The organism is Cytobacillus horneckiae, assembly GCF_002835735.1.
Taxonomy (GTDB): Bacteria; Bacillota; Bacilli; order Bacillales; family Cytobacillaceae; genus Cytobacillus; species Cytobacillus horneckiae.
The window spans coordinates 1-57,671 of record NZ_PISD01000027.1; the positions used below are offsets into that span (position 1 = coordinate 1).

Consider the following 57,671-nt stretch of genomic DNA (forward strand, 5'->3'; position numbering starts at 1 on the left):
AGGAACAGAGCAGCCAGAACCGGAACAGCCAGGAACAGAGCAGCCAGAACCGGAACAGCCAGGAACAGAGCAGCCGGAGCCGGAAGAGCCAGGAACAGAGCAGCCTGAACCAGAGCAGCCAGGAACGGAGCAGCCTGAACCAGAACAGCCAGGAACAGAGCAACCAGAACAATTAGCGGATGGCCTATATTCAATTGATTATAGCATTTTATATGAAGGCCAGCCTGCACCTCCGAGCTGGGCAGGCTACTTTACAAAGCCAGCTTTATTAATGGTCGAAAATGGAAAGAAATTTATTTCTTTCACATTAGGAGCAAGTCATGTCATTACTAAATTCCAAACAGAAATAAATGGTGAATTTAAGGATGTAGAAGTCTTAAATACTGATACAGTAAATCAAACGAAAATAATAAAGTTTGAGATTAACGGCTTCGCGAATCCAACGAATACAAAAATGTTTATGAGTTACGGGATGAATCATGAGCTTCAGCTTGATTTCGATGAAGAAACAATAAAAGCGCTTAATCCAGAGCAGCCGGGACCAGAGGATCCGGAAATAGAAACAGGCAAATATACAATCGATTATGACATTTACTATGACGGTCAGCCTGCTCAAGCCAGCTGGGTGAATTATTTTGTGAAGCCGGCAAAATTGACAGTCGAGAATGGCCAGAAGTTTATCCATTTGACGATTGGTGCTAGCCAAGTAATAACGAGCTTTGAAACAGAATTTGAGGGAAATTATACTTCAGCAGAAATTGTTGGAGAAGATGCTGAGAAACAGACGAAGGAATATAAGTTTGAAGTGAGCAGTTTTTCTGACCCAGCAAATGCAAAAATGCTGATGTCTTATGGCGGTGCACATACCATTCAGCTTGCATTTGATGAAAACACAATTAAGGAATTAACAGCAGAACCAAACCCTGAACCTGAAAAACCGGAGAAACCTGAAGAGCCGGGTACTGTAGTGCCGCCGGTTGACGAAGAAGAAGATGGTGAGCTTGCGGATGGAGAGTACACTTTGCCACTCTCAGTATTGGGCATAGATTCTGATGAAGAGTCAGCCTTTGCCAAATACTTTGCAGACGAAGCACTGCTAGTAGTAGAAGACGGCAAGCATGAACTGTTTTTTACACAAATAATGGGTCTAACAACATTAGGTGAAATTGAATTTGAAGTGGATGGTGAACAAGTAGCATTAAATGAGATTAGCAGAAATGATGAAGAAGGTACGAGAGTCCTTGGATTGAATGTTCCTTTTATTCAGAAAAGCTATCTTGCTTCAATTGAAGCGATTGGTGCACCTCATTTATATCCAGTTCGATTCGTATTGGATTTATCTGATTTGGATATTGAGGTGGATGACGGTCAAGTAGTTCCTCCACCAGGATCAAAACCGGGACCAAATACAGACGGTAACACGCCTCCAAAAACAAATGACGACAATGAAAAATTTGACCGCAATGCAGATGGAACGAAGGATGGTTCCAATTCTGGATCAGGTGTAAATAATGCCAAGACTAATGATGCACTCAATTATCTTCAAGTGAGTATTTACGCATTATTGCTGTTGGTGTCAGGCATGTATTTAATTAAGCGATACAAAACTAGAAAATTAGAAATATAAGTAAGCAGTGTAAGTGGCGTGCTGCTGTTCAATAAAGGGCAGCAGCGCCATTTTGGAGGTAGAGATGAAGATTAACAGAGTGATATACTGTTTTGTTTTATTCATTCTATTGGCAGGATGTGCTGGAGAAACAGGCTCCGTTCAGGAGAAAGAGCCGGCAGCCGATCAAAAGAACGAACAAGTGCAAAATGAAAGAATTGTTGCCACGACGCTTGCGATTGCCGAGATTATGGATCAATTAGAACTTGACTTAGTCGGCGCTCCTACTACTAGCTTTGGACTTCCTGAAAGGTATAAAGAAACGGTTGAGGTAGGAAATCCGATGCAGCCTGATATGGAAATCATTAGCACGTTAAATCCCGACAAAGTTTTATCTGTCACTACGCTCGAATATGACTTGAAAGATAGTTTTAAACAGGCTGGCGTTGAAGCGGATTTTCTAAATTTGCAAGGTGTAGAAGAAATGATGGAAACAATTAAGGAGTTAGGGGTGATTTATCATCGTGAAGAACAAGCAGAAGCTATATTTAAAAGTATTGAAAGTAAGATTAAAGAGATACAAAAAGAAACCGAAAAGCTTGACTCTCCAAAGGTTTTAATTTTACTTGGTATTCCTGGAAGCTATTTAGTTGCTACTGAACATTCATATGTAGGAAATCTGGTAGAAACAGTCGGAGGAGAAAATGCCATAAAAGGTCAATCTGAAGAATACATCTCGGCAAATACGGAATATTTGCATGAAGCAGATGCTGATATCATTCTGCGATTATCTCATGGAATGCCTGAAGAAGTTGTAGAAATGTTTAATGAAGAATTTGCCACCAATGATATATGGAAGCATTTCAAAGCTGTCAAAAATGATCGCGTTTACGATTTAAAGGAACCGACGTTTGCCACTACAGCAAATTTAAATGTAATAAAAGCATTAGAGGAATTATCGACACTATTATATGACAAGTAGAAGGAAGAGACTCAATGAATAAGAAGATTGTATATTTTGTCGTCGTGATTGTCCTTCTCTTGGCAATGACGGGTTATTCAGCAGTAACCGGAAGTGTATCTGTTTCTATAAAAGAATTAATAATGGACCTGCTTTATGGAGGAAATGAAGAAGTAGCTGTGATTAAAGATCTTCGCTTTCCAAGAATAATCGTAGCGATGTTTGCAGGCGCCTCACTTTCGGTAGCCGGCGTACTATTTCAGGCAGTGATGAGAAATCCGCTGGCAGATGCTGGGGTTATCGGAATATCAGCGGGTGCAAGTTTCTTTTCTTTATTCGCGATGTTATTTTTACCGGGCTTATTTATTAGCGGGCCGCTATTTGCCTTTATTGGCGGCAGCATTGCCTGTCTCCTCGTTTATTGGCTTTCCTGGAAATCAGGCTTAAATCCTTTAAGAATTATTCTGACTGGGATTGCTATAAGTGCGATGTTTACTGGATTAAGAGAAGCGATGCTAATGGTCTGCAGCTATTTTAATATTGCGGTGGGTTCATCAAATAGTTCCAACCTACTGATGAAAACATGGGCAGATGTTGAAGTGATTACTGTTTACGGATTAATAGGCATCGTGCTGGCTTGTCTTGTAGGTTCATGGTGCAATGTACTTGCACTGCAGGATAAGAAAGCCAAAAACTTAGGAATGAACGTGACCGCGGCAAGGTTGACTATTTCAGCTGTGGCAGTGCTATTGGCAGCAGTCGCAACCTCCGTCGCAGGGGTAATTATTTTTGTTGGGCTGCTTATTCCGCATATTTCGAGACAGCTAGTTGGTTCAGATCATCGGATTTTGATTCCATTTTCTGCTTTAGCAGGTGCGTTATTAATTTTAACAGCAGATACACTCGGGCGTATTTTAATTGCGCCATTAGAAATACCGGCTTCAACCATTATGGCTGTTATTGGCGGACCATTTTTAATATTCCTATTAAGAAAGAGTGATAAAGTGAATGGAATTTAAATCTGTAAACTTCTCATATGATAAAAAAAGCCAGCTGCTGAAGCAAAATACCGGCTATATTCCGGATGGAAAAATTACTACCATTATCGGGCCAAATGGCTGTGGGAAATCGACATTGCTCTCATTGCTATCGCGTGAAAACAAAGTATCAGACGGAGAAATTACGGTGAATGGCAAGGAAATATTTCAATATCAGCCAAAGGAATTTGCTAAGATGGTTGCCATGGTTTATCAGCAAAATGAAGCGCCCGTTGATTTAACAGTTGAACAGCTTATAAGTTTTGGAAGACTGCCATATAAAAGGGCATTTAAAAACACTTCGGCTGAAGATGAAGAGGCGGTAGATTGGGCAATCAATATCACAAATTTGGAAAGTAAACGAAGAAGGAAGCTGGATCAGCTGTCTGGCGGAGAAAGACAAAGAGTCTGGATTGCCATGTCGTTAGCGCAAAAAACGAATATGCTGTTTCTCGATGAACCGACGACCTATTTAGATATCTACTATCAAATGGAACTGCTTGAATTAGTGCAGACATTAAATATAAAGCACAATTTAACGATTGTTATGGTGCTGCATGATATTAATCAAGCCTTGCGATACAGCGATCATTTAATTGTGATGAAGGCTGGGCAAATCGTTGCAGCCGGAAACCCGGAAGCAATTGTGACTGAAGATATGATTAAAGATATTTACGGTGTGGATGTAGCACTGCACACAAATCACCTTGCCGGCATGTATCTTGTTCCTTTAGGAATATAGTCAATGAAATGGATTCAAAGGATTTTAACTGTCACGGCGCTTATTGCTTTTGTGTACGCTGGGTCAAGACTATTTATAATAGGTTACGATTACTATGAAAATTGGCGAAATATGAATGAGGTTCAAGATATTTTCAACAATGAGCTGGAGCAAAGCGAAGAGGAGTCATTTGGCATTCGTCCGCAATTTGATCCACTGCTGGCCATAAATAACGATATTGTCGGCTGGATAACTGTTGATGATACGAGAATTGATTACCCTATTTTGCAATCAGAAGACAATGAATATTATTTAACGAGAAATTATAAACGTAAAGATACTAGAGCAGGCAGTATTTTTATGGATTTTCGCAATGATGTAAGTGATGAGTCAGAAAGAAATACAATCTTATACGGACATAGAATGAAAGATGGCTCTATGTTTGCACAATTGACAAAGTACTTGGATAAAGATTTTTATATGGACCACCCTACTGTATATTTTGATACGCTTTATGCCGGCTATGACCTGGAAGTGTTCTCTGTTTATCAGACGACAACAGATTTTTATTATATTGAAACAGACTTTGCTTCGAATGAACAATATCTTCATTTCATAGATACTTTGAAGGGGAAATCGGTGCACCAAACAGATGTAGCCATTGCAGAAAATGATCGAATCGTGACGTTATCAACTTGCGATTACTCATTAGATCCAACAGAGGGAAGACTTGTCGTTCATGCAAAGGTAGTAGAAAGAGGTGAGTAAGCATCATGATTAAAACAAAAGCAGCAATGATTTTTCTTTGTTTCATAATGATGGCGGGCTGCGGCATGCAAGCAAGTAGCGAGAGCGCTGAACCGGATTCAACTAATGCACACACTATTAAAGATTTTGCCGATAGGTCCATCTCCTTTTCAAACCCGCCCGAAAACATCGTCGCGTTGGGCAATGGAGATGTGGATATTATTTATGCGCTAGGTGAAGAAGTAGTAGGCAGACCTACAGCTAGCTCCTTAATAAAAGAGGCAGAGCAAGCAGCACAAGTGGGATCAACTCATGAAATCAACCTGGAGAGAATTGCTGTCTTGAAGCCAGATGTCATTCTAGCTCATCGAACGATGAATGAAAAGGATATTCCTTCACTTGAATCGTTAGGTGCAAAAGTGGTATTAACAGAAGCCAATTCTATGGCAGATATTAAAAAGCAAATCACCTTGTATGGAGATATGCTACATAAAGAAAATGAAGCAAAAAATGTGATCAACCAATTGGAAAATAGCTTAGGTTCTGTTGAAAAACCGGAGCATAAACCGAGGGTGCTGCTTGTTTATGGTGCGCCAGGCACATATATGGCGGCACTGCCTAATTCTTTAAGCGGTGATATTTTGGAGCATGCTGGCGGAGAAAACATTGCTAAGGACTATCCTGCATTAGAAGCCTTCCCGCAGTATGCGCAAATAAATACAGAAAGAGTGGTAGAAGCGAATCCGGATTATGTTTTATTAATGACGCATGGAAATGAAGAAGAGGTAAAGAAAGGCTTTATGAAAGAAATGGAGCAAAATGCAGCATGGAATTCAATTGAAGCTGTAAAGGAAGGGAATATTGAAGTACTGCCAGCTGATCTTTTTGGCACAAACCCAGGTACAAAAGCGGCTGAGGCGGTAGCTTATTTGGCTGGGAAATTAAAGGTGGAGTGAAGGTATTATGCAAAAGCTAAGAAACAGAAGGCGATGGCTGATCTTTTGGGTATTGCTGTTCTCTCTTATTATCTCAGTCTATATCGGATTATCATTTGGAGCCGCTTCTGTTTCAATAAATGAAATGATTCAAGCTTTAAGAGGCCAAGGTGATGAAGTATTTCAAACCATTGTTGTTGATCTCAGGCTGCCGCGGGTAATTATCGGATTATTCGTAGGTGCATGTTTGGCTGCATCAGGAGCGATATTACAAGGCGTTATGAAAAATCCTTTAGCTGACCCGGGGATAATTGGCGTCTCTGCAGGTGGCGGCTTGTTTGCGATTATCACTATGCTTATTTTTCCAGAGTATGGATATTTATTGCCTGTTGCAGCATTTTTCGGCGCTTTTTTAACTACTTTGCTTATATATGCATTAGCCTGGGACAAAGGCGCATCAACAGTAAAGATCATTTTAGCAGGTGTGGCAATGAATGCTCTCTTGGGTGCATTAATGAATGGTGTAATGGTGCTTTACAGCGATCGGGTGCAATCGGTATTATCATGGCTTTCAGGAGGATTGAACGGGAGAAGTTGGTATCATCTTGAATGGATGCTGCCATATGCAGTGCTTGGCATTATTTTATGCTTATTCGCAATTAAACCGGCTAATATCATGCTTTTAGGAGATGATTCGGCAAGGCTGCTTGGCCAAAATGTTGAGCTTATCAGGCTAATGCTCATCCTGCTCTCATCGTTCTTGGCAGGTACGGCTGTCAGTGTTGGCGGATTAATCGGCTTTGTTGGGCTGGTTGTACCGCATATGATTAGGCTGTTGATAGGAGAAGATTATCGATTTCTTCTGCCATTATCAATGCTTGGCGGCGCAGCACTTGTTGTCTATGCAGATACAGCAGCTAGAACACTTTTTGACCCGATTGAGCTACCGGTCGGGATTTTGCTAGCATGCCTAGGTGCTCCTTTCTTTTTATATTTGTTAAGAAGGAGGAGAATGGCGTAATGATTGTAGCGAATAATCTTCATTTTAAACAGGGTAATTTTGTAATTGAGGATTTATCACTTTCTTTTCCGAAGGGAGAAGTTACTGGGATTGTTGGCCCAAATGGCTCGGGAAAGTCAACTTTGCTAAAGCTGATTTCCCGTCTGCTCCAGCAGGATTCAGGGGCGATCTACATAGATGATCGCGATCTGCTCAGCTATAAACGAAAAGAGCTCGCAAGAAAAATGGCGATGCTTGTGCAGTTAAAGGAGGCGATGCCGAGTTTCACAGTGAGAGAGATGGTTTCATATGGCCGCACACCCTATCAAAATGTAATAAGCGGTAAAACTGATGAAGATCAACAGATTATAGAATGGGCAATGAAAGAAACTGGATTGACTCAATTAGAAGACAGGCTAGTCCATTCACTATCTGGAGGTGAGCAGCAAAGGGTAAGAATCGCTATGGCACTTGCTCAAAAAACGAATATTCTTCTATTGGATGAACCTACCACTTATTTAGATATAGGGCATCAAGTGGAGCTCATGGCATTGCTAAAAAGAATTAATCGAGAATTGGGGATAACAATTATTATGGTGCTGCACGAACTCCAATACGCCGCAGCATACTGTCATCACATGATTGTGATGAAACAAGGTAAGGCATTTACTTCTGGAATTCCAAACGAAGTATTGACCGAGGATTTACTAAAACAAGTTTACGAGATAGAGGCAAAAATTATTTACGATGGAAATTATCCATCAATTATACCTAAACAATATTAAGGGGGATTATTATGTACATTGTTACAAATACTGTTCATTTAAAACCGGGGAATGCAGACATGTTTATTGAAAGGTTCAACCGTGAAGGCAAAGTAGAGACAATGGAAGGATTTGTTGGATTAGAAGTTATGCTGACTGAGAATACAAAGGATTATGAAGAAGTAACCATTGTTACTCGCTGGGAAGACCCAACAGGGTTCAATGGCTGGATGAAAAGCAGGGAATTTAAAGATGCCCATGCTCATAGAGGCGGCATTCCTGAATTTATTATTAAAAATAAAACAACGTACTATCAAGTAAAAGTGCGGAGAAAGCCTGCGCCTGCTGAGAGAGCAATTGAAGCTTAAATAAAAATTTGATATAAAGGTGACAAAGAATCAGTAAATACTGGTTCTTTTTTCTTTTGTTCTCTTCAGTGAAAATAGCAATTTTAATTTTAAAATTAAAAAATCAATGATAGTATATTACATATATCAGATAATATTAAATTTTTAAACTATAAGGGGGCGTTTGCATGAAGGTTTCGCTTTTTGCCACTTGTTTAGTGGATATGTTTAATAGCAATGCCGGCAAGGCAACTGTTGAACTATTGGAGAGGCTAGGCTGTAAAGTAGATTTTCCTGATTCACAAGTATGCTGCGGTCAGCCGTCATATAATAGCGGATACGTAAAAGAATCGAAGGAAGCGATGAAGCGAATGATACATACATTTAGTGATTCACACTATGTTGTTTGTCCATCGGGGTCATGCGCTTATATGTTCCATGAGTATGAACATATTTTTAAAGGGGACTCAGTATGGGAGCCGAAAGCAAAGGCATTGGCAGAAAAAACATTTGAACTGACAGAATTTATTGTAAATACACTTGGGGTGGAGGATGTAGGGGCAAAATTGCAAGCAAAAGCAACCTATCACACATCCTGCCATATGACAAGGTTATTAGGTGTACGTGAAGCACCGATGAAGCTGTTAAGCCATGTAGAGGGATTGGAATTCACTGAACTTCCTAATAAGAGTCAATGCTGCGGCTTTGGCGGTACTTTTTCAGTTAAGATGGGAAAAATCTCAGAGCAAATGGTCGATGAAAAGGTCCAACATATAAATGAAACGGAATCAGATATACTAATCGGCGCTGATGCGGGCTGTTTAATGAACATTGGCGGCAGAATTGAACGGATAGGTGAACGAGTGAAGGTCATGCATATTGCAGAGGTGCTTAATAGCAGATAAAACTGTAAGCGGGGTGAATGAAAAATGCCGATGAAGATAGGTACAGATCAATTTAATGACAGAGTGGATTCCGGCTTGAATAACGCATTTATGAGAAGTGCTGTTTCTGGAGCTCAGGACAGGTTAGAGGTACGTAGACAAGATGCAGCAGCAGAACTAGGTGACTGGGAAGAATGGAGATCGCTCGGGGAGGAAATCAGGCAGCATGTACTTGCTAACCTTGACTATTATTTATACGAGCTGAGCGAAAATGTCGCGAAAAATGGCGGGCATGTCTTCTTTGCCGAAACCCCTGAAGAAGCGAATAATTATATAAAGGATATCATGAAGAAAAAGGATGCAAAGAAAGTAGTTAAATCGAAATCAATGGTGACTGAAGAAATTGACTTGAATAAAAACTTGGAATCAATCGGATGTGAAGTGATTGAGACTGATTTAGGCGAATATATTCTTCAAGTCGACGATCATGACTTACCTTCTCATATTGTTGCTCCGGCACTCCATAAAAATAAAGAGCAAGTAAAGGATGTTTTCACAAGAAAGTTAAACTATCAGGGCACTGACAACCCTGAGGAACTAACGAAGCATGCAAGGAAAATGCTGAGGCAGGAGTATTTGACAGCAGATGTTGGCATTACAGGCTGCAACTTTGCCGTCGCTGAAACAGGATCAATCTGTTTAGTGACTAATGAGGGCAATGCGGATTTGTCTACAGCATTGCCGAAAACGCAAATTACCGTTATGGGGATGGAACGGCTCGTTCCTACATTCGAAGAGTTGGAAGTTCTAGTAGGCATGCTTTCAAGAAGTGCAGTCGGGCAAAAGCTTCCTAGTTATGTAACTGTTTTAAGCGGACCGAAGGAAGAAGAAGCTGCGGATGGTCCAGAAGAATTTCATCTTGTTGTCGTTGATAATGGTCGTTCAAATATTTTAGGTAGCGAATTTCAGCCGATTTTGCAATGTATTCGTTGTGCTGCCTGTGTAAATGTATGCCCGGTATACCGTCATGTTGGCGGTCATTCATACGGCTCAATCTATTCTGGCCCAGTTGGGGCAGTATTAACGCCTCTACTAGGGGGCTATGATGATTACAAAGAGCTGCCATATGCATCTACACTATGCGGTGCATGTACAGAGGTATGTCCTGTTAAAATACCGCTCCATGATTTACTTCATAAACATCGGCAGGTCATAGTGGAAAAAGAAGGCAGGGCGCCGATTTCGGAAAAATTAGCGATGAAGGCATTTGGATTAGGAGCTGCATCTCCATCACTATATAAAATGGGTTCCAAGGTAGCCACCGCAGCTATGAACCCCTTCACTGACGGCAATCGAATCTCAAAAGGAGTTGGCCCATTAAAAGCATGGACTGAAATCCGCGAATTTCCGGCACCGCAGAAAGAACGATTTAGAGATTGGTTTAAACAACACAAGAAGGAGAATGCCGCAGATGACTGAGTTAATTCAAAATAGAGAGGCATTTTTAAAGAAAATTGCTGGACGCCTTGGAAGAAATCACCCGATCAGCTCAGTGGAGAAGCCAACATGGAGCTATCAGCCTCAAGACAAAGTGTTAAAGGATGCGACCGCTGACGATTTACTTGAAGTGTTAAAAAAACAATGTGTACTTATCCATACTGATTTAATCGTAACAACAAAGGGAAAGCTGCTCGAAACCCTTCATTCGAGAGTGACAGATTATGGTGGTGGACCAATAGTCACTTGGCATGATAACCGTTTTGCTGAATACGGGCTGTCCGACTTGTATGAACAATGGCCGAAGCAAGGGATAGAGGTTTATGAGTGGAATGCTGCAAAAGAAAGCGATAATATTCCATATGCAGAAAAAGCAAATATTGGTATAACGATTAGTGAATTGACTTTAGCAGAATCAGGAACAGCCGTTTTATTCAGCAGTAAAGATAAAGGACGAACCGTTAGCTTTTTACCAATGAAATCAATTATCCTTATTCCTAAGAGTTCGATTGTACCGAGAATGACCCAGGCCGCACGGATGATTAGGAAAAAAGCAGCAGAAGAAGGGGCAGTGCCTTCTTGTATAAACTTTATCACTGGGCCGAGCAATTCAGCTGATATTGAAATGAATCTAGTCGTTGGCGTACATGGTCCCATCAATGCAACTTACATTGTTATTGATGACATATAAGCTAGGAGAGCCATACTTCTAATGAAGTATGGCTTATTTATTTAATCCGCGTTTGATTTTGTTGATGCGATATAGCATAATTAAGAGTATGGATTTTTGAAATAAAAAAAAATTCGCATAATAAGTTTTATTATTATATTATGATATAATATTCAATGTAGAAATTTTTTATGATAAGGAGTAATCGCTATGCTGAAAGATCTATTTATTGGTCTATCCAAAAATCAGTTTCTTAATAGTGCTGCAAAAAAATACGGCCTAAAACTAGGTGCGCAAAGTGTTGTTGCAGGGACAAATATTGAAGAAGCGATTAATAGCATTAAAGAGCTAAATGCTCATGGTATCTCTTGTACTGTCGACAACCTTGGTGAGTTTGTTAATAAAAAGGAAGATGCGACAGCAGCAAAGGAACAAATTATTGCAGTGGTGGAAGCTATCCACGAGAGTAATGTTGATGCCCATATATCATTAAAGCCTTCACAATTAGGCCTTGACATCGATTACTCCTTTTGCTTGGATAATTTAAAAGAAATCGTTGGAAAAGCATATGAGTATGGAATCTTTATCAACTTTGATATGGAAGACCACGCTCGCCTTCAACCTTCTTTTGATCTTTTGGACGAGCTATCTAAAGAGTATGACAACATTGGTACCGTTATACAAGCCTATTTCTACAGAGCGGCAGAAGATATTGAAAAATATAAAAACTACCGTCTTCGTATCGTTAAAGGCGCTTATAAAGAACCAGCAGATGTTGCTTATATATCTAAAGAGGAAATTGATAAAAACTATATCAAATTAATTGAATACCATTTATTAAATGGTAAATTCACTTCAATCGCCACACATGATCACAATGTAATTAATCATGTTAAGCGTTTTGTAAAACAGCATGATATTCCAAATGAAAAGTTTGAATTCCAAATGCTTTACGGTTTCCGTAAAGAAATGCAATTTGAACTAGCCAAAGAAGGATATAACTTTACTACTTATATTCCATTTGGTGATGACTGGTACGGATACTATATGCGCCGTCTTGCTGAAAGACCACAAAACCTAAACTTAGTAGTTAAACAAGTATTTAATAAGAAAACGAATACATTCATTGGTGTAGCAGCTGGTGCTTTCCTATTGGGAAGATTAACTAAAAAGAATAAAGAAGATAAATAAAGGACCTGATTTCAGGTCCTTTTTATTTTAAGAGTTTTTCAATATCATCTTTAATTTTCTCAGGTTCTGTTGTTGGTGCATATCTTTCCACAACTTGTCCGTTTTGATCAACGAGGAATTTTGTGAAATTCCATTTTATATTTTTTGATAAAACGCCTTTTTTCTGATCTTTTAAAAAGTCAAATAGCGGATCGGCATTTTCTCCATTTACATCAATTTTTGCGAAAATCGGAAACGAAACACCATAATTTATTTGGCAAAATTCAGTCGTTTCATCAATATTGTCGAATTCCTGATTGTTAAATTGGCTGCATGGGAATCCTAAAATTTCCACACCGCTATCTTTATATGAATCATAGAGTTCCTGCAATCCTTTAAACTGAGGTGTTAACCCGCATTTGCTGGCTGTATTGACAATCAAAAGCGGTTTTCCTTCATAATCTTTGAGGTCCTTTATTGCACCATTTGTTTGCTTTACTTTAAAATCATAAACAGTCGTCATCTTAAGTAAACCTCCTAACGATTAAATGTTTCACAACTCCTATTGTAACGCAGATACTTCTAAAAGAAGAATGATTTGCTCTTTCATCAAACAAGCATCGATTCCGTTAATTCCTTCCTAACTCGTGTGATATGTTCTTCCATTAACATTTTCGCTTTTTCACTTTCGCCAGTGGCAATCGCTACATAAATCTCCTTATGTTCATTAATTGTCCCTTGTATTCGTGAAGGATCAGCTAAACGGTTTGTTCGTGTAACACGAATGGTTTCTTTCATATGTTCAGTTAAACTGGCAATTAATTGTATGAATACAGTATGATGAGATGCTTCCACAATGCTTAAATGGAAGTTTAGATCAGATTGAAGGCCTGCTTCATCACTATCAGCTTCTTCCATCATAAGCAATGTTGCTCTAATGCGGGCGAGGTCAACTGATGTTGCTCTGGAAGAGGCCATGGCTGCGCACTCTACTTCAAGTATGCGTCTTAAATCTAGCATTTCGTATATATTTGTGTGATCAGCATGATGAATAGTGCTCGTCACGTTTCTAGCCGGTATTAATTGGTCCAATGATTTAATATATGTGCCGCTCCCTTGTTTAATTTCAAGGACTCCCTTTATTTCAAACTTCCGCAAAGCCTCTCTTACCGAGGTTCTGCTGGAATTAAACAGGTTTGCTAATTCTCGCTCAGGTGGCAATCGATCACCTATTTGCAAATTTTTTGTAAGTATGTATTGTTCAATTTGTTCAGCAATGACTTTATATAGTTTCTTTTTCGACCCTGTCATTTACGTCACTCCTTCTTGTTCATCATACATAAAATGAGTGAAGTCTTCAATTTTAAATATTTTAATTATTGATTTTTTCTGAGTATTTAGTACAATGAGAACATATTAGACCAATTTTTAAAATATTCAATAATTGGTACGAGCATTGCTCGAGTGAATGTAAGTGAGGGAGAGAATAATATGCAAACAGCAGATGAGAATCAAACAGCAAAAGCTAATTTAGTAAGCGCTTTAAAAGCCTTTTTACGAGAGGAACAAGTAACAACAAATCAAACGATTTTAGAACTGCATAGTAAGGATGAATCCTATCATACGCCAAGCTTGCCTGATATTGTCGTGTTTCCTATGACAGCTGATGAAGTAAGCGGCATCATGAAGCTTGCTCAGCAATATCAAGTGCCTGTCGTGCCATTTGGAGTAGGGTCAAGTCTTGAAGGTCATGCAATCCCATATGAACATGGAATTACAGTTGATTTTACATTAATGAATAAAGTGCTAGAGGTTCGCGAAGAGGACTTCTTAGTCAAAGTGCAGCCTGGAGTAACACGTTCACAACTGAATAAGGAATTAAAAAAATATGGATTGTTCTTTCCGGTTGATCCAGGAGCAGACGCAACTTTAGGAGGAATGGCTGCTACAAATGCAAGTGGAACAACCTCAGTGAAGTATGGTGTTATGAGGGACCAAGTTCTCGATTTAGAAGTTGTATTGGCAGATGGGGAAATGATACATACGGGGAGTATGGCTGCAAAATCATCTTCAGGCTATCACTTGAACGGGTTGTTTGTTGGATCTGAGGGTACATTAGGCTGCTTTACAGAATTGACTTTAAAAGTATACGGCATCCCTGAATTTACAATGGCAGGAAGGGCGATATTTAAAACAGTTGATGATGCGGTGGGCGCAGTCGTCGGCATTTTACAAGCAGGCATACCTATTGCCCGTGTTGAGCTTGTAGATGAAGAGTCCATCCATCAAGTGAATCTATTTAGTGAAACCTCTTATAAAGTTCAGCCAACTTTATTTTTGGAATTCCATGGGAATGAAGCGGGGTTGCAGCAGGATGTAAACTTTATGAAGGATATAGTAGCTGATTTTAACTGTGATGGAATTGAGTTTGAGACAGATAACGCTGCCCGCAATCAATTATGGGAAGCGCGTCATAATCTCGCATATGCTTTTGTCCACGGCAATCCAGGCAAGAAATTAATGGTGACCGATGTGTGCGTGCCAATTTCTGAGCTGGCAGGAGCAGTTAATCATGCCCGCCAAGGCTTGCAAACGCTGGGATTGACTGGCGGGTTAACAGGGCATGTAGGCGATGGGAATTTCCATGCCCTATTGATGCTTGATTTAAGTAATCAAGAGGAAATTAAAAAAGCTGAACAGTTTAATGAATGGATTGTTATGTATGCACTTGAAAGAGGGGGTACATGTACAGGCGAACACGGAGTAGGAATCGGTAAACAAAAATATCAGGAAAAAGAGCACGGAAAAGCTTTGCTAGTGATGGAAAAAATTAAAGCTGCCCTTGACCCTAACTGTATTTTAAATCCAAATAAGATTGTTAAAACGAAAGGGCAGTGACCAACATGTTGAAAACTTTAGAAACAATCAGTAATATCGCAGGCAAATATTTTGCCGTTTGGGTAATGTTAGCAGCAGTCGTGGCATTTATTTTCCCTGATACGTTTTTAGTGTTTGGCGGATATATTACTATTCTATTAGGCGTAGTAATGTTCGGGATGGGGCTGACATTAAAAGCGGTTGATTTTAAAATTATTTTCACCAACCCCCTGCCGGTGATTATCGGATTAATTGCACAATTTACAATCATGCCATTAACAGCATTTGCAATAGCTTATTTACTGCAACTTCCGGCTGAATTGGCGGCAGGCTTAGTTCTTCTAGGTTCAGTTCCCGGTGGAACAGCATCCAATGTTATGGTTTATTTGGCCAAAGGAAATGTAGCTTTATCAATTGCAATGACTTCAGTGTCAACCTTGGTTGCGCCGATTGCAACACCGCTAATCCTATTAGGGCTTGCTGGGCAATGGATGCCGGTTGACCCTGTATCAATGTTTTTATCAATCTTCCAAGTCATCATTGTTCCAATAGTTTTAGGTTTATTAGTGAAGAAGCTGCTTCCGAATATAGTTGAAAAAAGCTTGAACATTATACCTTTAATTTCCGTTGTGGCAATCATTGTTATCGTAACAGCTGTTGTTTCCGGAAATTCTGAGAAAATTGCAACAGCCGGCTTCATCGTGTTTGTAGCCGTCATGCTTCATAATGCAGCCGGGCTATTCTTAGGCTATCTAGCTGCTCTTGCGTTAAAACTTGATGAAGGAACAAGAAGAGCAATCTCAATTGAAGTAGGGATGCAAAATTCTGGCCTTGGTGTTGCATTAGCAACAGCTCACTTTGCTCCTGCTGCAGCTATCCCAAGTGCACTCGGCGCCGTATGGCATAATATTTCCGGCCCAATTTTAGCAACATATTGGGCGAAAAGACCGGTAAAAGACCAGCCGGCATCCAAGTCAGAAAAACCTATTGGCCAAAGTAAACAAGCTTAATATTGAATGGATAGCTAATATGCCTACGTTGTGGCATGTATTAGCTATCTTTTTTGTATGTACTATTAATAGGGGAGTAGCTGATCGTCAAAAAAGTGCTCTCAGTTAATGATCAACAAAGAAGTTTCACAGAGATAAAAGCGATATATCTCTGTGAAGAGACGAAAAAAAAGAGTGTTCACAGAGATAAAACAGATATATCTCACTTAAGGCACCAAAAAATGAGAGCCGTCCATCACCGAATAATCCAAATAATAGGAGCACCAATGAATGCTCAGTTCCCAATAGCTTCATGAAGAAGCAAAAACAGCAAAGTCAGGGGTAAAATCCCTAGCTTTGCTGCTTTATTTGAGACATATTTTAAAGCCTATTGAACAATAGCAATAATGCCTTCTTCGTCGTCTAACACAAGTTCGATTCCTGCAAATGGGTCGCGATTTAAAAATTCTTCTAGCCATAATCTGAGTGCTTCGATCATGTTCGCCATAATTAAAACTTGCATGCGTCCATGAACATGCGCTTCTGCAGAAAACCCATAGTCATCATCGTACATTAGCTCAATTTCTACTTCTTCCAGCTTTACTTGTTTCTTGCGGGAAGTGTAGACACATAATGCATTGATGATATCTTGTTCAGGAATAATCAGTTTCTCCATGTATTAGGCTCCTGCTTTTTCTTTTTATCTTTAAGCATTGTAAATACTTTGCGGATAATCATAATCAAGAAGACGATGGCTAAGACGTTTACCATTAGTCCCAGGATATTGCCGAGCATGCCCATGCTTCCGAATAAACCGCCGAATAATAGACCTGCAAGACCACCTAGCATTAGGCCTTTCATTAATCCGCCAGACATGAAGCCACCTTTATTATTTGTTTGCTGCGTATTGTTTGCTTTGTTATTTTGTGTGTTTTGGTTGTTTTGGATGTTGGATTGATTATTTGAATTAGTAGTGCTCTTATTCAAATTCACACCCTTTTTCCCAGATTTATACGATTTTGCTTCAACTGTTGTTATTTGATCTTGGAAGATCGTATTTCCAACTGGTGAAAAAATTAAAGCTGCAGTTAACATTGCTGCAAAAACCTTTTTCATATTCCATTTTCCCCCTAAATTTCTATCATACTAGTAAATATTATACCAAAATATGAGCATGAAAGTGAAATGATAACCTGTTACCAGATTGAGTCATTTGTCAAATGTGTGAAATATAAGTATATCCATTTCTTTTAACCTTTTATCACATTACCTCACTTCATTGACAGCTTTCAAAATTGTTCGATATAATTTTGCGGATATATAAAATATTCAAAAAAGGGTGATATAGAGTGAAGCATCAATATACACGAGAATATGCACTTCAATTAGATGAGCAAGATCCATTGGCACAGTATCGTCACGAGTTTTACATAAATAAAAGTACGATCTATTTGGATGGAAATTCCTTGGGGTTATTGTCTAAACGGGCTGAAGCCACTATTCAAGAAATAATTGATGCCTGGAAAACGTACGGCATTGATGGCTGGACGGAAGGAGCCAATCCATGGTTTTATTTATCGGAGAAACTGGGAGAGCAAATGGCCCCTCTAGTTGGAGCAACTCCCGCTGAAGTTATTGTAACAGGATCAACGACAGTGAACCTGCACCAACTATTATCTACCTTCTATCGACCCACTGAAAAGAAAGCAAAAATCTTAGCTGATGAGCTGAATTTTCCATCAGACATTTACGCGATAAAAAGTCAGCTGAATATGAGAGGATTAGACCCGGAAAAGTATTTAGTGCAAGTGAAAAGTGAGGATGGTTATAGATTAGAAGAAGATGACATCATTGCAAAAATGACAGAAGACATATCGTTAATTGTTCTCCCGAGCGTATTATACAGAAGCGGACAAATTCTTAATATGAAAAGGATAACTGAAGAAGCGCATAAAAGGAATATCTTAGTTGCATTTGATTTATGTCACTCAATCGGTTCAATACCACCTGAATTAAGCAAATGGGACGTCGATTTTGCATTCTGGTGCAATTATAAACATTTAAATGGCGGACCGGGTGCTACTGGAGGAATGTTTGTCAATCAGCGGCATTTCGGCAATCATCCAGGTTTGGCCGGCTGGTTTGGTTCCCGGAAAGATAAGCAGTTTGACATGGACCATGAAATGAGTGTAGATAATGCTATTGGTGCTTTTCAGATAGGCACTCCAAATATATTAAGTATGGCTCCATTGGTCGGTGCTCTGTCTATGTTTAATGAAGTAGGAATGACTCACATTAGAAATAAATCTTTACAATTAACCTCTTATTTTATGGATTTAATAAGGCACGAGCTCAAGAATGAAGGCTTTGCTCTTAGAAATCCATTAGATGATACCCGTGCAGGACATATATTACTTCAGCATAAAGAAGCTGCAAGAATATGCAAAGCGCTTAAGGTGGAGGGAGTCATTCCCGATTACCGTTCACCTGACGGAATCCGGTTAGCTCCGGTTGCCCTTTATAATACATTTGAAGATGTCTGGAATACAGTACAAATTTTAAAAACAATTATGGAAGAAAAGAAGTATAAAAAATACGATAACAAACGCGGAGTGGTTGCTTAAGTCATGAAGGAAACTGAATGGATTGATATATCACAGCCTTTATCAAATAATATTGGCCATTGGCCGGGAGATACTCCGTTTCAATATGAAACAGCCTTTACAAAGAAAGAAACGGGTTCAGTCAATATCGGAAAAATTGTCACAAGTCTGCATACGGGGACTCATGTTGATGCCCCTTTTCACTTCGATGATGATGGAGAAAGAATCATTGATTTGGATATCAATATTTTCATAGGGCGAGCAAGGATCATTGATGTTTCTGCTTTTAAAGAAATTAATGTTGCTACTTTAAGCCAATTTGACTTAAGCGGAGTGACGAGACTTCTATTGAAGACGGCTGTTCCTAATCAGCCTCATACGTTCCCTGAGCAAATTATCCATCTGGATGCTCAAATTGCCCCTTATTTACAGGCGAGTGGCGTAAAGCTCATAGGGGTCGATGTCCCTTCAATAGATCCGCTTAACAGTAAAGAAATGCCTGCCCATCATGCGTTTCATCACCATAGAATTCATATATTAGAAAATATTATGATTGATACAGTTGAGCCTGGTGATTATGATTTAATTGCGTTGCCGCTGCCTTTAATTGAGGGAGATGGCAGTCCGGTCAGAGCTGTCTTAAGACGATGTTCAGAGAAAGGAAGATAATTAATGTCAAAAGAGAATGAAATCCAAGCAGCGGCATCAGAAAAAAGTATTCATACAGATTTTACTCACCGTATGACCTATGGCGAATATTTGCAGCTTGATCAGATTTTATCAGCACAGAAGAGATTATCCGGACATCATGATGAAATGCTGTTCATTATTATTCATCAAGTAACGGAATTATGGATGAAGCTAATCTTGCATGAGATTCAAGCTGCCATCCATTCTATTAAAAACGATGATCTTTCTACAGCTCAAAAGAGGCTGGCGAGAGTATCTAAAACACAATCACAAATTATTCAAGCATGGGATGTGCTTTCTACATTAACACCTTCTGAGTATATGGAATTTCGAGATTCTCTTGGACAGGCTTCAGGATTCCAATCTTATCAGTATAGAATGGTAGAATTTGCGCTTGGCTATAAAACGCCTCATGTATTAAAGATTTATGAAAAAGACGAAGCGCTTCATCAGCAATTACATGAGGCATATGAGGCGACTAGCTTATACGATGTGGCGATTGATGCTTTAGCTAGATCCGGATTGAAGATAGATAAATCTGTATTAAATCGGGATGTGACAAAACCATATAGCAGGAATGATTCTGTCCAATCAGCCTGGATGGAGGTTTACAAAAATCATAGTACGTATTGGGAGCTATACGAACTTGCAGAAAAATTAGTGGATATTGAGGATTGGTTTCAGCAATGGCGATTCCGTCATATGAAAACTGTAGAGCGCATCATTGGCTTTAAAACAGGTACAGGCGGCTCATCTGGAGTTGGTTATTTAAAAAAGGTTTTAGATCAGCAGTTTTTCCCTGAATTATGGGAAATCAGAACCCATTTATAACGGTTTGAGTAGTCTGAATTAACCGGGAGAAAATACCTTTCTATTGAAATGGAAATTGTATTTTCTCTTTTTTTTGTTCAATGTAAGGAATGTTATTATTCTAGTAAATATTATCAGACGAAGGTTGGGTCCATATAGAAAATAATTTTACGAACTATAGTTCAAAATAACTAAGACAACGACAGTGTTCGAGTAGTTTGTATAAAATTCGGAATATTTAGGTATTTTATCTCTTGTCTCTTTTTCCTACTATTAATATAATAAAAATGTTCTTATTAAAGAACAGAACAATATAGTAGGGAGGAGGGACATATAAAAAAAACAGCGGAAGTGGTAGGGAATCTATTATTCGTTATTTTATTAGTTCTTGGCCTTTTATCACTATATGCCATCATCCAAGGAGGAAAGGATTCGGGAACACCGCCCTCTATTTTTGGATTTAGTATGATGTCTGTCTTAACTGGAAGTATGGAACCGGATATAAAACCGGGAGATTTAGTTGTAGTGAAGGCTGCTGATATTGAGAGCATCCAAGAAAATGAAATAATTACATATAAAAATGGCAGTACTTTTGTTACGCATAGAGTGATAGATAAAGTAAATCTAAACGGACAAATCGTGCTGCAAACACAGGGGGATGCAAATAATATAAAAGATGAGGGACTGGTCATAGATAATCAGATTATTGGGTCTGTTCAATTCACAGTTCCAAAAGGCGGGGCTATTGCCCAATTTTTAATCAGTCCATTAGGTTTATTAATAGCTTTTATTCTAGTGATATGGCTGATTTTTTCGCATCAGGTAAAAAATTTTATTCCGAAGAGAAAGTTAGATGAGGGGGAAGGAAGTTGAAGAAAAAGCTTACACTTGGATCATTAGCGATGCTGCTAATAGCAGTTGCTATATTTGGAACGGTTGCGTATTTTTCAAAAAGCTTTACAAGTACTGGAAATACGGCTCAAGCGGCCAAGTTTAACGTGAACACTGTGAATGCACAGGGAGAAACGATTGGAGACGGACAGTTTGCGCTAGGCGAAAAACTCCTTCCAGGAATGGAGCCGATTAAGGTTTACGAATTTCAAATCCAAAAGAATGACACAAAGATTCCAGTCGAGTATAAAGTAGATTTAATTCCGTCAGGTGATTTGTTCCCGGCAAATGGAAGTTCGCCAATTGAGCTGAATTTGCAAAGGAAAGTTGATGGCAAATGGGAAGCAATCAATCATGAATCCACCTTTAGACCAGCATCTGATAACGAAGATTTTCGAATTTTTGCCAGTTGGCCTCATGGATCAAACGATATTGAGTTTCAAGGCAAGACTGGAAATATTAAATTAGAGGTTGTTGCTACTCAAGTGGATGAAGAGGAAGAAGGACCACCGTACTTTACAGGTGAAGTTGTTTTTAAAGCTACGCCAAATGGTTCAACGAGAACGACAAATAATAAGGAAGTTAATTTCTATACAAATTCGAATGGCAACAAAGTAATTGAAGTCTCAATGGGTGATGGCTCGGGAGACTTTGAAAATAAAGTCGGCAATTTTACGATAACTGAAAGCATCTCCGGCGGAGAAACATGGTATAGGGTAGTAACCGCAAAAGAATATTATGCAAATGATAAACAAGTATGGAGATTAACAGAGGATCGTGTAGACACTTCACAGCAAGGTGTGATCCATTTCAATAAAGGTAATAATACTTATTTAAAAATTGAATCATCAGCGTTATATAATTGGTTTGTCAATAACTAATCTCATATTGTTACTGGCTAACAGTGATGAAACAAATCACTGTTAGTTTTTTTGTTTTATTCGTGAAATTATGTAACCATGCTCATTAAATGATCTGCACACATATACTCTTATATTCACTAAAAATATAGGTTTTGCTTGTTTATTTAATTGGTGTTTAGTTCTGATAACGCGATAAACCGACTATGCTGGTAAGAATACTCAAATTTTTATCTTGACATCGGATTTATTGATTTATAGACTTATGTTGTGTGAAGAGTAAAAAAATATAGAAAACTCTACAAACTAGGAGGGCATATGAGTATATATCAGTTCGACCATCTTGTTCATTTTGTTGATCATCCACTGAATGCGATGGAGCAGCTTCGCCGTATTGGGCTGCATGTAGTGGAAGGCGGTAGACATGAAACATATGGTACGTATAATACGTTAAGCTATTTTGATTTAAGTTATATCGAGATTATAGGCACTTTCGATAAGAAGCTCGTTGAAGCAGCAGCGGGTATTGAACATAGCCTAAGAGAAACATTTGTTAATAGAAACTATGCGGAAGGGCTGACAAGAGTAGCTATCCGAACGAATGATATAGAAGCAGATGCAAAAAGGTTTAAAGAGAACGGATTAAATGTCAATGGCCCTCTGCCTTTAAGCCGACGGAGACCTGACGGGAAGTTAATCACCTGGAGATTATTATATGTGGGCACAAACCATAATACGCTTGAATTACCATTCTTTATCCAATGGGATGATGAAGATGAGGATCGTAAAGAAGAGCTGATTGAGCAATCAGTCATTGCAGAACATAGCAATGGAAATCTAGCAATAGATTCAATAGGCTTTGCCGTAGCGGATTTGCAACAAACAGTTGAAACGTGGACCCGCTACTTTGACCTTGAAAAAGGAGACAGCTTTATTGATGACCACTTAAATGCGAGCGCACAAACGCTCATACTGAAAGGCGGAAACCTTACGTTCTATTCACCGCTTGGGGAGGGGAAGGTAAAGGAGGTTCTTAACCAACATGGAGAGGCACCTTTTACTGTCGATTTTTCAGGTGCAAACCAAAAAGGGCAGTTTCATATACTGGGAGCTCAATACCGGTATATTTAGCAGATTAAGGGAAACAGGGGGATTTAAAGGAAATGATTAAAAAAAATAAACTGATTTTCATGATGATTTTATCTATTTCGATGATTTTTTTAGCAGCGTGCGGTGGATCTAGCAATTCTGAAGAAGCTTCTACAAACAATAAGGCAGATAAAAATGTCATTAAAATCGGCTATCAAAAAGGAAATACATTAAATATTCTTAAAGAAAATAAGCTGCTAGAGGAAGCGCTTGAGAGTGAAGGCTATAAAATTGAGTGGAAAATGTTTGTTCATGGAGGAGCGTTATTGGAAGGGCTATATTCTGGTGCAATTGACTTTGGCCATGCAGCTGATGGCTCTGCAATATTTGCTCAAGCTTCAGGCAAACCGCTCGTATATGTTGGTGCAGATGCCCCCAATCCTGAAGGTGTAGGATTAATGGTATTAAAAGAATCTGGCATTACATCGATTGCAGAGCTTAAAGGCAAAAAAATTGGAGTGCTGAAGGGCGGTAATCATCATTATTTAGCCATATTAGCTTTAGAATCGGCAGGTTTAACAGCAGATGATGTACAGTGGGTCTACCCAGAGGATGCAGCCCAGGGAAGAGCAATCTTTGAAACGAAGCAAGTGGATGCGTTAGCTTCCTATGACCCCTTCTTTGCTAGCGTGGAAACAGAACTGGATGTTCTTACATTAACAGAAGGAGAAAACTATAATTATCCAAACCGTACATTTTATTTTGCCACCCCTGATTTTTATGAGAATCACCTTGATTTAGTCAAAGAAATATTAGCAACAATAGATGAATCAGACAAATGGGCAAATGAAAATAAAGGAGAAGTAGCAAAGCTGATTTCTCAAGCATTAGGCATTGATGAAGCCGTCATTACAAAGCAAGTGGAACGCCGAACTTTCGGTGCATCAGGAATAACACAGGAAATTATTGATGCACAGCAGCGCCAGGCAGATAAGTACTTTGAAGTAGACCTTATTCCTGCAAAATTGGATGTCTCCAAAGACATGCCAATGAAATAAGTTGAAAATGTAAAGGAAATGATGAGATGAGGAAAACTTGGTTTAATCGGTTTCTACCGTGGATTATACCGATCATTATTTTAGTCGTATGGCAAGTTGTAGCAGCATTAGAAATTGTGACCCCATCTTTATTTCCTTCACCATTGAGCGTTTTAGTGAGCGGATGGCAGCTAACAGTTAGCGGCGAGCTATTTACTCATGTTGGTGCCAGCTTGTCACGTGCTGTAATTGGTATGCTGATTGGCGGTTTAATAGGGTTTGCACTTGGTATCATGAACGGCTTGTCTGATACTTCCTATCGTTTATCTGATACAACGATTCAAATGATAAGAAATATCCCGCATTTAGCATTGCTGCCTCTTGTGATTGTCTGGCTTGGAATAGATGAGAGTGCAAAGATATTTCTTGTCGTCTTAGGCGTTCTATTCCCGATTTACGTAAATACGTTTCATGGTATTCGCAACGTTGACCCTGGCTTAGTTGAGATGGGCAGAATGTATAAATTAAAAGGATGGAAATTATTTAAAGCGGTCTTGCTGCCTGGTGCCTTACCTTCTATATTTGTAGGCGTTAGATATGCTCTAGGGGTAATGTGGCTGACGCTCATTGTTGCAGAGACGATTCCCACTGAACAAGGTATTGGTTATTTAGCAACAAATGCACGGGAGTTTATGCAAACAGACATCATTATTTTGAGTATCATTATTTATGCGCTGCTTGGTAAATTAGCAGACCTCATTGCTCAGTTTGGTGAAAATCGCGCATTAAAATGGAATGCGAGCTACAATAAGGAACTTTAATGGAACGGAGGGATGAGCATGGAGCAGGCAGTTAAAATTGACATGATAGATGGCAGTAAATCCTTCGGTGAAAAAAATGTACTGAAAAAGATTAATCTAACAATTGAGAAGGGCCAGTTTGTCGCAATTATTGGGAAAAGCGGAAGCGGCAAAAGTACTTTACTTCGGTTAGTCGCTGATTTAGAGAATTTAACTAGTGGCGAATTATTATTTAATAACACACCATTAAAGGAATCAAAAGTGAATATCACGATGATGTATCAGGACTCCAGACTTTTGCCATGGAAGAAGATAATAGACAATGTCGGGTTAGGACTTGACGGGCAGTGGAAGGATAAAGCTGCTGGTGTATTGGATTCTGTTGGCCTTTTAGGCTATAAAGATGAGTGGCCTTCAACCTTATCCGGGGGACAAAAGCAGCGTGTTGCGCTTGCGAGAGCATTAATTCATGAGCCTTCACTGCTTATGCTTGATGAACCGTTAAGTGCTCTTGATGCTTTTACAAGGCTTGAGATGCAAAATCTCATAGAAGAAATATGGCAGAATAATGGTTTTACTGCGTTGCTTGTTACCCATGATGTACGCGAGGCGATTAGACTAGCAGATCGTATAGTATTAATTGAAGAAGGCCAAATTGCAATGGACATAGTAATAGATGCGCCAAGGCCCCGGCATTTTTCAGAAAATAATCTTGCCCTCTTGGAAGAACAAGTATTAGAAAGAATCATGTACGGCGAAGTACAGGAGAGAATGAAAAAAATAAAATAAAGAAGAGGCTGGGACATGACTAAATGAACGATTCTTAAAACCGAATAATTTCTAATTAAATAAAGCGATGAAAATAAATAAACCGAACTATTATACGAAACTCTTTCAGAATTTCACATAATAGATTGGTTTTTTCTTTGGCTGAAGTACTTCTGTCCCAGCCTATTCTCAAAATGCTTTAAAAAGTATAAATAAGAAAATTCAGTTGGATGCTCGAACCGCTAAAAAGCGAGTGGTAAGCCTCGGAGAATCACAAACCTTCATTATTTTTTTGAGATGAGTTTCTTATTTTAAAGAAATGGAGGCATGGAATAACCATAATAGGTGGATAAAAAAGATTATTAACAAGTTTAGAGTTTAGGCTTTTCGTTCGCTTTATTTTCCTATTATATTCAAGTATGCTTGTCATTAGATGATTATAGCGGGTAGGAGGAAACAGCATGAAAGACATATATAGCGATATTATACAGTTCAGAGGAACTCATTATGATTTTGGTGTAATGCAAGGGAATGTGTTGAAAAATTCCTTAGCGGTGAAAAACCGTGATGATCAGTGGAAAGTAAGAAAACCGCGATTTCAAATAAATGCAGCAGAAGCAAGACAAGCGATTCAGCGCTTTGCCCCCGGGGTTTGGGATGAAATCATTGGATTGCAGGATAGTTTACAATGGCCGATAGAAAAAGTATTGCAGGAATACGGCGGCTACAGGGTAAACTACGTCAAGTCAGGATGTTCTATTTTAGTTGGCGACCATTATTTAATTAGAAATTATGACTACCATCCAAAGACGTATGAAGGGCGCTATACATTATTTCAGCCTGCTGATCAGGGCTATAGCATACTTGGGCCGAGTCAAAGGGTAACCGGAAGAATGGATGGCATGAATGAAAAAGGATTATGTGTAGGCTATAATTTCATGAACAGGAAAAATCCAGGCGATGGCTTTATTTGCTGTATGATCGGAAGGCTCCTCTTGGAATCATGTGCTGATGCGGACGAAGCGGCAATGATGCTCAAGGAAATTCCGCACAGACATTCCTTTACATATGTAGTATATGATAGGGAGGGAAAAAGCTATGCAGTAGAGACTTCCCCAAGAGGCGTTGTCATAAGAGAAACGCTAGCTTGCACGAACCATTTTGAAATGATGGTGGAAGAAAACCGACGGCAGTTAACAGATTCTAAAAGAAGGCTGAGTATAATAGAAGAAAACAGGAGTAGTCTTGCAGATGCAAACGATGCTTTTCGCCTGATGAATGATACCGACAAAGGCGTTTTTTCTGATCTATATGGAAGCTGGGCGGGAACCATTCATACAACAGCATATTTCCCGCGTGAAATGAAGGCATGGATTGCGCTTGGTGGTAATCAGGAGCCTGTTGAGTTTGATTTTCACAGGTGGCTGAGCGGGCAGGATGTTGCAAAGAGCCGTATTACTGGTCAGGTAGATACGGATATTCCATTTTTACATATGGATGAGGGGGCGAATTGGTTTAGGAAATAGAAATGCTGGTGCTTTAGGTGAATAAAAGTGATTTATTCCTCTGAAGAGAGAGAAATGCTGGTGCTTTAGGTGAATAAAAGTGATTTATTCCTCTGAAGAGAGAGAAATGCTGGTGCTTTAAGTGAATAAAAGTGATTTATTCCTCTGAAGAGAGAGAAATCCTACTGTTTTAGGTGAATATAGTTGTTTATAAGTGTAAATGAAGCTAATCAGCAGGGAATGGACTATATCATTGGATCGTATATGACTTTGAATTTTGTGGGTTAACGAAATATGAAGCGAGCCATGTTTATGAACGGTTTAAATGGTGTATTGCGAGACTCTTACTCATTTTGAATTCAATCGTATTACTTATATTAGTTGTTATTTCGTTTATGTTGTTTAGTCATTTTGCTGAGATGTTGTGATGGGTTGAATAAAGAATAATGACTATACTTTAACGGATCTGAAGAGTATATTTTATTGGGCGGTGCTACCAGGAAGCGAAACAACCCTATTCGCTAAAAAAGGAGGGAGAATGATGCCAACCTGTCAAAACTGTGGCCAGCAATGGAGCTGGTTTACAACCGTAAAAAAAATGTTTACATTGAAAAAGAAAATGATGTGCCCTAATTGCCAAGCAGGACAATATGTAACAAGTGATACGCTGCAAAAAAACGGTATGGTGAGTATGATTCCATTATTCACATGGGTTCCGCTCAGCTCTTTTGGAGTGCCACTCTTAATTAGTGCGGCTGTTGTAATAATAGTAGTCTTAATTGTATTCGCTTTGATGCCAAAGCTATATAAATTAAGCAATGAAGAAGACCCATTATGGTAAGAAAACAGACGAAAGATTCTCGTCTGTTTTCTCATGATAATGATTTATCGATTCACATAATATAAGGTGATTGTTAAAAAGAACAATGGTACGCCAACGATCATTGATAAGGCTGAGATAAAGCGCTTAACCCGATCTTGGTTTTTAAATAGGAAGTGCAGGATAGAGTAAAATAAGATGCCGAGCCCTCCACCAGCAGTATTTAAAATCACATCATCGATATCAGAAGCGCCGATAGCAAAAATAAATTGAATAATTTCTACGCTTATACTTATGTATAATATCGCGCAAAAAACTTTCATGGCACTTCGATTTTTAGCAAATAGCATGAAGTAAATACCGGCTGGAATAAATAGGAGCACATTACCCCACACATTTACATCCACGCGCTTTGTGCGAATCCCATCATACACATTAATATATTCAGAAATGGTCGCAAAAGGAATTAGGTTAATACTGCGATAATCTGCACCAGTTCTAATAAATAGAATCGTTATTAATAAAAATAAATAAAAGATCAGCATGAACCAAAACATGGTTTTAAGTAAATTTATTCGTTTCATTTAATACATCCTTACCAATGTTAAAAAATCAGAGGTAGAACGATCTGGAAGAAAAGAGTGTTCTACCCGTTTTAATTTGTTATCTTTTTCTTTAAACCTCTCTGCGCATCGCTTTTAAAACATCAACTTTTGTTGCCCGTTTAGCTGGACGCAAACCGGAGAAAATGGTAACCAATAAACAAATGGCGATACTTATTAATGTTAATGACCATGGAATATACGATAGCATTAACCCTTCAGGCGCTGCATCTTCAAAGGCTGCCTTTAAAATGTATGGAAGAGCGAGATTGACAAGATAGCTTATTCCATAAGCAACAATTGTTCCAAATGTAGCACCAAGCAAGCCAATATAGCTGCTTTCTAATAAGAAGATATTTTTAATTGTTTTTGGATTGGCACCGATCGCTTTCATGATACCAATATCTGGAGCACGCTCTGTTACTGCCATTGTCATCGTGTTATAAATACCTATAGAAGCAATTATAAGTGCGATTGTTCCAATGAAGATTAAGCCAATTTTCATAATAAGGAAGATGGCATTGATTTGTTTCATTTCACTTGCAACGGAATAAACCATGTAGTTTTTATCTTCCAGTTGAGTCGTGATGTCGGTAACAGCTTGGACATTGTTCGCGTACACTCTAATATAATCATAGGTTTTTTCGGCATCTGCTTTTATTTCTCCGCCATCATACATTTCAGAAGCGCCGCCTTTTACGCCAGTAAATGCTTCAACATCCTTTAAAATGCTTTCTGAAATGAATACATGTGATTCCCTCATCCATTCTCTTCCAGGCTGTTTTGCTATCCCTACGACTTTTAATGGAATCGTTTCTGTTATTTCTTTTCCGTTTTGATTCTTGATAACTGTCATATTGACTGTCGAATTTAACAAATTGCCATTATAGGCATATTCTTTTTTAATGGTGCCATCTTCTTCATAAGCATCGACTCCATCTGGTACACCTTTCATTAATTCTTTAGCAAAATGGTAGCCTACAACGACTTCATTCTCTTTTTCTGGTAATCTGCCAGATGAAAGTTCGAAGTCAGCTTTCATTTCCGACGGAAAATGAGTGACGATTGCTTGTGTTGAAGCTTCATAGCCGTCCACTTCATAATTTGGCCATTGCTGCAGTTCGTTTCTTCTAGTAACTGCTTTTACTTGTTCTATATTTTCAAGGAATGCTACATCCTCATCAGTTAGGCTTTTCATATTCGCCTTTTCATCTTCTTTTCCAAACACTTCAACTTGTGTAACCATTTGATTTTCCATCATGTCGGAAATAATAGATTTATGAAGACCGAATCCAACGGAAGCTAGGACGATAAGAAATGCACAGCCAATGGCTGTTGCTAGCACGGTCATGAATAATCTTGATTTATTTTTTTTCATATTTTGTCTAACAAACCTAAATTGGTCTTTAAATGTCATAGCGCTACACCTTCCAATACCTTTCCATCTGCAATTTCAATGATTCGATGCCCGATTTTAGCTACTTGTTCATCATGAGTAATAATCAAAAAGGTGATGCCTAAATCTTTATTTAATTGCTGAATGAAATGCAGTAAATCCTTCTCTGTATCACTGTCTAAGCTGCCAGTAGGTTCATCAGCTAAAATGAGCGGGGGATTAACAACGAGAGCCCGCGCGATGCTGACCCGCTGCTGCTGGCCGCCTGATAATTCACTAGGATAATGGTCTTTATAATCTTCTAATCCAACCCGTTTTAATGTTTCCATCGTTTGTTTCTTTCTATCAGATTCATTGATTCCTTTAAAAATTAAAGGCAGTTCAACATTTTGAAAGGCAGTCATACTTGGTATGAGCTGAAAGTTTTGGAAGATAAATCCGATGGTTTCTAAACGGAAATCAGCAAACTTGCTTTCGCTTAATTCACTGACTAATTTCTCATTAATCCAGACTTCCCCATTAGTCGGTTTAATAAATCCACTAATAATATTCAGCAAAGTAGATTTGCCAGATCCGCTTCTGCCAATGATCGTGACAATTTCTCCTCTGTTAATGTTAAATGAAACATCTTTTAAGACAGGGATAATATTTTTTTGATTTTTTTTACCTATCTCAAAAGCATGACTAACCTCTTTAATTTCAATCAATTAAAATGACCACCTTTTTATTAATTTTTTTAACTAATCTATTAGACGATTCGTAAGAAGCTAACCACTACACATATTTTTAAAATTTTTTTTAAAAAAAGGCGTAGTAGGTTTTGAAAAGAAGGAAAAACTGTATGATGGAAGGGTTTGTTCATCATATTGAAATATTGTAGAGCAAGAAAAAGATTAGATGTATGATACACTTTAACTAATAGAATCTAGAAAATTGGGGTGTACATAGTGAAAACGGTATTAGTAATTGGTGCAGGGGTAAATGGTCTTTCAGCCATGTATGAATTGCAAAAGTGGAAAACCGAGAATAGCTCTGATGTAAAGCTTGTGCTGGCTGAAAGCTCTGATCAATTAGGCGGTAAGATTCGGACTGTAGAAGAGGATGGTTTTATAATGGAAGCCGGTGCCGATTCTATTGTAACAAGAAAGGCAATGGATATGAGCTTTCTGGAGGAGCTTGGGCTTAAAGAAGAGGTTATTCATAATGCAGCAGGACGGTCATATATTTTTTCGGAAGGGGAATTAAAAGGCATTCCGGCTGATGCGGTCTTTGGCATACCCGCAAGTATTGAATCTTTGGCAAATACCCCGCTTGTATCAGCAGAAGGAAAGGTAGAAGCGTTAAAGGACTTATATACAGCGCATAACCCCTTTACAAAAAATGATAGCATCGGAGCGTTTTTGGAATTTTACTTTGGAAAAGAATTGGTAGAAAAGCAAATTGCCCCTGTTTTATCGGGTGTATACTCCGGGAAACTCAGCGATTTAACAATCGCTTCAACGCTTCCGAGCGTTTATGATTTCAAGGAAGAGTACGGTAGCATTATAAAAGGCTACGCTGCAAATAAGGAAAAATATCAAAGCAGCGGCGATAGGAAATTCCTTTCTTTTAAAAGAGGATTAAACACGTTAATTCATGCATATGAGAGAAAACTAGAGGACGTAGAAATTTTAAAAAACAGAAAAGTGACTTCATTAACCAGGACTGGCGAACAATATGAAGTGGTGTTTAATAAGAATGAAAAATTGAACGCTGATTATGTTGTGTTAAGTATCCCGCATCAAGCGGCTAAAGAAATTATTGGCGATAACCATATCCAACAGCAATTGGCTAAACTAAATAATAGCTCTTTAATTAGTGTGTACGTTGGCTTTAATGTGCCGGATGACATTTTGCCTGCTGACGGCACAGGCTTTATTGCAGCAAATAATGCCGAACTCTCATGTAATGCCTGTACGTGGACAAGCAGAAAGTGGATACATACATCAGAGGCACGAAATTTATTAGTAAGGCTATTCTATAAAAGCAGCAATCCATCATTCGCAAAAGTGAAGGAAATGAGTGAAAAGGAATTGCTGGCGCTCGCACTTGTAGATATCGAAAAAAGCTTGCATATAAAAGCTGAACCAATATCAAGCGAGGTCACTAAATGGACAGAGCAAATGCCAACATACATGATAGATCATCCACAAACAATCGCACAGTTGGAGGAACTATTGGCAGTAACCTATCCAGGCGTATATATCGCAGGCAGCTCTTATTACGGCTCCGGCATCCCGGATTGTATTGAAAATGGAGAAAATGTTGCTCGGGATATTATTAGGAAGTTGTGAATGGAAAACCCATTTTTGTAACGGGGGCATAGTGAAGAAAAAGTGATAATATAAGAATTAAAACCCCTTTTGTAAAGGGGTTTTTTCGTAATGTGAAATTGGCTCCAGTCTGCCCACTCGGTTAGCTAGCCATCCATCCATATACAGCCCAAGTCGAGGTAGGCATGTATTTGCTTCTAAAAACGTAAATTAGGGTCATCTTTTTTTCGAGCCAATTTGTATCGACAATTAAAGGTCAATGAATTTTAAATAGAAAATAAAAATGATTAAATTATGGGATTGGAACTTGTCCTGTTTTAAATTGGAAGTTTCTTTTACAATAGGGATAGCAAGGTGAGAACACATTATATTACTGTCCGAACAGAGCATAAAATGACAGGAATAAAAGATTCTACCGTAATAAGATAATGATGGGGAGTGAAGAAAATGACTTGGATTCGAGACATACAAAGAGCGATTGATTATATTGAGAATCATTTGCTAGAAAAGATAAAAATTGAGGATGTTGCAAAGGAGGCAAATGCGTCGATATTTCATTTCCAAAGAACATTTACTATGCTGACGGATTGTTCCGTTGGAGAATATATCAGGCGAAGGAGATTAAGCCTGGCTGCAAAGGAGCTATCCCAAACCTCAGGAAAAGTAATTGATATTGCCTATAAGTATGGATACGATACCCCGGAGTCATTTTCGAAAGCTTTTCGAAGGCAACATGCTATGTCACCGTCTGACGCTAAAAAGTATAGAGGCAAACTACAATTATATGATCGCCTAATTATTCAGGTGATACTGAAGGGAGCAGAACCAGTGAAGTACAATATTGTTGAAAAAGAAGCATTTTCAGCTATGGGCATTAAAAGGACCTACTCATTAAAAGGGAATGAAAACTTAATCGAAATTCCAAAGCTATGGAATAAAGTAAATCATGATGGCACAATTGATAAGCTGTGCAAACTGAACGACGGGAATATTAAAGGTGTTCTTGGTGTGTGTGTAGACGAAGGAGAGGCTGAAGGAAGTATTGATTATTGGATTGCTGTTGAATCAACAGAGGAAACATCAGCACAATTTGAAAAAGTAGAAATTCCAGCATCCAAATGGGTTGTATTTGAAGTTAGCGGCGAAATGCCGGAAGCAATGCAAAGCACGTGGAAAAAAATATTCTCAGAATGGTTTCCAACGAGCGGCTACGAGCATGCAGGCACGCCAGAGATGGAAGTATACCCTGAGGACGGATCTGATTCCAGCGAATTCTACTCAGAAATATGGATACCGGTAAAATAATTTACCGTCAGCCTTAATCCCGCCTTTTGGTTAGGCGGGATTTTTTCTGTGAGCATGCCCTATGAATGATGAAAAAAGACGAAGCTTTTTCTTCGTAGTTTTGAAGAAAGAGTCCAATAAATCTTCTTAAACAGGTAAAATAGTGGATGTGAAATCGCCCGTTCGCTGCGCAAAGGTCCACAGAAGGTAGAAGAAAAGTCATCTCATCGCCCGTTCGCAGTGGAAAGATCTGCAGAAGGTAGAAGAGAAGCGTCCTCATCGCCCGTTCGTTGCATAAAGCTCCACAGAAGGTAGAAGAGAAGCGTCCTCATCGTCCGTTCGCTGTATAAAGCTCCACAGAAGGTAGAAGAGAAGCGTCCTCATCGCCCGTTCGTTGCATAAAGCTCCACAGAAGGTAGAAGAGAAGCGTCCTCATCGCCCGTTCTCTGCGCAAAGATCCATAGAAGGTAGAAGAGAAGCGTCCTCATCGCCCGTTCGCTGCGCAAATGTCCTCAGATGGTAGAAGAAAAGTCATCTCATCGCCCGTTCGCAACGCAATAATCCTTAGAAGGTAGAAGAGAAGTCAATACATCGCCGATTCCCTATTAAATGATTCGCAAATGGTCGAAAAGGAGACGTCAAATTACTCGTTCGAATAATAGGCAGCTAGACTAACACCTACCACCGAGAAGTGGATGAGAGAAGCGTGCTTTACGAGAGACAAAATCAATATAGGAAAAAACCGACATCCAGAAGAAAAAATGTACTTCCGAACACCGGTTTATAATCATTATGCGCTAGTTGTCGAACGATTGTCCTGCTGCAATACAAACTGGTTTCTGCCTGCCCCTATACCTGCAAAAGTAAATAGGACCGCAATCATAATCAAGAGAATAAGAGGGATTGACCAGCTATGAGTGATGTCGTAAATATATCCAAGTAAAGAAGGGCCGATTGCTGCAAGTAAATAACCAATCGATTGCGCCATTCCGGATAAATCAGCTGCTTGTTTTGCGTCTGTTGCCCTTAGGCTGATTAAAGTTAAAGAGTGGCTAATAGCAGCACCAAGCGCCAAGCCGACTAGTAGAATACTCATCATGATTACCGGAAATTGTTTTCCGAATAAGAGACCGACTAATCCCGCAATCATCGTTGCTCCGATGCCAAGAGCAATCCCTTTTTGATGGGAAAGTCGATCAGCGATAATAGGGATCAAAAAACTGGTCGGCAGTCCGGCGTATTGCATAACGGTTACCATCCATCCGGCAGATTCAATAGTCATGCCGCGATTTGTTAATAATTCTGGCAGCCAAGTGCAGAAGCTGAAAAACACAAAAGATTGCAGCCCCATAAATAATGTAATCTGCCATGCAATGGGTGATTTCCAAAGTGAAGAACGAGACCGTACTAATGTAGCTTTCTTTTCTTGATGGGGCTGTTTTTTAACATGCGGGAGCCAAAATAAGATTGCCAATACAGTTAGAATTGCCCACATATTCAACGCTGACGGCCATTCCAACGAACCATGTGCCAAAGTAATGCTAATGCCAGGAGCAAGTCCGGCAAAGATGCCCATCGATAACGTATACACACCAGTCATCAATCCAACCTTTAATGGATAATTTTCCTTCACTAAACTAGGAAGAAGCACATTGCAAATGGCTATCCCGACACCTATAAAAATCGTTCCTAAAAATAACAAGAAGAGAATGCCGGAAGAACGAAGCATGATGCCTGTCCCTAAAATAAGCAAGCCAAGCAAAACAGCGATTTCACTGCCGAATTTTTTCGAAATTTTTGGAGCAAATGGCGAAATACAAGCAAAAGCCAGCAATGGCAGGGTAGTTAATAAGCCGGCGACACCATTAGAAAATCCTAAATCCTCCCTAATGGAGCTTATAAGCGGACCAATGGACGTAATCGCCGGTCTCAAATTAAATGAAACAACAATAATTCCGAAAAAGAAAAATAATTTCCGTCTAGCTTCTGTATGAACTAGAGCCATAATTAAACTCCTTTATGTAGATGTAATAATTTTGAAGACGGATATATTATAATGAAAATTCAGATTTTTGTATAGACCCATAAAAAAAGGAGGCTTATTCAAAAAAGTCTCCTCGAATGTCTCTTTAATTTTTTCCTTTAGGCGTAGCCATAGTTCTGTAAATTTGGGTTGTCATACTTCCCTGTACAATATTTTCAATAAAGAAGTCGCTGATCATTTTTTTATAATCCTCATCTTCAAACATCTTTTTATTTTGCAGCTCCATTTCTGCTAATCCTTCATACTTAATTAAAAAGCTGTATGTATGGTCATTGCCGCTGATTGGAGATAAAATCTCAATCTCATGACTAAAATTCTCATTGCGGAAATTTTTAATGCAGTTTAGATTTTCTAGTGCTTCTTGAAATTGCTCCTGTTTGATTTGAAATGTTTGATAAACATAAACGGTCATCTCTAACGCCCCTACTAAAGATTTTTATGAATATTTTATTTTGTGCTGTATTAAGCATGCTTATTCAATAAAGACAAAATATGCTCATATTAAATTATAATATTCTTTCAATTATGAAAATATTGTGATAGTATGTTGTTAATTACAGTATTACTAAAATTAATTATTGTATTAATTAAAAAAATATACTTATACTGTAAAGGAGTTAAATATGGATGAAATTTACAAAAAGATTAAAGAATTAAGGATTCAAAACGGTCTGACACTAAAGGATTTAAGTGAGAAAACAGATCTTTCAATCAGTTTTCTGTCACAAGTAGAAAGGGGAGCTTCTTCACTTGCAATAACTTCACTAAAGAAAATTGCTGATTCTTTAAATGTGAAGATTACTGACTTTTTTGAAAATGAACCTAATCATTCTTATTTGGTAAAAGAAGGAGAACAAAAACCATTTAAAATAGAAGGTTCAGCATTTACTTATACACGATTGAGCGGTCAGTTTTCGGGAAGAACGCTAGAACCAATGATCGTTTCTTTAAAGCCTAACCAATCTTCCATTCAGCAATATAGCCATCCTGGTGAGGAATTTTATTATGTATTAAAAGGTGCTGTCATTTTTACGGTTGATGGAACAGACTATTTTATGAAAAAGGGAGATTCAATCCATTTCCCTTCTAGTTCTCAGCATACAATGGAAAACCCTTTAAGTGATGAATCAGTCATTTTATGCGTGTTAACACCAGTTATTTTTTAACAATAATAGGAAGGTGAAAAAGATGAGAGTAGCAACAGATATTGGCGGAACATTCACAGATTTAGTATACGTGAATGAAGATGGTGAAATAGGTGTCGCAAAAAGTCATACTACACCCCCTAATTTTGAAAAAGGTGTAATTGATGTCGTAGAAAAGAGTGGTGTTGATTACAGTGATATTAAAACATTTATACATGGAACGACAGTCATAATTAATACGTTAACAGAAAGAAAAGGTGTAAAAACAGGACTAATTACAACTAAAGGCTTTCGTGATGTTCTGGAAATTGCCCGCGGAAATCGGCCAGATCTATTTAATTTAATGTACCAGAAGCCACAGCCTTTTGTAGAAAGGTTTTTACGTCAAGAGGTTGAAGAAAGGCTTAACTATAAAGGTGAGGTTGTTACACCTTTGCGTGAGGAAGATGTTACTACCATAATTCAATACTTCAAAAAGGAGAAGGTTGCTGCTATTGCAGTTTCATTTATGCATGCATATATTAACCCGATTCATGAAGAGAAAGTAGTTCGGATGGTTAAGGAGCTGTGGCCGGAGGTGGCTATAACAGCTTCTCATGAAGTAACGAAAGAATGGCGTGAATATGAGCGAACGAATACAACTGTATTAAATTCATATGTAAAACCAATCGCTGCATCCTATGTAAACAGATTAAATAATAAATTGGAAGAGAAGAAAACTTATAGCCAAAACTATATCATGCAATCAAATGGTGGAACAACAACATTTGAAAACGCAAAGGTAACGCCGATAAATATGGTGGAATCAGGCCCGGTAGCAGGGATTTATGGAGCTGCAGTGCTTGGAGAGTTAATTGGTGAAAAAAATATTATTGCGTTTGATATCGGCGGAACGACTGCTAAATGTTCATTAATTAATAATGGAGAAGTAAAAGTATCTACGGATTATTATATTGAGCGAGATGAGAGAAAGGCTGGCTATCCAATTAAAGTTCCGGTTGTTGATATTGTTGAAATCGGGAATGGCGGCGGTTCTATTGCTTGGATAGATGATGCCCGATCATTAAAAGTAGGGCCTCAATCTGCCGGTGCATTGCCAGGACCAGTAGCATATGGACAAGGAGGGATAAATCCAACCACAACTGACGCAAATTTAGTCATTGGGAGATTATCACCTGATAATTTTGATTATTCTGTAGATATGGAATCGGTTAAAGCCGCGATTAGGGATAAAATCGCGAATCCATTTGAGTTAAGTGTTGAGGATGCTGCTTTAGGAATCATTCGGATTGCCAATTCTAATATGCTTAATGCGCTTAAGCTGATTTCTATTAGGAAAGGTCATAATCCGAGAGATTTCACGCTAGTTGCCTTTGGTGGCGGCGGTTCAATGCATGCTCCAGCTCTAGCAAAAGAACTTGGCGTGAGAAAGGTTATTGTTCCTGTAGCTTCTTCTGTATTCTCAGCTTGGGGAATGCTGATGACAGATTTAAGGCATGATTATATTCAAACCTTTATTAGACGCCTGAACAGTATTGATTTGAGAGAGATGAATGCTGTGTGGGAAAAGGTAGAAATGGATGCCTACACTCAATTTAAGGGTGAAGGCATAGATGAGAGCAACGTGTTATTTTCCCGATTTGCTGACATTCGTTATTTAGGGCAGGAACATACAGTTAAGGTACCCGTACCGTCGGGAGACTGGACAGCAGGTACGATAGAAGAAGTGATTAATAGCTTCGAAGATTTACATGAACAGCACTTTACATTCAAGTTAGAGGGTACTGCAACTGAAGTCGTTAACATTCATTTAACAGCTTTCGGAAAAGTTTTTAAACCGGAATTGAAAAAAATAGATCAGAGAGGACTTTCTCTCGAAGAGGCAATGATTCATATACGCAAGGTTTATTTTGAGGATCACGGTTGGATGGATACGAAAGTTTATGAGAGAAATAAGCTGGGGACGGATGCAGTAATAGAAGGACCAGCAATTATTGAAGAGCCGTCAGCTTCTACAGTGATATATCCGAAGCAAGTTCTAACTATAGATGTTTATGGAAATCTAGTGATTGATACGGGGGTGCAATAATTATGGCGCAGACTGTCAAGGTTGATCCGTTTACACAAGAGATTGTCAAAGATTCACTCATTGCAATTGGAGATGAAATGTTTATTGCTTTGGCAAAGACTTCTATGAGCCCAATCATTTATGAGGTGCTTGATTATGCAAGCGGCTTGCTGGACAGCAAAGGCCAGCTGCTTACACAAGGAAATGGTGTAACTGGCTTTATAGGCATGTTAACATTTATGGTAAAGCAAACTTTGGAAAAGTTTGGGGAAGGCGACCTGAAGCCTGGAGACATAATTATCATTAATGATTCATATGGAGGCGGAGGTTCTCATTTATCTGATGTCGGATTAGTTATGCCGATATTTCATGAAGGAGAAATAGTGGCGTTTTCCGCCAATAAGGCACATTGGACCGAAGTGGGCGGGAAGGATCCAGGCTCTTTCAGTAATGATGCAACAGATATTTTCCAGGAAGGCATGCAATTTCCTTGTGTAAAATTATACGATGAAGGAACGATTAACCAAGCACTAGTTGATATTATTAAGGCGAATGTAAGGTTTCCTGATTTGTCATTAGGTGATCTATGGGCACAAGTGGCAGCATTGAAAACCGGAGAAAAGCGTGTGAAAGAGCTATGTGACAAGCATGGAAAAGAAACTATCCTAAACTCTATTGATTACTTGCTTAATCATGGTGAAGCTCTTGCAAAAATCGGTTTGCGTAAATTGCCGCAAGGAGTTTTTGAATCAGAAGGGTTTATTGATGATGATGGCTTCGGAAATGGACCTTTTAAAATAAAAGTTAAGGTAACAATAACAGAGGAGAAATTTATAGCTGACTTCCGTGGAAGCCATCCTCAAGTACCTGGACCTGTTAACTGTTCCTATACTGCGCTAGTTTCTGCGGTCCGAACAATTTTCCTGGCGTTGACGAATCCTTCGCAGGATGCTAACGAGGGAGTGTTTAGGCCATTGGAAGTAATAACAGATAAGGGATCTATTCTTTCAGCAGAACGGCCAGCTCCAGTATCAATTTATTTCGAAAGTATGCAGGCAGGAGCAGATTTAATTTGGAAATCATTGGCGCCGCTTGTTCCTGAACGACTCACGGCAGGGCATTTATTGTCTGTTTGCTCGGTCGTTTTATCAGGAAATCATCAAGATACTAATGAACCATTTCTTATTGTTGAGCCTTCAGTTGGAGGCTGGGGAGCTGGGGAAGGACAAGATGGAGCGAGAGGACAATTTTGCATAGGTGATGGCGAAACCTATAATGTGCCAATAGAAGTGGCAGAAACTCGTTATGGAATCATGGTAGATGAATATAGCCTTCGCAACGATGGAGCCGGGGCTGGGAAGTATATTGGTGGTTCAGGGGTAATTCGTTCTTATAGGGCGATGTCGGATAATCAAAGTATTTCTGTTACCTTTGGACGAAATAAATTTGCCCCTTGGGGAAGTAATGGTGGTAAAGATGGATCAGCAAATGAGTTCATCGTCGAGAAAGCAAATGGTGAAAAGGATGGTCCATATGGAATTTATGCAAGGTATCCACTTAATAAAGGTGATGTAGTAAAGCTAATTACCGCCACCGGTGGTGGTTATGGTAATCCGTTTGAACGTTCTCCTGAAATGGTATTAAATGATGTGAAAAATGGATACATTTCATTAGAGCAGGCCAGTGAAGATTTTGGGGTTGAAATTGATAAAGATAGTTTTGAAATATTACAGATTAATAGAAAGTAATTATTAAGGAGAAAGAGATGGAAATCATTAAACTGAAAGACTTACTTAATAACGGTGAACATCAAACAGTATTAAGCTTATTTAATCAAGATGTGAAAGATGGAAGGATCACAATGGGAACAGCAACGATTCTGCCAGGAGAAAGAGTACCAAAAGAAGGTGCGTCAAAACATCGTGAGAATGAATATTCAGTAATTGTAAAAGGATCAATTGTTACAAAAACGGGCGGTAAAACGGTAATTGTCAAAAGCGGAGAGGCAACATTCATTCCTGCATGGCAAGAGCATGTTTCTTATAACGAGAGCGAAGAAAGCTGTGAAGTTGTGTGGGTACTCGTTGGCTGAATAAAAAACCCTGAGGTTTTCAGGGTTTTTTTAACTAAAAATAACAGAATATTAAAAATATACAAGGTGGAGGAAAAAAGGATGGCAGAAAATAAGATTAAAGACGAAGCGTTAGTTCCCGTACCATTAAATGAAAGGCAGCACTGGATTACACCTGCAATGATCTTCGGGGGATTGGAATTTTCTATTCCAGTGTTAATGGTTGGAGCTACATTGGCTGCGAGCTTTGGGCTTGGGCAAGTATTCCTTATTCTAATTGTCGCAATGTTAGTCGTTCAGTGGATTGGAAATGCATTACAAGGCCATATTGGTGCCAAGACAGGTCTATCCTCTTCAGTCATTGCTAGAACAAGCTTTGGATCAACACAAGCCCGGTTTATTGTAGGATTTACCATATTTTTTGTGTCAATGGGGTGGTGGGCAGTACAAACAGCAGTAGCAGGGAATGCACTTTCAGCTATGATTGGTATCGATTATACTAACAATTGGCTCGCGTGGGCAACTGTAACTACGTTGGCCGGAATTTCATTTGCTATACCTTCAATACTAGGATACTCTTCGATGAAGTGGACAGATTATATCGCCGTACCAGCTGGACTTCTTTTGGTAGCAGCAGGTATATTTTATGCATTAAGAAATACAGGATGGCAGGAAATAATCAACTGGAGTCCTGCATCTTCAATGACAATTCTCGCGGCAATTAGCTTAGTAATTGGCATAAATGTATCGCAATGGGTCATTGCATCCGACTATACAAGGTATGCTAAACCGAATAAAAAGGATTCAATTTTAATTCCATTAGGAATCATCGGTGTAGGCTTTCCATTATTCTTAGTAGGTTTTGTTATGTCTGTTGGCGTAGGTGACGCTGATATTGTAAATGTGATGATGAATTTAGGCTTTCCTGTTTGGGGCTTCCTAATATTATGGTTTGCAACATGGACAAGCCAGCTTGTGAATAACTATAGTATGGGATTGGCACTAGCAAATATGTTTAATGTTAACTCCAATAAAGGGCGGGTAGTACTAACTATTATAGGAACAATTCTATCAATTTTTTTGGCATTGGCAGGCATACTGGATTATTTTATGGATTTTTTAAATATGACAGCGCTTATTTATCCAGCGATTGCAGGAATTATGTTTGCTGATTTCTTTTTTATACGTAAGCAAAAATGGATAGATAACAATGGTTGGAATTGGATGGCTACCATTGGCTTAGTTTTTGGAGTGGTTGTAGGGTATATCACTCAATATGTTACACCATTTGGAATTCCAGCAATTCAATCTCTAATTGTTTCAAGCATTATTTATTTAGCGGCCATGCGATTAAAAGCAAAAATTGCCCCTGATCAATTTACTGCAGCTCCCTCATTAAAAGATTCCGAAGAGGCTAGGGTAAATAATTTAAAGTGAAGAAAATAATTTTGAAATAGGATATAAAAAAGGCATCTGAATACTCAGATGCCTAATTATCATTTTTTAAATACTGTTTTAAGAATCTCGTCCATGGACATATCGCTATCCACTTCGAATGTACCTGGGCGCAAATCATTTTCGTAGCCTTTTTTCTCAACGGCGTTGAAGAAGTCCATGCCTTTATTGATGATTTTGGCGCTTTCTAGCGCTTTACCTACATCGATGCTCGTCATGCCGGAAGTAACGGTAAGCATTGTGCGGTATACAGTTTCACCGTCACCCTTTTTATCGTTATTTTCCTTCGCTTTTTTTACTTCTTCTTTCAGCTTTTCATTTTCCTCTTTCAGGCTTCCTGAATCCTGTAAATCCTTGTTGATTTCTTTCCATTCATCCTCTGAGTGAATAATGAAGCCTTCTGCCTTTAATGCGGTCTGCATTTCGTCTGCGCTTAATTCAACATTCTTATCTTTATCTTGTTTTTCTGGTTCTTCTGCAGTAGCTGGTTCAGCAGCTTCAGTGTTTTTTGTGTCATTTGGCTCAAGAAAGTATGTAATTCCTAAAATAACAGCTGCCACGATTAATCCTCCGGCGAAACTGCGCATTGTTTTTTCACTCATTGGGCCACTTTGCTCCTTTCAACCTTATGTTTACCATATGGTGCTAGAAGGCTTTCAGCTTCTTGAACAGTGATTTTTTTCTTAGTAGCAATGCTTTCATACGAATAGCCGCGTCTGTGTAAATCAATGATTTCGCGAAGTAGTGCTCTATGTTCTGATTCCTGAGGTGAAACTCCTGCTTCTTGTGCCGTGATTTCTGCATCTATCTCCATGCGTTTAATTTGCTGCTGTAATTGATGAATTTCATCCATTAAGGAAAAAGAAACTTGGTCAATATGCTGTTCCTGCTGCACCTTTGATTGTTTCGCCTTAACAAATGATAAAATGAGCAAAACGACAGCTGCACCAAGTAAAATGGCAAGTACCCATTCCATCTAAAAAATCCTCCCTTATATGAATCTATTTTCCTGTGATTTTTTAATTATACCTTCCTTTTAGAAGGAATTCGATTATTTTTGTCAAAATCCCACAAAAGTCATGTGTTTGTGACAAAAATAGGCGACATAAATCATAGTCCATTTATAGTATAAGTGATTGTAAATAAAATTCAAGCAATCTGAATAGGTTTGTTCCAATTTTTTCTAAGCTTCTATAATAGTATTTTTTCATTGATTCACATCTGAATAAAGTATAAAATGCAATAAAAAAAGTGATAAGGGGAGCATCATGAATTCTGTATTTAATTTACAATCGGCGCAGTATAAAGATAAACAAAAGAATAGAGGCAGATTGCTTATCAACTGTCCAGATCAGCCGGGGATCGTTGCAACTGTTTCTAAGTATCTTTTCCAATACGGAGCAAACATTATAGAATCAAATCAATATTCAACTAATCATGAAGGCGGTAGCTTCTTTATTCGCATTGAGTTTGAATGTCCAAATCTACAGGAGAAATACAAGGAGATAGAGCAAAATTTCCAAGTTGTCGCCAATGATTTTTCTATGGATTGGCGCCTGCAGTTGGTTAGCCGGTTAAAGCGCACTGCTATATTTGTGTCTAAAGAGCTTCATTGTTTGCGGGAAATCTTATTGGAATGGCAAAATGGAGATATGATGATGGAGATACCATTAGTGATCAGTAATCATGAAGCAGCAAAAGAGCTAGTAGAATCTCACAAAATCCCTTTCTATCACATACCTGCAACGAAAGAGAACCGTCAGGAAGCCGAATCCCAGCATTTAAAACTGCTGGAGGAATTCGAGATAGATGTCATTATTCTGGCAAGGTATATGCAAATTTTAACACCGAATTTTGTTTCTGCACAGCCTAATAAAATTATAAATATCCACCATTCCTTCCTTCCGGCCTTTGTAGGCGCAAGACCTTATGACAGGGCATATGAAAGAGGGGTGAAAATAATTGGAGCAACCTCGCATTATGTGACAAATGATTTGGATGAGGGTCCAATTATTGAACAGGATATTCGCAGAGTTGACCACCGTGATCATGTCGAGGATTTAAAAAGAACAGGCAGATCGATTGAACGCAGCGTCCTTGCGAGAGCGGTTAAATGGCACTTAGAAGACCGCATCATTGTACATGGAAATAAAACAGTTGTATTTTAAACTCAACATTTCATAGATGATAGAAAAATAAGCCAATCATCCTACCTCTGGACTTTTCCAGAGGTATTTTTTTATAGAAACTATTGTAATAAAACAATGAAAGCGCTTAAGTAAATAGGTGATAATAGTCCCTCTTTAGAGGAAAATAAGAAGAATGTTAAATTTACAGCTCTTTCGCTTTGTTGGAAAACCTTACAAATACGTTGAATTAATAAGGTAATTGTTTTTAAATATAATTAAGTTTTATTTACAGAATATTTAATTTATTAGAAAGCGGAGGGATGACATGGAGGAATCTTTAAAAGTGGCTAACAGCCCAGTAGTCTGGATTATTGCATTAACTGTTATTGGCATTGTCATTTTTCAAGGAATTATTTTTATCCGAATGGCTGCTAAAACAAGTCAAAGTGTCGGATTAAGTAAACAGGATGTTCATCGCGCCCTTAAAATAGGTGCAATCAATGCGATTGGTCCATCATTGGGGATAATGGTTGTTGCCGTGTCTCTCATTACATTACTTGGTGATCCGCTAACATTGATGAGAATCGGAATAATTGGCTCAGCAGCAACAGAATCAATGGGTGCTTCACTTGCTGCCACTGCCTATGGAACTGAACTAGGGTCTTCAAGCTTTAATGCAGAGGCAATGACAACAGTTGTTTGGGTTTTATGTATCGGCGGAACAGGCTGGCTGCTATTCGTTGCCCTCTTTACAAAATCACTTGGAAAAATAGAAGCAAAGGTCTCTAATAGCGAAAAGAAAAATGGCGGCGTACCTATTATGATCATTGTTTCCAGCGCTGCGATGTTAGCTGTATTTGGAAATTTATTAGCAGGAGAGATGTTTAAAGGTTATGAGACAGCGATTGTCACGGTTTCAGCCGCAGCTTCGATGGGTATCGTTTCACTTATTGCGAATAAAAAGCCAAGATTAAAATGGCTTCATGAATGGTCATTAGGGCTGTCTATCATCGCAGGGTTAACAGTTAGTTATTTTACATTTTAATAAAGGCCAGAGAGTTTGCAGTTTTTTAAAGGAAGCGAAAGTTTCACTGACCGGCAGCGGAATGCAAGCCCATGAAAATGAAAAAATTTTAACAGCGCTTTAATAAAAGGAGATGATCCAACCATGGCAGTAACAGAGACTCGCTTGCAAACGAAGAAAAGAGAAGCAGTGCAAACGTATGAAATGAATACCTTTCATCAGAAGTCACATTTTTGGGGCAGGCTGACAATTTGGATGGTCACGATTTTAACTGTTTCACTCCCACTGTATCTCTCGTTTATATTAGGTGTTCATCCTGGCTGGCAGCCAATAGCGGTCGGAATGATTGCCTATGCAGCCGCTATTGGCTATGCATGGTTTATGGAACCAATCTCTTATTATCCCACTTTAGGAATATCAGGAACTTATCAGGCATTTTTAACAGGAAATATCGCAAATATGTGCCTTCCTTCAGCAGCTGCCGCCCAAAATGCAGTAGGAGTGGAGCCTGGGACGAAAAAGGGGGAAGTAACGGCAGCATTAGCGATTGGTGCAACGTCGCTCATGAATATGGCGATTCTTATTGTCATTATTATTTCTGGTTCTTATTTAGTTTCTGTCATCCCAGAATCAATCCAAGCTGTCTTTCCATATATTGTCCCGGCTATTTTTGGAGGAATATTTGCTCAGTTTGCCATGAAAAAACCGCAGTATGGGAGCGTTGCGATTGCAGTAGGCTTGACGGTTAACCTGCTGCCTATTGCGGCTTTTTTCAAAGGGATTATTTGCATTATCATCACAATTGCCATTTGCATTGGAATAGAGAAAAGAAGAATGAAGAGATGATAGGGATATAAAACACAGGGGGATAAGATAATTAAACAATTGGAGGTATCGTTATGGGGAAAGAGACTGTATTGGAATGGATTAATAATAATGAGAAATACTTTACAGAGATGGCACAAGATATTTGGAATCACCCGCAAGTTGCTTATGAAGAAGAATACGCATCTGCTTTACAGATGAAGGTATTAAGCGATGCGGGATTTTTCATAAAAGAAAGCATAGGAGGAGCAGAAACTGCTTTTATCGCCGAATATGGATCAGGAAAACCGGTTATCGGGATTCTTGGAGAATATGATGCGCTGCCAGGGCTGTCGCAAAAAGTGTCTGCCAAACGAGATGAAGTGACTCAAGGCGGGCCTGGACATGGGTGCGGCCATAATTTATTAGGGACAGCAGGAGTAGAAGCGGTAATAGCCATGAAGAATGCGATGGAAGATGAGAAGTTAAACGGTACAATCCGCTATTATGGCTGTCCGGCTGAAGAGGTATTATCAGGAAAGACCTTTATGGCAAGAGAAGGGGTATTTAATGATTTGGACTGTGCATTAACTTGGCATCCTGGTGTATCAAATTTTGTCGTAAATATGTCTATGCAGGCGATGGTTTCAGTTAAATTCCACTTTAATGGTATTACGGCACATGCAGCTGGAGCTCCCCATGCTGGCAGAAGTGCGCTCGATGCAGTCGAGCTAATGAATGTTGGTGCAAACTATATGAGAGAACATGTGCTGGACGGCTCTCGTATTCATTATGTTATAACGAATGGCGGCCTTGCTCCCAATATAGTTCCTGATCAAGCAAGTGTATGGTATTACTTGCGTGCATCGACGACAGCGCAAGTTGATCAAATGCTTGCAAGGGTAAACAAGATTGCCGACGGTGCAGCATTAATGACAGAAACAGCAGTGAGCTCAGAGGTGATGGCATTTGCCTATAATGTCCTGCCAAATGATACATTAAATGAAATCATGCTAGATAATATGAAAATATCGGGAGAGTTCTCATTTTCAAACGAGGAAATCGCTTTTGCAGAAAGTCTCGTTGAAACAGTTGATTCCTCTGTTGTTGAAATGTCTAAACAGCAATTTGGTATTCCTATAGAGGAGAGTCTTCCAACAAGTATGAATGAGTTTAAGCATTTAAAGGGACAATGCATGGGTGGGTCAACAGATGTAGGCGATGTTAGCTGGATAACCCCTGTCGGTCAAATTATGACAACATGTGCGCCTGTGGGTGTTCAGCCTCATTCATGGCAAGCTACCGCGTCTTATGGATCGTCCATCGGTTTTAAAGGAATGCACCTAGCAGCTAAATCGATGGCATTATCCATTTACGATTTATTAAAGAATGATGAATTTATTCGAAAAGCGCGTGAGGAGTTTATGAAAGAAACAAATGGAATAAAATATAAACCCGGTATTCCAGACGATCTTCTTCCTCCTAAGCTGCCATCACCATCTACATTCATGCATGTCTATAGTAAAAGCAACGGCACAGCGGTTTTAAGTTGTGCCGTTGCTTTTTTACCTAGCTCCACATGCGGAATTTGGCGTGCATTTTGGCTGCAAATGCGTCGAAACCGTTAAGCCTTCATGAATTTATCCTTGTAATGTGCCAATGCTAGTAAAGGAAATAAATATCGATAGCTGTGATAATGAAAATAAATGCTTCCGGCAAGTCCTTGACCGGCTGGATAATCTTCAGTCCATTTTTGGCCATCAAGCGATTGTAGTAAAAATTGGACGGCATCCTCCATCCTTTTATCAGGCTGCTTCGAAGCGGAAACAAGGGCATCTAGCGCCCATGCCGTATGGGTAATTGTACTATCTCCGAGAGGGATGTACATTTTCTTTTTGTCACTCAAACAGGATTCTCCCCATCCTCCATCATGATTTTGAATAGATTTAAGCCACTTTACTCCTGTCTGTATCGAAGGGTTATTAGTAGAAACACCAGAAGCCTTAAGCCCGGTGATGGCAGCCCAAGTGCCGTATATATAACAAATCCCCCAGCGGCCGTACCATGAGCCATTCTCTTCCTGATGTTTTTGTAACCAAGAAATGCTGTTTGTAAATGCCGGATCATCATGGGGCAAACTTGTATATTTACCGAGGAATTCCATTGCTCTTCCAGTTAAATCAGCACAGCTTGGGTCAGTCAATATATATTCACTATCCTGAATAGGGACCATTGCTAGTAATTTGCTATTCGTATTTTTTTCAAATGCAGGCCAGCCTCCATCATCATTTTGCATGGAAAGCAGCCAGTTTACTCCTTTATTCCATGCCTCTTTTACACTTGAATTGCCTGATACTGCACGGGTAATTGCCCTAAGTGAAGCGCTTGTATCATCTACATCCGGCTGAAAAGTATTAACGTCTGAAAATCCCCAGCCGCCAGGCTTGGCAGTTTTATTGTGAATGACCCAATCACCATACTTGCTCTGCTGTCTTTTTAACAAGTATTGATTTGCCTTTAGAATCATATTGTCAGAAGCAGGGACTCCGGCTTCCTGAAGCGCGTAGTTTATTAAAGAAGTATTCCATACAGTCGCTGTTGTTAATTGAATATGAGTGTAGCCTTTAACTGTTGTTTTAAATTGATATAAACCATTGACTGCTTTTTTGATGATCGGATCATTTTTTTTATGGCCTAGCGCCAATAACGAAAAAATCATTAGAAAAGTAGAGGTGATATAGCCAAATAATGTGCCGTCGGGTTCAATATGATTAAACATATATTGTTTTGCCCTACTGATGGAAAGCAGGTGCAGTTCTTTTGGAATCCCGATGATTTTTTTTGCGCTGTCCTGCAGCAAGGAATGAAGCGAACGCCATTCAGAAGAACGTGACCAGCTGAAGTAAGGATCATCTCTGGTGGTATAAAGGTTGGATAAATCAGGACTATTCGTAGTTTTTATTGCGAATTTCTTGTCGGCTACAATCATTAACGGGACTATATTTGCACGTCCATACACAGAAATGCTGTAGAAATTAATTGGAAAAGCAAGAGGAAGAATCATAAGTTCAATCGGGAGTGGGAAAAAGGATGGCCATTTATGCTGACCAGTAACTGAAAGAATTATTTTCGTAATGAAATGAGTATGTTCAATGCCGCCGTTATTTAAAATAAATCGTCTAGCCTCCTTCATCTTTTCATCTTTTTTACTGTAATAGCCTGAATAAAGAAGGGCATAATAGGCTTCAACAGTTAGGGAAAGATTGCCGTTTTTGCGTTCATCTTTAAAATGCTTCCAAGCGCCATTTTCACTTTGCTTGCTAATTATCCGCTTTACAAGTTCTTGAATTAACTCTTCATCATTAATTTCCAGGGTTCTTAATAAAATAATCATATAGGCATCTGTGGATATACTAGATTCAAATGGATATTCCCATGTGCCTGCAGATGTTTGATCATCTCTAAACTTTTGAATCAGCTGCTTGATTCCGTCTGCAATCTCCATGCTTTCATCACTCATTTCAAATAATAATCAATTTACTCATAGATATTCAAAGGACAAATTTATCATGCGTGAAGGGAGGTAATTGCCATCTTATTTCTAAATAAATGGCTAAAGCATCCTCAGCTTTCTAGACAGCTTAAATTAATTAAAAGCGGGCTGAAAGGAAAGGGAAATGAACCATTTAACGGTGCTGCTCTGACGATTGAGGAAAAAACAATCATTGATAATATCAGAAAAAAGACAGCTGTCTTAAATAAAAATAATATAACAAGAACAAAAGCATATCTTGATTTTTACATACAGCATCCTACCATGCACTGGCCCTTGCTAGCGCATATGGTTTCCAGAAATGCAGGCTGGAACATGACCGATTTAAAAGGAGACTTATTATCAAGACTCTTAACAATTGACGAGCAGGAGATGTTTTTTAGTTTTATGGAAAGGGCAAACTGGCTCATATTTCAAGATGCATATCCGCAGCTTTTACTATATGAAGAGAGTGTAAAACGGGGTGAGCCTTTATTTTATCTTTTGCCCTATATGGATATATCTATTTTTATGGAAGTGATATGGAGCCTTTTGTGGGAAACGGATCATTCTGATTTATTGACTATAGCGCTCATCATTAATGAGCAGAACTATATCGAAAACAGGGTTGTGAGGAATGCGATATATCAAAAAGAGGTGATACATACAATCGAATTTAAGCTGCAAGATATGTTTTCGTTTAATTATATTCTCTTTCCTTACACGAACCACAGTATTGTACACTTCTCTGGACAGGTCGTCCATTTATTTGATGAGTTAAAGGAACGAATATTGTTAGGAAAAAAGCTATATAGACTGCTGTTTCAAAACGAATCTACATTAAGAAGCATTGTTAAATGGGCCGTTAATCATGAACATACAGGTTCAAGAAAGGATTATTGGCCTCATATTTTCAATAATGTACAAGAGGGCTATCCCAATCAGCCCTATCATGCACGATTATCGAAAGGGAAATTAAAGAGCGGTGCAAAGAAAATATATAGTCCATCGTTAGTTTATGCCTGGGAAAATCAAATTCAGCCGGCAGCTGAAACTGGAGATTGGTATAGGGACGCTAAAATTATTACCGATTTAATTTATCGTAAAGAGAACGTTGATGACAAGATCAAAGAGAAGTATTGTGATTCATTAGAAAAACTGGAGCTGGCAGTAGTAGCAAAAAATATCATCTTTTAAAGAGAACTATCGATTAGAACCGGTAGTTTTTTCTTGTTTTTTGAAACTTTTCCACTTTAAAGCGCTTACATTTAGTTTTATCATTATGAATTATAATAAAATATCAAATTATCTTTAAATTTAAATAATAGAGTGATATTATAGTAAAATATCATTTGTATAAAGGAAGTGAAGTTAATGTCTCAGCTATTGGCTTTAGTTATTGTTGTAGGTATTTTATTTGTTGGAGATGTGGTAGCTACGCGAACGAAGGCATGGGTTCCGTCCATGTTTATCTGTGCTACGCTTTTCCTGTTTGGTTATTGGACGTTTTTTCCAACTAATATAGTTGAGATTGCAGGCATTCCACCCGCTGTTGCTACTATGCTCATGTATTTTTTAATCACTAATATGGGTACATTATTGTCTTTGCAAGAACTAAAAAGACAATGGAAGACTGTATTAATCGCTTTATCCGGAATTTTAGGAATAATCGCAATTCTTTTCACGATAGGCGCTTTACTTTTTGACTTTGAAACGGTTGTTGTTGCGATTCCGCCATTAGTCGGTGGTGTTGTATCAGCATTAATCATGTCAGAAGCCGCAGCAAACGCAGGGCTGATTTCATTATCTGTGTTCGCAATCGTCATTTATGTTATGCAAGGATTTGCAGGATACCCGTTGACTTCCGTTGTATTAAAAAAAGAGGGCAAGAACTTGCTGGAGAAATATCGCAATGGACAGCTTGCTTTGAAAGAAGCAGAAGGTGAATCTGCTGCAGCGTCTGAAAGTAGCGAATTAAAACTATTTAGAAAATTACCCGAGAAATATAATACAGATTTCTTTAAATTCTTCAGATTGGCAGTAGTGGCATATTTAGCCTTCTTAGCCTCAGAGCTGCTATCACCGCTTGTTTCTGTTAGTCCATTTGTTCTATGTTTACTATTTGGAGTCATTGCAACAACAGTTGGTTTTCTGGAAAGACAGCCGCTGCAAAAAGCAAATGGTTTCGGCTTTGCAATTATGGGTCTGATGCTTTTTATTTTTGATGGTTTAAATCAAGCAACCCCTAGTATGATGATGGAAATTCTCTATCCTTTAGTAGCATGTATCGTATTAGGTGTCATTGGGATGTATCTTTTCTCATTTATTATGGGGAAAATCCTGAAAGTAAGTAAAGAGATGGCTTTTGCTGTTTCATTAACTGCACTGTATGGGTTTCCGGCGGACTATATTATTACGAATGAAGTAATTAAATCATTAACTGACGATGAAAAGGAAAAGGCGGTATTAACAAGTCACATGCTACCACCGATGCTTGTAGGCGGTTTTGTCACTGTTACAATTGTTTCCGTGATTCTGGCAGGTATTTTCGTTGGATTCTTATAATCATTCCGTTGTTTCGGTGACTAGGTTATATCGAGGTAATTCTGCATTTATGAAGGGGAGAGAATAATTGAAAGAATTAGTTAATAGAATTGAAAACCATCTTCATACATTAAGCAAATACACAGCTACGCCTAATGAAGGGACAACAAGATTAACGTACAGCGTGGAAGACCTTCAAGCGAGAAATTATTTAAAAGAGGTAATGAATCGTTACGGATTGGAAGTAAGAGAGGACGGATTAGGAAATATTTTTGGGAAAATGCCAGGAGTGTTAGAAGGACCGAGTGTATTAGTGGGGTCCCATTTTGATTCAGTCCCACATGGTGGAGATTATGATGGACCAGCAGGTGTGATTGCAGGTTTAGAGGTGGCAAAGCTGTTTGCGGACAGCGGATTAAAGCCAAAATATCCGCTTGAAGTGATTGCATTAATCGAGGAAGAAGGTTCAAGATATGGCGGTGGTTTAATGGGATCTCGCGGAATAACTGGAAAGTTGAGCGAGGACGACTTTCTGGCGCTTAAGGATAGCAATGGGATGTCAACTGAGGAAGCGATGAGGTCGATAGGGTTGGATCCGATGCTGCCAAAAAAACGAGATTCTAAGACGATGAAAGCATATCTTGAGCTGCATATTGAACAAGGTCCGATTTTGGAAGAAAAGCAGATTCCCATAGGAATAGTCGAATCAATAGTAGGCTTAACTCAATTAGAGGTAACAGTCATAGGTAAGCCAGGGCATGCAGGGACAACACCTATGTCAGGCCGTTCAGATGCACTTGTCGCTGCCGCAGAAATAATCGCTCAATTGCCAGAGCTTGGAATTGCTAAAGGCGAGGGTACAGTTATTACGGTAGGAAAGCTGAATGTGTTCCCAAATGGTGCAAATGTTATTCCAGGGAAGGTTGTTTTTACTGTTGATATCCGCTCAACAGATGAAAATAAAATGGTGAAAGTAACCGAAGAGACTGTGAATATCCTTCAGTCTTATAATCAGAAGGGGGTAAATGTCACAGTAGAAAAGCAGCTGTATATGGCACCAACTTTATTGAGCGCGGAAATTCGCCAATTGCTGAGCAATCATTGTGAAAAATTAGGATTTAAGCAGACGGTCATTCATAGCGGCGCAGGTCATGATGCAATGGTATTGGCGGAGGTAACTGAGGCGGCAATGGTTTTTATTCCTAGTAAAGCCGGTTTAAGTCATTGCCCGGAAGAATGGTCGGATGCGAATGATATAGCAAAAGCTGTCCATGTATTATTTGAAACAGCTAAAGCGTTAACGGAGGCGGAATAAGGCATGAACACATTAATAAAAGAATACATCCGAACGAAAGCTGCAGACCTCACTGAATTGCGCAGGCAATTTCATAGCGAACCTGAGCTATCTTGGGAAGAGTACAAAACAACTGCATTTATATGTGATTATCTATCTCAACTTGGCATTCCGTACAGAAAGACAGACCCAACCGGTGTCATTGCAGAAATTAAAGGTGGGCGATCAGGTAAAACAGTTGCTCTAAGAGCAGATATCGATGCACTGCCAGTAGAGGAACTGAATAAGGACTTAATCTATGCATCAAAAGAACATGGAAAAATGCATGCATGCGGCCATGATGCACATACGGCGATGCTGTTGATTGCAGCTGAAGCCTTGAACGGGTTAAAAGATGAATTGTCTGGCACCATTAGATTGATATTTCAACCAGCAGAGGAGGCCGCCCGCGGTGCAAAGATGATGGTCGAGGAAGGTGCGATGGAAGGGATTGATCATGTTTTTGGCATTCATATATGGTCGCAAATGCCAACCCATAAAGTTGCGTGCACACCAGGCCCACAATTTGCGTCTGCCGATATCTTTAACGTTAAGTTTACCGGGCAGGGGGGACATGGAGCCATACCGCAGGATTGTATTGATGCAGCTGTCATTGCGTCGTCATTTGTGATGAACCTTCAATCAGTAGTTTCCAGAACGATTGATCCCCAACAAGGTGCTGTAGTGACAGTAGGAAAAATGGAAGCAGGCACAAGGTTCAACGTGATTGCTGAAAATGCAAAAATTGAAGGGACTGTACGCTGCTTTGATCCAAGTGTAAGAGACCATGTTGAAAAACAAATTGACCACTATGCTAATCAGGTTGCTTCGATTTACGGAGGGATTGCTCAAGTAGAATACATTCGCGGCACACAGGCTGTCATTAATGATACAGAAAGTGCAGCGCTTGTACAAAAAGTGGCTGCTGAATGCTTTGGCGAGCATGTATTATTTGATGAGAAGCCAACGATGGGCGGCGAGGATTTCAGTTTTTATCTAGACCATGCGCCGGGGAGCTTTGCATTAGTCGGAAGTGGGAATAGCGAGAAGGATACAGAATGGGCTCACCATCACGGGAAATTTAATATCGACGAGGATGCACTTGTAACGGGAGCTGAGCTATATGCCCAGTTTGCATGGGCGTTTTTACAGGAAAATAAATAGTAAAAGGCCAGGATGAAGAATCCTGGCTAGTGTGCCTTCAAAAGTGAAAATAAGAAAATTTAGTTGGATTTGGAGAGGTGTCCGCCCGACTCCTGCGGGAGAGTAGCGAGACAGACGAGACATTGCAGCGCGTAACGCCGGAGCAGCTCGACGCTCGAACCGCGGATGAAGCGAGCGGTAAGCCTCGGAGAATCCCTAACCCTTCATTTATTAATTTTTGAGATAAGTTTCTCTACAGCCTGGCCAGGATGAAATAATCCTGGCTTTTATATGGATGTAAGATGCTTAGCCACAATGGCCTGCTTTCTTCTTAACAGCTGTAGGTCAATGTATAATTGGCAGCGTGTATTAAAATCATCAAAGCGAATTTTAGTTAATTGATTAATCTTTTTTAAGCGGTATTTTAATGTGTTTTCATGGATAAAAAGTTCATCTGCTGTAGGCTTTAATCTGCAGTTGTTGGTCAAGTAAAGCTCCAAAGTATGAATATAATTCGTTTGGCTTTCCTGATCTTTCTTTAATAGTATTCTAATATCTTCATTTGTATAATTCGTTTGTTTATTATGCTGTTCAATGATGGCTAAGTATCTAAGTGTTTTAAGGTTTCGATACTCAATTGGCATGAATTGTTCATGATTAAAAAACATGGCAGTTTGGATAACTTCTAAACTTTCCGTATAGCTTTGCCTAAGCTTATAAATGGATGTGTATTCGTTACCGATTCCGATAAGTATCGAATTGTTTTCATATTGGCTCTGTACAGACTTTGCCAAATCTACTGCATTGCTCGCCAATGTATCATCTTTAGCAGAATGGCTGGCCAGAAGAACAATGATTTCTAGATGATTAAAAAATATATAGGCTGAATGCGTCATATTGTTGACGGATAGACGGATTGTGTTTGTAACTTCTTCAAAGCTTTTTTCGTCGCCTTCCTCAATTTTAAATACGGTGACAATAAAAGATTTAGGCAATGTAACCTTTGCGCTTGCCGCTTCCACTTTCAGCTGATGTTTGGATTGAAAAGCATCTTCGATTACTTTTTCATAAAAATAATGGTCCTCTTCCATTTTGCCTTCCTTGGCCAGCTTTTGCTGATTCAATATGAAGGCGATGTGAGAGGAGACTGCATGCAAATAATTAAATTCTTTCTCTTTTAATCGCGGCGCTGTTTCTTGAATCCATATATAACCATATACCTCATTTTGATAGACAGCACTGACAACGACCCGCTTATTTAAATGAATATCTTTCATTGCTTTTATTCTAAACGGTTTTTTATAACGGTTTAGCTGATCAATAATCCCTTCATCCATAAACCTTTCCAAAATTGATACAGGCCATTGTTTGTTAAAAATGGTTTGTTTATTAATTTCATCATAATCCTCAGTATAATAGGAGCTGTAAGCTATTAAAGAAAAATGGGCATCTTCAATCACCACTGGTTTTTTTAATTGTATACTTACGATTTCAGCAATTTCTTCTATATTGGTAGAGGATTCGATTCTTTCTAATTGATAATCCAAAAGTCACCCTCCTAATTCTTTAAAAATAACCATAACATCCATTATATTAGAAATGCTTCATATTCGCCAAGTCCTATAGAAGTGTAAGCGGCAAAATCAAACCAAAAAAGAATCAGGCAGCAAATGCCTGATTCTTGAACATTTATTATGATTTAAGAACTTTCTCGTATTTCTCAAAATCTGCTTCTACTTCTTTTGATGGTTTTTTAGTCATCAAGCTGACAACGATTATTGCTATCAAGCTGACAATGAAACCTGGGATTATTTCATATAATGTGTCAGATAAGCCAACTGCAGACCAGATGATTACTGTAGCTGCACCGAAAATCATGCCTGCAAGCGCGCCCCAGCTTGTCATGCGTTTCCAGTAAAGACTGAGAATAATTAGCGGTCCGAAAGCAGAACCGAATCCTGCCCATGCATAGCCTACTAAGCTAAGAATGGTGGCGTTCTTCTCCCACGATAAGGCTAATGCAATAATTGAAACAACTAAAACAGCCATTCTGCCAATAAATACGAGCTCTTTATCAGATGCAGATCTGCGGAAGAATGTTTTATAAATATCCTCTGTTAATGAACTTGAGGTAACAAGAAGCTGTGAAGAAACTGTACTCATAATTGCAGCTAGAATCGCAGCAATGATAAATCCTGTAATTAATGGGTGGAAAAGAATTTCTCCAAGTACAATGAATACTGTTTCAGGGTCATCTAATACATGGTTCGTATTGGCAAAGAAAGCAATGCCGACAAACCCGATAAACATAGCACCGACAATACAGAAAATCATCCATGCCATCCCAATAACAGTTGCTTTTTTAATTTCCTTTACAGATGTAATCGCCATAAAGCGGACGATGATATGCGGCTGACCAAAGTAGCCAAGTCCCCAAGCAAGTAAAGAGATTATACCTAAAACGGTTGTACCTCTAAAGATGTCAAGTAAAGCAGGATTAATTGAACGAGCAGTATCAACCGCTTCACCAAGACCGCCAACATGGAATAAGGTTACGATTGGCACTAATATGAGTGCAATAACCATAATTATTCCTTGAACTAGGTCAGTCATACTAACAGCAAGGAAACCGCCAAACAATGTGTAGGCAATTGTTACGCCAGCGACAATAAGTAAACCAGTATGATAATTAATGCCAAAAGTGCTT

General features: G+C 38.9%; 55 protein-coding genes (1 of these 55 running past the window's edge). 41 read left to right on the forward strand and 14 right to left on the reverse strand.

Annotation, left to right across the window (positions count from 1 at the left end):
• From CWS20_RS12540 to CWS20_RS12600, 13 genes are all read left to right on the forward strand, one after another.
• Positions 1–1,627 (forward strand): NEAT domain-containing protein (locus CWS20_RS12540; RefSeq protein ID WP_142385383.1); only part of this gene is annotated, 1,627 nt, incomplete at its 5' end.
• Between the two features lie 64 nt (positions 1,628–1,691).
• Positions 1,692–2,588 (forward strand): heme ABC transporter substrate-binding protein IsdE, encoded by an 897-nt coding sequence (gene isdE / locus CWS20_RS12545; protein WP_066195341.1) that lies wholly within the window; start codon positions 1,692–1,694, stop codon positions 2,586–2,588.
• A 14-nt stretch (positions 2,589–2,602) separates the two neighbouring features.
• Positions 2,603–3,586: a FecCD family ABC transporter permease gene (locus tag CWS20_RS12550; protein WP_066195344.1), complete on the forward strand. Its 984-nt coding sequence runs from the start codon at positions 2,603–2,605 to the stop codon at positions 3,584–3,586.
• Positions 3,576–4,346, forward strand: a complete 771-nt coding sequence (locus CWS20_RS12555) for an ABC transporter ATP-binding protein (protein ID WP_066195347.1) — start codon at positions 3,576–3,578, stop codon at positions 4,344–4,346. The genes CWS20_RS12550 and CWS20_RS12555 overlap by 11 nt, the downstream gene beginning before the upstream one ends.
• A gap of 3 nt (positions 4,347–4,349) precedes the next feature.
• Positions 4,350–5,093, forward strand: coding sequence for a class B sortase (srtB, locus tag CWS20_RS12560; protein ID WP_066195350.1), 744 nt, complete (start codon positions 4,350–4,352; stop codon positions 5,091–5,093).
• A 5-nt stretch (positions 5,094–5,098) separates the two neighbouring features.
• Positions 5,099–6,028, forward strand: coding sequence for an ABC transporter substrate-binding protein (locus tag CWS20_RS12565; RefSeq protein ID WP_066195353.1), 930 nt, complete (start codon positions 5,099–5,101; stop codon positions 6,026–6,028).
• Between the two features lie 7 nt (positions 6,029–6,035).
• Positions 6,036–7,028, forward strand: coding sequence for a FecCD family ABC transporter permease (locus tag CWS20_RS12570; RefSeq protein WP_066195357.1), 993 nt, complete (start codon positions 6,036–6,038; stop codon positions 7,026–7,028).
• Entirely contained in the window at positions 7,028–7,792 is a 765-nt protein-coding gene (locus CWS20_RS12575; RefSeq protein ID WP_066195360.1) for an ABC transporter ATP-binding protein, read from the forward strand. Before CWS20_RS12570 ends, CWS20_RS12575 begins: the two co-directional genes overlap by 1 nt.
• Before the next feature lie 11 nt (positions 7,793–7,803).
• Positions 7,804–8,139, forward strand: coding sequence for a heme oxygenase (gene isdG / locus CWS20_RS12580; RefSeq protein ID WP_066195363.1), 336 nt, complete (start codon positions 7,804–7,806; stop codon positions 8,137–8,139).
• A gap of 167 nt (positions 8,140–8,306) precedes the next feature.
• Positions 8,307–9,023, forward strand: a complete 717-nt coding sequence (locus CWS20_RS12585; RefSeq protein WP_066195367.1) for a (Fe-S)-binding protein — start codon at positions 8,307–8,309, stop codon at positions 9,021–9,023.
• Positions 9,024–9,047: 24 nt separating this feature from the next.
• Positions 9,048–10,481: a LutB/LldF family L-lactate oxidation iron-sulfur protein gene (locus CWS20_RS12590; RefSeq protein ID WP_066195369.1), complete on the forward strand. Its 1,434-nt coding sequence runs from the start codon at positions 9,048–9,050 to the stop codon at positions 10,479–10,481.
• On the forward strand, positions 10,474–11,190 hold the full coding sequence (locus CWS20_RS12595) for a LutC/YkgG family protein (protein ID WP_066195371.1): 717 nt from the start codon (positions 10,474–10,476) through the stop codon (positions 11,188–11,190). Before CWS20_RS12590 ends, CWS20_RS12595 begins: the two co-directional genes overlap by 8 nt.
• 189 nt (positions 11,191–11,379) lie before the next feature.
• Positions 11,380–12,360 carry a proline dehydrogenase family protein gene (locus CWS20_RS12600; protein WP_066195374.1) on the forward strand — a complete coding sequence of 327 codons (981 nt, stop codon included), beginning with the start codon at positions 11,380–11,382 and terminating at the stop codon, positions 12,358–12,360.
• Positions 12,361–12,382: 22 nt separating this feature from the next.
• On the opposite strand, the gene CWS20_RS12605 is transcribed toward CWS20_RS12600, so the two are convergent.
• Together CWS20_RS12605 and CWS20_RS12610 are read right to left on the reverse strand one after the other, a co-directional pair.
• Positions 12,383–12,862 (reverse strand): glutathione peroxidase, encoded by a 480-nt coding sequence (locus CWS20_RS12605; protein WP_066195376.1) that lies wholly within the window; start codon positions 12,860–12,862, stop codon positions 12,383–12,385.
• A gap of 86 nt (positions 12,863–12,948) precedes the next feature.
• Positions 12,949–13,650 carry a FadR/GntR family transcriptional regulator gene (locus tag CWS20_RS12610; protein WP_066195379.1) on the reverse strand — a complete coding sequence of 234 codons (702 nt, stop codon included), beginning with the start codon at positions 13,648–13,650 and terminating at the stop codon, positions 12,949–12,951.
• Positions 13,651–13,830: 180 nt separating this feature from the next.
• Here CWS20_RS12610 and CWS20_RS12615 point away from each other — a divergent pair, with 180 nt between their 5' ends.
• Together CWS20_RS12615 and CWS20_RS12620 are read left to right on the forward strand one after the other, a co-directional pair.
• The gene (locus CWS20_RS12615; RefSeq protein WP_066195381.1) at positions 13,831–15,237 is read left to right on the forward strand and encodes an FAD-binding oxidoreductase; all 1,407 of its coding nucleotides are present in this window, start codon (positions 13,831–13,833) and stop codon (positions 15,235–15,237) included.
• Between the two features lie 8 nt (positions 15,238–15,245).
• Positions 15,246–16,226 (forward strand): bile acid:sodium symporter family protein, encoded by a 981-nt coding sequence (locus tag CWS20_RS12620; protein ID WP_066201446.1) that lies wholly within the window; start codon positions 15,246–15,248, stop codon positions 16,224–16,226.
• 367 nt (positions 16,227–16,593) lie between these two features.
• Here the strand turns inward: CWS20_RS12620 and CWS20_RS12630 are convergent, their stop codons facing one another.
• Together CWS20_RS12630 and CWS20_RS12635 are read right to left on the reverse strand one after the other, a co-directional pair.
• A complete protein-coding gene (locus CWS20_RS12630; RefSeq protein WP_066195388.1) occupies positions 16,594–16,881 on the reverse strand; it encodes a YxcD family protein in 288 nt (95 codons plus the stop codon).
• On the reverse strand, positions 16,869–17,321 hold the full coding sequence (locus CWS20_RS12635) for a hypothetical protein (protein WP_066195391.1): 453 nt from the start codon (positions 17,319–17,321) through the stop codon (positions 16,869–16,871). The genes CWS20_RS12630 and CWS20_RS12635 overlap by 13 nt, the downstream gene beginning before the upstream one ends.
• A 233-nt stretch (positions 17,322–17,554) precedes the next feature.
• Here CWS20_RS12635 and kynU point away from each other — a divergent pair, with 233 nt between their 5' ends.
• The 11 genes from kynU (at position 17,555) to CWS20_RS12690 (ending at position 28,099) form a co-directional block, all read left to right on the forward strand.
• Entirely contained in the window at positions 17,555–18,829 is a 1,275-nt protein-coding gene (kynU, locus tag CWS20_RS12640) for a kynureninase (protein ID WP_066195394.1), read from the forward strand.
• A gap of 3 nt (positions 18,830–18,832) precedes the next feature.
• Entirely contained in the window at positions 18,833–19,477 is a 645-nt protein-coding gene (kynB, locus tag CWS20_RS12645) for an arylformamidase (protein WP_066195397.1), read from the forward strand.
• Positions 19,478–19,480: 3 nt separating this feature from the next.
• Positions 19,481–20,329: a tryptophan 2,3-dioxygenase gene (gene kynA, locus CWS20_RS12650; RefSeq protein ID WP_066195400.1), complete on the forward strand. Its 849-nt coding sequence runs from the start codon at positions 19,481–19,483 to the stop codon at positions 20,327–20,329.
• A 330-nt stretch (positions 20,330–20,659) separates the two neighbouring features.
• A complete protein-coding gene (locus CWS20_RS12655) occupies positions 20,660–21,181 on the forward strand; it encodes a signal peptidase I (protein WP_066195403.1) in 522 nt (173 codons plus the stop codon).
• Positions 21,178–22,080 (forward strand): hypothetical protein, encoded by a 903-nt coding sequence (locus tag CWS20_RS12660; protein ID WP_066195406.1) that lies wholly within the window; start codon positions 21,178–21,180, stop codon positions 22,078–22,080. Before CWS20_RS12655 ends, CWS20_RS12660 begins: the two co-directional genes overlap by 4 nt.
• Before the next feature lie 297 nt (positions 22,081–22,377).
• Positions 22,378–23,190, forward strand: coding sequence for a VOC family protein (locus tag CWS20_RS12665; protein WP_083957323.1), 813 nt, complete (start codon positions 22,378–22,380; stop codon positions 23,188–23,190).
• 32 nt (positions 23,191–23,222) lie between these two features.
• Positions 23,223–24,206 (forward strand): aliphatic sulfonate ABC transporter substrate-binding protein, encoded by a 984-nt coding sequence (locus CWS20_RS12670; RefSeq protein WP_066195409.1) that lies wholly within the window; start codon positions 23,223–23,225, stop codon positions 24,204–24,206.
• A gap of 26 nt (positions 24,207–24,232) precedes the next feature.
• The gene (locus CWS20_RS12675) at positions 24,233–25,006 is read left to right on the forward strand and encodes an ABC transporter permease subunit (RefSeq protein WP_066195411.1); all 774 of its coding nucleotides are present in this window, start codon (positions 24,233–24,235) and stop codon (positions 25,004–25,006) included.
• An 18-nt stretch (positions 25,007–25,024) separates the two neighbouring features.
• Positions 25,025–25,774 carry an ATP-binding cassette domain-containing protein gene (locus tag CWS20_RS12680; RefSeq protein ID WP_326134780.1) on the forward strand — a complete coding sequence of 250 codons (750 nt, stop codon included), beginning with the start codon at positions 25,025–25,027 and terminating at the stop codon, positions 25,772–25,774.
• Between the two features lie 440 nt (positions 25,775–26,214).
• Complete coding sequence (locus tag CWS20_RS12685) at positions 26,215–27,279, forward strand: C45 family autoproteolytic acyltransferase/hydrolase (protein ID WP_066195418.1); 1,065 nt, start codon at positions 26,215–26,217, stop codon at positions 27,277–27,279.
• 517 nt (positions 27,280–27,796) lie between these two features.
• Positions 27,797–28,099, forward strand: coding sequence for a TIGR04104 family putative zinc finger protein (locus CWS20_RS12690; RefSeq protein WP_066195420.1), 303 nt, complete (start codon positions 27,797–27,799; stop codon positions 28,097–28,099).
• A 44-nt stretch (positions 28,100–28,143) separates the two neighbouring features.
• On the opposite strand, the gene CWS20_RS12695 is transcribed toward CWS20_RS12690, so the two are convergent.
• From CWS20_RS12695 to CWS20_RS12705, 3 genes are all read right to left on the reverse strand, one after another.
• Complete coding sequence (locus tag CWS20_RS12695; RefSeq protein WP_066195422.1) at positions 28,144–28,662, reverse strand: VanZ family protein; 519 nt, start codon at positions 28,660–28,662, stop codon at positions 28,144–28,146.
• Between the two features lie 91 nt (positions 28,663–28,753).
• Positions 28,754–30,097 (reverse strand): ABC transporter permease, encoded by a 1,344-nt coding sequence (locus CWS20_RS12700; protein WP_066195425.1) that lies wholly within the window; start codon positions 30,095–30,097, stop codon positions 28,754–28,756.
• The gene (locus CWS20_RS12705; protein ID WP_066195428.1) at positions 30,094–30,783 is read right to left on the reverse strand and encodes an ABC transporter ATP-binding protein; all 690 of its coding nucleotides are present in this window, start codon (positions 30,781–30,783) and stop codon (positions 30,094–30,096) included. The genes CWS20_RS12700 and CWS20_RS12705 overlap by 4 nt, the downstream gene beginning before the upstream one ends.
• Positions 30,784–31,023: 240 nt before the next feature.
• Here CWS20_RS12705 and hemG point away from each other — a divergent pair, with 240 nt between their 5' ends.
• Positions 31,024–32,409: a protoporphyrinogen oxidase gene (hemG, locus tag CWS20_RS12710; protein ID WP_066195431.1), complete on the forward strand. Its 1,386-nt coding sequence runs from the start codon at positions 31,024–31,026 to the stop codon at positions 32,407–32,409.
• A 426-nt stretch (positions 32,410–32,835) separates the two neighbouring features.
• Positions 32,836–33,693, forward strand: a complete 858-nt coding sequence (locus CWS20_RS12715; RefSeq protein WP_066195434.1) for an AraC family transcriptional regulator — start codon at positions 32,836–32,838, stop codon at positions 33,691–33,693.
• 769 nt (positions 33,694–34,462) lie between these two features.
• Here the strand turns inward: CWS20_RS12715 and CWS20_RS12720 are convergent.
• Entirely contained in the window at positions 34,463–35,677 is a 1,215-nt protein-coding gene (locus CWS20_RS12720) for a CynX/NimT family MFS transporter (protein ID WP_066195438.1), read from the reverse strand.
• A gap of 124 nt (positions 35,678–35,801) precedes the next feature.
• A complete protein-coding gene (locus CWS20_RS12725) occupies positions 35,802–36,128 on the reverse strand; it encodes a hypothetical protein (RefSeq protein ID WP_066195440.1) in 327 nt (108 codons plus the stop codon).
• Between the two features lie 211 nt (positions 36,129–36,339).
• On the opposite strand from CWS20_RS12725, the gene CWS20_RS12730 reads away from it, so the two are divergent.
• From CWS20_RS12730 to CWS20_RS12750, 5 genes are all read left to right on the forward strand, one after another.
• Positions 36,340–36,882, forward strand: coding sequence for a helix-turn-helix domain-containing protein (locus CWS20_RS12730; RefSeq protein ID WP_066195443.1), 543 nt, complete (start codon positions 36,340–36,342; stop codon positions 36,880–36,882).
• A gap of 22 nt (positions 36,883–36,904) precedes the next feature.
• On the forward strand, positions 36,905–38,950 hold the full coding sequence (locus CWS20_RS12735) for a hydantoinase/oxoprolinase family protein (RefSeq protein ID WP_066195445.1): 2,046 nt from the start codon (positions 36,905–36,907) through the stop codon (positions 38,948–38,950).
• A 2-nt stretch (positions 38,951–38,952) separates the two neighbouring features.
• The gene (locus tag CWS20_RS12740) at positions 38,953–40,677 is read left to right on the forward strand and encodes a hydantoinase B/oxoprolinase family protein (protein WP_180321514.1); all 1,725 of its coding nucleotides are present in this window, start codon (positions 38,953–38,955) and stop codon (positions 40,675–40,677) included.
• A gap of 17 nt (positions 40,678–40,694) precedes the next feature.
• Positions 40,695–41,021: a cupin domain-containing protein gene (locus CWS20_RS12745; protein ID WP_066195451.1), complete on the forward strand. Its 327-nt coding sequence runs from the start codon at positions 40,695–40,697 to the stop codon at positions 41,019–41,021.
• Positions 41,022–41,102: 81 nt separating this feature from the next.
• Positions 41,103–42,437: a cytosine permease gene (locus CWS20_RS12750; protein ID WP_180321515.1), complete on the forward strand. Its 1,335-nt coding sequence runs from the start codon at positions 41,103–41,105 to the stop codon at positions 42,435–42,437.
• 59 nt (positions 42,438–42,496) lie between these two features.
• Here CWS20_RS12750 and CWS20_RS12755 read toward each other — a convergent pair whose 3' ends face one another.
• Both CWS20_RS12755 and CWS20_RS12760 read right to left on the reverse strand, forming a co-directional pair.
• Positions 42,497–43,057, reverse strand: coding sequence for an MltG/YceG/YrrL family protein (locus CWS20_RS12755; protein WP_066195457.1), 561 nt, complete (start codon positions 43,055–43,057; stop codon positions 42,497–42,499).
• Positions 43,054–43,431: a hypothetical protein gene (locus tag CWS20_RS12760; protein ID WP_066195460.1), complete on the reverse strand. Its 378-nt coding sequence runs from the start codon at positions 43,429–43,431 to the stop codon at positions 43,054–43,056. The genes CWS20_RS12755 and CWS20_RS12760 overlap by 4 nt, the downstream gene beginning before the upstream one ends.
• A gap of 292 nt (positions 43,432–43,723) precedes the next feature.
• Between CWS20_RS12760 and purU the strand changes: the two genes are divergently transcribed.
• From purU to CWS20_RS12780, 4 genes are all read left to right on the forward strand, one after another.
• Positions 43,724–44,623 carry a formyltetrahydrofolate deformylase gene (gene purU, locus CWS20_RS12765; RefSeq protein ID WP_066195464.1) on the forward strand — a complete coding sequence of 300 codons (900 nt, stop codon included), beginning with the start codon at positions 43,724–43,726 and terminating at the stop codon, positions 44,621–44,623.
• Between the two features lie 286 nt (positions 44,624–44,909).
• The gene (locus CWS20_RS12770) at positions 44,910–45,629 is read left to right on the forward strand and encodes a DUF5058 family protein (protein ID WP_066195466.1); all 720 of its coding nucleotides are present in this window, start codon (positions 44,910–44,912) and stop codon (positions 45,627–45,629) included.
• A 123-nt stretch (positions 45,630–45,752) separates the two neighbouring features.
• The gene (locus CWS20_RS12775) at positions 45,753–46,454 is read left to right on the forward strand and encodes a small-conductance mechanosensitive channel (RefSeq protein WP_066195468.1); all 702 of its coding nucleotides are present in this window, start codon (positions 45,753–45,755) and stop codon (positions 46,452–46,454) included.
• A gap of 53 nt (positions 46,455–46,507) precedes the next feature.
• Positions 46,508–48,040, forward strand: coding sequence for an amidohydrolase (locus CWS20_RS12780; protein ID WP_066195471.1), 1,533 nt, complete (start codon positions 46,508–46,510; stop codon positions 48,038–48,040).
• Here the strand turns inward: CWS20_RS12780 and shc are convergent.
• Positions 48,037–49,917, reverse strand: coding sequence for a squalene--hopene cyclase (shc, locus tag CWS20_RS12785; RefSeq protein WP_241504177.1), 1,881 nt, complete (start codon positions 49,915–49,917; stop codon positions 48,037–48,039). The two genes, CWS20_RS12780 and shc, sit on opposite strands and share 4 nt — an antisense overlap.
• An 81-nt stretch (positions 49,918–49,998) precedes the next feature.
• Between shc and CWS20_RS12790 the strand changes: the two genes are divergently transcribed.
• The 4 genes from CWS20_RS12790 to CWS20_RS12805 all read left to right on the forward strand — a co-directional run bounded on the left by CWS20_RS12790 (position 49,999) and on the right by CWS20_RS12805 (position 54,985).
• Entirely contained in the window at positions 49,999–51,141 is a 1,143-nt protein-coding gene (locus CWS20_RS12790; protein WP_101226320.1) for a DUF2515 family protein, read from the forward strand.
• 177 nt (positions 51,142–51,318) lie between these two features.
• Positions 51,319–52,509 carry a hypothetical protein gene (locus tag CWS20_RS12795; protein WP_066195480.1) on the forward strand — a complete coding sequence of 397 codons (1,191 nt, stop codon included), beginning with the start codon at positions 51,319–51,321 and terminating at the stop codon, positions 52,507–52,509.
• Between the two features lie 67 nt (positions 52,510–52,576).
• Positions 52,577–53,803, forward strand: a complete 1,227-nt coding sequence (locus tag CWS20_RS12800; protein ID WP_066195483.1) for a Zn-dependent hydrolase — start codon at positions 52,577–52,579, stop codon at positions 53,801–53,803.
• A gap of 3 nt (positions 53,804–53,806) precedes the next feature.
• Positions 53,807–54,985, forward strand: a complete 1,179-nt coding sequence (locus tag CWS20_RS12805) for an amidohydrolase (RefSeq protein ID WP_066195487.1) — start codon at positions 53,807–53,809, stop codon at positions 54,983–54,985.
• Between the two features lie 266 nt (positions 54,986–55,251).
• Here CWS20_RS12805 and CWS20_RS12810 read toward each other — a convergent pair whose 3' ends face one another.
• Complete coding sequence (locus CWS20_RS12810; RefSeq protein WP_066195490.1) at positions 55,252–56,511, reverse strand: PucR family transcriptional regulator; 1,260 nt, start codon at positions 56,509–56,511, stop codon at positions 55,252–55,254.
• 145 nt (positions 56,512–56,656) lie between these two features.
• Positions 56,657–57,671 carry the 3' portion of a sodium/proline symporter PutP gene (gene putP, locus CWS20_RS12815; RefSeq protein WP_066195491.1) on the reverse strand. It continues 452 nt past the right edge of the window, so only the last 1,015 of its 1,467 coding nucleotides appear in the window; the start codon falls outside the window, past its right edge; it ends in the stop codon at positions 56,657–56,659.

Excerpts from the sequence above, each read along its gene's own strand:
- CWS20_RS12630 (WP_066195388.1), bottom strand. The coding sequence starts at position 16,881 with ATGGAGAAACTGATTATTCCTGAACAAGATATCATCAATGCATTATGT.
- purU (WP_066195464.1), top strand. The coding sequence starts at position 43,724 with ATGAATTCTGTATTTAATTTACAATCGGCGCAGTATAAAGATAAACAA.
- CWS20_RS12600 (WP_066195374.1), top strand. The coding sequence starts at position 11,380 with ATGCTGAAAGATCTATTTATTGGTCTATCCAAAAATCAGTTTCTTAAT.
- isdE (WP_066195341.1), top strand. The coding sequence starts at position 1,692 with ATGAAGATTAACAGAGTGATATACTGTTTTGTTTTATTCATTCTATTG.
- CWS20_RS12805 (WP_066195487.1), top strand. The coding sequence starts at position 53,807 with ATGAACACATTAATAAAAGAATACATCCGAACGAAAGCTGCAGACCTC.
- CWS20_RS12685 (WP_066195418.1), top strand. The coding sequence starts at position 26,215 with ATGAAAGACATATATAGCGATATTATACAGTTCAGAGGAACTCATTAT.
- CWS20_RS12780 (WP_066195471.1), top strand. The coding sequence starts at position 46,508 with ATGGGGAAAGAGACTGTATTGGAATGGATTAATAATAATGAGAAATAC.
- CWS20_RS12695 (WP_066195422.1), bottom strand. The coding sequence starts at position 28,662 with ATGAAACGAATAAATTTACTTAAAACCATGTTTTGGTTCATGCTGATC.
- CWS20_RS12735 (WP_066195445.1), top strand. The coding sequence starts at position 36,905 with ATGAGAGTAGCAACAGATATTGGCGGAACATTCACAGATTTAGTATAC.
- CWS20_RS12725 (WP_066195440.1), bottom strand. The coding sequence starts at position 36,128 with ATGACCGTTTATGTTTATCAAACATTTCAAATCAAACAGGAGCAATTT.
- isdG (WP_066195363.1), top strand. The coding sequence starts at position 7,804 with ATGTACATTGTTACAAATACTGTTCATTTAAAACCGGGGAATGCAGAC.
- CWS20_RS12760 (WP_066195460.1), bottom strand. The coding sequence starts at position 43,431 with ATGGAATGGGTACTTGCCATTTTACTTGGTGCAGCTGTCGTTTTGCTC.
- CWS20_RS12740 (WP_180321514.1), top strand. The coding sequence starts at position 38,953 with ATGGCGCAGACTGTCAAGGTTGATCCGTTTACACAAGAGATTGTCAAA.
- CWS20_RS12720 (WP_066195438.1), bottom strand. The coding sequence starts at position 35,677 with ATGGCTCTAGTTCATACAGAAGCTAGACGGAAATTATTTTTCTTTTTC.
- kynB (WP_066195397.1), top strand. The coding sequence starts at position 18,833 with ATGAAGGAAACTGAATGGATTGATATATCACAGCCTTTATCAAATAAT.
- CWS20_RS12745 (WP_066195451.1), top strand. The coding sequence starts at position 40,695 with ATGGAAATCATTAAACTGAAAGACTTACTTAATAACGGTGAACATCAA.
- CWS20_RS12675 (WP_066195411.1), top strand. The coding sequence starts at position 24,233 with ATGAGGAAAACTTGGTTTAATCGGTTTCTACCGTGGATTATACCGATC.
- CWS20_RS12755 (WP_066195457.1), bottom strand. The coding sequence starts at position 43,057 with ATGAGTGAAAAAACAATGCGCAGTTTCGCCGGAGGATTAATCGTGGCA.
- srtB (WP_066195350.1), top strand. The coding sequence starts at position 4,350 with ATGAAATGGATTCAAAGGATTTTAACTGTCACGGCGCTTATTGCTTTT.
- CWS20_RS12775 (WP_066195468.1), top strand. The coding sequence starts at position 45,753 with ATGGCAGTAACAGAGACTCGCTTGCAAACGAAGAAAAGAGAAGCAGTG.
- CWS20_RS12590 (WP_066195369.1), top strand. The coding sequence starts at position 9,048 with ATGCCGATGAAGATAGGTACAGATCAATTTAATGACAGAGTGGATTCC.
- CWS20_RS12635 (WP_066195391.1), bottom strand. The coding sequence starts at position 17,321 with ATGAAAAAGGTTTTTGCAGCAATGTTAACTGCAGCTTTAATTTTTTCA.
- CWS20_RS12610 (WP_066195379.1), bottom strand. The coding sequence starts at position 13,650 with ATGACAGGGTCGAAAAAGAAACTATATAAAGTCATTGCTGAACAAATT.
- CWS20_RS12715 (WP_066195434.1), top strand. The coding sequence starts at position 32,836 with ATGACTTGGATTCGAGACATACAAAGAGCGATTGATTATATTGAGAAT.
- CWS20_RS12680 (WP_326134780.1), top strand. The coding sequence starts at position 25,025 with ATGGAGCAGGCAGTTAAAATTGACATGATAGATGGCAGTAAATCCTTC.
- kynA (WP_066195400.1), top strand. The coding sequence starts at position 19,481 with ATGTCAAAAGAGAATGAAATCCAAGCAGCGGCATCAGAAAAAAGTATT.
- CWS20_RS12585 (WP_066195367.1), top strand. The coding sequence starts at position 8,307 with ATGAAGGTTTCGCTTTTTGCCACTTGTTTAGTGGATATGTTTAATAGC.
- CWS20_RS12570 (WP_066195357.1), top strand. The coding sequence starts at position 6,036 with ATGCAAAAGCTAAGAAACAGAAGGCGATGGCTGATCTTTTGGGTATTG.
- CWS20_RS12575 (WP_066195360.1), top strand. The coding sequence starts at position 7,028 with ATGATTGTAGCGAATAATCTTCATTTTAAACAGGGTAATTTTGTAATT.
- CWS20_RS12750 (WP_180321515.1), top strand. The coding sequence starts at position 41,103 with ATGGCAGAAAATAAGATTAAAGACGAAGCGTTAGTTCCCGTACCATTA.
- CWS20_RS12700 (WP_066195425.1), bottom strand. The coding sequence starts at position 30,097 with ATGACATTTAAAGACCAATTTAGGTTTGTTAGACAAAATATGAAAAAA.
- CWS20_RS12565 (WP_066195353.1), top strand. The coding sequence starts at position 5,099 with ATGATTAAAACAAAAGCAGCAATGATTTTTCTTTGTTTCATAATGATG.
- CWS20_RS12550 (WP_066195344.1), top strand. The coding sequence starts at position 2,603 with ATGAATAAGAAGATTGTATATTTTGTCGTCGTGATTGTCCTTCTCTTG.
- shc (WP_241504177.1), bottom strand. The coding sequence starts at position 49,917 with ATGGAGATTGCAGACGGAATCAAGCAGCTGATTCAAAAGTTTAGAGAT.
- CWS20_RS12605 (WP_066195376.1), bottom strand. The coding sequence starts at position 12,862 with ATGACGACTGTTTATGATTTTAAAGTAAAGCAAACAAATGGTGCAATA.
- CWS20_RS12730 (WP_066195443.1), top strand. The coding sequence starts at position 36,340 with ATGGATGAAATTTACAAAAAGATTAAAGAATTAAGGATTCAAAACGGT.
- CWS20_RS12555 (WP_066195347.1), top strand. The coding sequence starts at position 3,576 with ATGGAATTTAAATCTGTAAACTTCTCATATGATAAAAAAAGCCAGCTG.
- CWS20_RS12795 (WP_066195480.1), top strand. The coding sequence starts at position 51,319 with ATGTCTCAGCTATTGGCTTTAGTTATTGTTGTAGGTATTTTATTTGTT.
- CWS20_RS12615 (WP_066195381.1), top strand. The coding sequence starts at position 13,831 with ATGCAAACAGCAGATGAGAATCAAACAGCAAAAGCTAATTTAGTAAGC.
- CWS20_RS12670 (WP_066195409.1), top strand. The coding sequence starts at position 23,223 with ATGATTAAAAAAAATAAACTGATTTTCATGATGATTTTATCTATTTCG.
- CWS20_RS12665 (WP_083957323.1), top strand. The coding sequence starts at position 22,378 with ATGAGTATATATCAGTTCGACCATCTTGTTCATTTTGTTGATCATCCA.
- CWS20_RS12690 (WP_066195420.1), top strand. The coding sequence starts at position 27,797 with ATGATGCCAACCTGTCAAAACTGTGGCCAGCAATGGAGCTGGTTTACA.
- CWS20_RS12770 (WP_066195466.1), top strand. The coding sequence starts at position 44,910 with ATGGAGGAATCTTTAAAAGTGGCTAACAGCCCAGTAGTCTGGATTATT.
- CWS20_RS12595 (WP_066195371.1), top strand. The coding sequence starts at position 10,474 with ATGACTGAGTTAATTCAAAATAGAGAGGCATTTTTAAAGAAAATTGCT.